The organism is Pseudomonas sp. Y24-6, assembly GCF_020295325.1.
Lineage (GTDB): Bacteria > Pseudomonadota > Gammaproteobacteria > Pseudomonadales > Pseudomonadaceae > Aquipseudomonas > Aquipseudomonas gregormendelii.
In genome coordinates this window covers 173,014-229,124 of the sequence record NZ_JACBXG010000012.1, presented here as the reverse complement: position 1 = coordinate 229,124, position 56,111 = coordinate 173,014, and the positions used below count along the sequence as shown (strand labels likewise).

56 protein-coding genes (2 of these 56 only partly in view) are annotated in these 56,111 nt (G+C 60.6%); 23 read left to right on the top strand and 33 right to left on the bottom strand.

Translation table 11 applies throughout. The annotated features are described in order from the left end of the window. Positions 1-84, bottom strand: partial view of an FKBP-type peptidyl-prolyl cis-trans isomerase gene (locus HYI44_RS22445; protein WP_045061434.1) — the beginning only. 402 nt of this gene lie to the left of the window's left edge; 84 of the gene's 486 nt are visible here — the first part of the coding sequence; it begins with the start codon at positions 82-84; its stop codon lies off the left edge, out of view. On the opposite strand from HYI44_RS22445, the gene HYI44_RS22440 reads away from it, so the two are divergent. From HYI44_RS22440 to HYI44_RS22430, 3 genes are read left to right on the top strand one after another with little or no spacing between them, the layout of a single operon-like run. Continuing rightward, entirely contained in the window at positions 53-391 is a 339-nt protein-coding gene (locus tag HYI44_RS22440; RefSeq protein ID WP_122837528.1) for a DUF3565 domain-containing protein, read from the top strand. The genes HYI44_RS22445 and HYI44_RS22440 overlap by 32 nt on opposite strands. Before the next feature lie 57 nt (positions 392-448). Then, positions 449-2,548 (top strand): phosphate acetyltransferase, encoded by a 2,100-nt coding sequence (pta, locus tag HYI44_RS22435; protein WP_122837527.1) that lies wholly within the window; start codon positions 449-451, stop codon positions 2,546-2,548. Continuing rightward, positions 2,549-3,454 carry an acyltransferase gene (locus tag HYI44_RS22430; RefSeq protein ID WP_122837526.1) on the top strand — a complete coding sequence of 302 codons (906 nt, stop codon included), beginning with the start codon at positions 2,549-2,551 and terminating at the stop codon, positions 3,452-3,454. A 173-nt stretch (positions 3,455-3,627) separates the two neighbouring features. Here HYI44_RS22430 and cysN read toward each other — a convergent pair whose 3' ends face one another. The 3 genes from cysN to HYI44_RS22415 all read right to left on the bottom strand — a co-directional run bounded on the left by cysN (position 3,628) and on the right by HYI44_RS22415 (position 7,475). Further along, entirely contained in the window at positions 3,628-5,526 is a 1,899-nt protein-coding gene (gene cysN / locus HYI44_RS22425) for a sulfate adenylyltransferase subunit CysN (RefSeq protein WP_045061437.1), read from the bottom strand. 9 nt (positions 5,527-5,535) lie between these two features. Continuing rightward, on the bottom strand, positions 5,536-6,453 hold the full coding sequence (gene cysD, locus HYI44_RS22420) for a sulfate adenylyltransferase subunit CysD (RefSeq protein ID WP_010463281.1): 918 nt from the start codon (positions 6,451-6,453) through the stop codon (positions 5,536-5,538). A gap of 263 nt (positions 6,454-6,716) precedes the next feature. After that, positions 6,717-7,475, bottom strand: a complete 759-nt coding sequence (locus tag HYI44_RS22415) for a Nif3-like dinuclear metal center hexameric protein (RefSeq protein WP_122837524.1) — start codon at positions 7,473-7,475, stop codon at positions 6,717-6,719. 102 nt (positions 7,476-7,577) lie between these two features. Between HYI44_RS22415 and algW the strand changes: the two genes are divergently transcribed. The 3 genes from algW (at position 7,578) to HYI44_RS22400 (ending at position 11,670) form a co-directional block, all read left to right on the top strand. Further along, positions 7,578-8,744, top strand: coding sequence for a Do family serine endopeptidase AlgW (gene algW, locus HYI44_RS22410; protein ID WP_225570558.1), 1,167 nt, complete (start codon positions 7,578-7,580; stop codon positions 8,742-8,744). Between the two features lie 87 nt (positions 8,745-8,831). Continuing rightward, a complete protein-coding gene (locus tag HYI44_RS22405; protein WP_225570557.1) occupies positions 8,832-10,937 on the top strand; it encodes a TonB-dependent siderophore receptor in 2,106 nt (701 codons plus the stop codon). Positions 10,938-10,950: 13 nt separating this feature from the next. Then, positions 10,951-11,670 carry a DUF4198 domain-containing protein gene (locus tag HYI44_RS22400; protein ID WP_225570556.1) on the top strand — a complete coding sequence of 240 codons (720 nt, stop codon included), beginning with the start codon at positions 10,951-10,953 and terminating at the stop codon, positions 11,668-11,670. A gap of 117 nt (positions 11,671-11,787) precedes the next feature. Here HYI44_RS22400 and hisC read toward each other — a convergent pair whose 3' ends face one another. The 10 genes from hisC to HYI44_RS22350 all read right to left on the bottom strand — a co-directional run bounded on the left by hisC (position 11,788) and on the right by HYI44_RS22350 (position 19,777). Then, entirely contained in the window at positions 11,788-12,840 is a 1,053-nt protein-coding gene (hisC, locus tag HYI44_RS22395; protein WP_225570555.1) for a histidinol-phosphate transaminase, read from the bottom strand. Between the two features lie 2 nt (positions 12,841-12,842). Beyond that, entirely contained in the window at positions 12,843-14,168 is a 1,326-nt protein-coding gene (hisD, locus tag HYI44_RS22390) for a histidinol dehydrogenase (RefSeq protein ID WP_122837519.1), read from the bottom strand. Positions 14,169-14,293: 125 nt separating this feature from the next. Next, positions 14,294-14,929, bottom strand: a complete 636-nt coding sequence (gene hisG / locus HYI44_RS22385; protein WP_007942738.1) for an ATP phosphoribosyltransferase — start codon at positions 14,927-14,929, stop codon at positions 14,294-14,296. A 166-nt stretch (positions 14,930-15,095) separates the two neighbouring features. Next, positions 15,096-16,361 carry a UDP-N-acetylglucosamine 1-carboxyvinyltransferase gene (gene murA / locus HYI44_RS22380; RefSeq protein ID WP_122837518.1) on the bottom strand — a complete coding sequence of 422 codons (1,266 nt, stop codon included), beginning with the start codon at positions 16,359-16,361 and terminating at the stop codon, positions 15,096-15,098. 22 nt (positions 16,362-16,383) lie between these two features. Next, the gene (locus tag HYI44_RS22375; protein ID WP_045061443.1) at positions 16,384-16,623 is read right to left on the bottom strand and encodes a BolA family protein; all 240 of its coding nucleotides are present in this window, start codon (positions 16,621-16,623) and stop codon (positions 16,384-16,386) included. Between the two features lie 113 nt (positions 16,624-16,736). After that, positions 16,737-17,042, bottom strand: a complete 306-nt coding sequence (locus tag HYI44_RS22370; RefSeq protein WP_045061444.1) for a lipid asymmetry maintenance protein MlaB — start codon at positions 17,040-17,042, stop codon at positions 16,737-16,739. Beyond that, positions 17,039-17,692: a phospholipid-binding protein MlaC gene (locus tag HYI44_RS22365; protein ID WP_122837517.1), complete on the bottom strand. Its 654-nt coding sequence runs from the start codon at positions 17,690-17,692 to the stop codon at positions 17,039-17,041. Before HYI44_RS22365 ends, HYI44_RS22370 begins: the two co-directional genes overlap by 4 nt. Positions 17,693-17,703: 11 nt before the next feature. Continuing rightward, positions 17,704-18,171, bottom strand: coding sequence for an outer membrane lipid asymmetry maintenance protein MlaD (gene mlaD, locus HYI44_RS22360; protein WP_045061446.1), 468 nt, complete (start codon positions 18,169-18,171; stop codon positions 17,704-17,706). After that, entirely contained in the window at positions 18,171-18,968 is a 798-nt protein-coding gene (gene mlaE, locus HYI44_RS22355; protein WP_045061447.1) for a lipid asymmetry maintenance ABC transporter permease subunit MlaE, read from the bottom strand. The genes mlaD and mlaE overlap by 1 nt, the downstream gene beginning before the upstream one ends. Further along, positions 18,968-19,777: an ATP-binding cassette domain-containing protein gene (locus tag HYI44_RS22350; RefSeq protein ID WP_122837516.1), complete on the bottom strand. Its 810-nt coding sequence runs from the start codon at positions 19,775-19,777 to the stop codon at positions 18,968-18,970. Before HYI44_RS22350 ends, mlaE begins: the two co-directional genes overlap by 1 nt. Positions 19,778-20,053: 276 nt before the next feature. Between HYI44_RS22350 and HYI44_RS22345 the strand changes: the two genes are divergently transcribed. The 10 genes from HYI44_RS22345 (at position 20,054) to HYI44_RS22300 (ending at position 27,080) form a co-directional block, all read left to right on the top strand. Next, positions 20,054-21,028 (top strand): KpsF/GutQ family sugar-phosphate isomerase, encoded by a 975-nt coding sequence (locus HYI44_RS22345; RefSeq protein ID WP_122837515.1) that lies wholly within the window; start codon positions 20,054-20,056, stop codon positions 21,026-21,028. Further along, positions 21,028-21,552 (top strand): KdsC family phosphatase, encoded by a 525-nt coding sequence (locus HYI44_RS22340; RefSeq protein ID WP_045061450.1) that lies wholly within the window; start codon positions 21,028-21,030, stop codon positions 21,550-21,552. Before HYI44_RS22345 ends, HYI44_RS22340 begins: the two co-directional genes overlap by 1 nt. 7 nt (positions 21,553-21,559) lie before the next feature. Continuing rightward, the gene (lptC, locus tag HYI44_RS22335; protein ID WP_122837514.1) at positions 21,560-22,132 is read left to right on the top strand and encodes an LPS export ABC transporter periplasmic protein LptC; all 573 of its coding nucleotides are present in this window, start codon (positions 21,560-21,562) and stop codon (positions 22,130-22,132) included. After that, entirely contained in the window at positions 22,119-22,667 is a 549-nt protein-coding gene (lptA, locus tag HYI44_RS22330; protein WP_045061452.1) for a lipopolysaccharide transport periplasmic protein LptA, read from the top strand. Before lptC ends, lptA begins: the two co-directional genes overlap by 14 nt. Then, a complete protein-coding gene (lptB, locus tag HYI44_RS22325) occupies positions 22,667-23,392 on the top strand; it encodes an LPS export ABC transporter ATP-binding protein (protein ID WP_045061453.1) in 726 nt (241 codons plus the stop codon). The genes lptA and lptB overlap by 1 nt, the downstream gene beginning before the upstream one ends. A gap of 183 nt (positions 23,393-23,575) precedes the next feature. Beyond that, positions 23,576-25,069, top strand: a complete 1,494-nt coding sequence (locus HYI44_RS22320; protein ID WP_225570554.1) for an RNA polymerase factor sigma-54 — start codon at positions 23,576-23,578, stop codon at positions 25,067-25,069. Positions 25,070-25,143: 74 nt separating this feature from the next. Further along, positions 25,144-25,452 (top strand): ribosome hibernation-promoting factor, HPF/YfiA family, encoded by a 309-nt coding sequence (hpf, locus tag HYI44_RS22315; RefSeq protein ID WP_045061455.1) that lies wholly within the window; start codon positions 25,144-25,146, stop codon positions 25,450-25,452. Positions 25,453-25,464: 12 nt separating this feature from the next. Then, the gene (gene ptsN, locus HYI44_RS22310) at positions 25,465-25,929 is read left to right on the top strand and encodes a PTS IIA-like nitrogen regulatory protein PtsN (RefSeq protein WP_045061456.1); all 465 of its coding nucleotides are present in this window, start codon (positions 25,465-25,467) and stop codon (positions 25,927-25,929) included. 2 nt (positions 25,930-25,931) lie between these two features. Then, on the top strand, positions 25,932-26,789 hold the full coding sequence (gene rapZ, locus HYI44_RS22305; RefSeq protein ID WP_122837511.1) for an RNase adapter RapZ: 858 nt from the start codon (positions 25,932-25,934) through the stop codon (positions 26,787-26,789). 15 nt (positions 26,790-26,804) lie between these two features. Beyond that, positions 26,805-27,080 (top strand): HPr family phosphocarrier protein, encoded by a 276-nt coding sequence (locus tag HYI44_RS22300; protein WP_225570553.1) that lies wholly within the window; start codon positions 26,805-26,807, stop codon positions 27,078-27,080. A gap of 80 nt (positions 27,081-27,160) precedes the next feature. Here HYI44_RS22300 and HYI44_RS22295 read toward each other — a convergent pair whose 3' ends face one another. From HYI44_RS22295 to pmbA, 6 genes are all read right to left on the bottom strand, one after another. Beyond that, a complete protein-coding gene (locus HYI44_RS22295; RefSeq protein ID WP_225570552.1) occupies positions 27,161-28,054 on the bottom strand; it encodes a ZIP family metal transporter in 894 nt (297 codons plus the stop codon). 30 nt (positions 28,055-28,084) lie between these two features. Beyond that, a complete protein-coding gene (locus HYI44_RS22290; RefSeq protein WP_225570551.1) occupies positions 28,085-28,696 on the bottom strand; it encodes a superoxide dismutase in 612 nt (203 codons plus the stop codon). Positions 28,697-28,698: 2 nt separating this feature from the next. Further along, entirely contained in the window at positions 28,699-29,139 is a 441-nt protein-coding gene (locus tag HYI44_RS22285) for a hypothetical protein (protein WP_122837507.1), read from the bottom strand. 27 nt (positions 29,140-29,166) lie between these two features. Beyond that, positions 29,167-30,543: a class II fumarate hydratase gene (locus HYI44_RS22280; RefSeq protein ID WP_122837506.1), complete on the bottom strand. Its 1,377-nt coding sequence runs from the start codon at positions 30,541-30,543 to the stop codon at positions 29,167-29,169. Beyond that, a complete protein-coding gene (locus tag HYI44_RS22275) occupies positions 30,524-30,931 on the bottom strand; it encodes a FagA protein (RefSeq protein ID WP_225570550.1) in 408 nt (135 codons plus the stop codon). Before HYI44_RS22275 ends, HYI44_RS22280 begins: the two co-directional genes overlap by 20 nt. 194 nt (positions 30,932-31,125) lie before the next feature. Beyond that, positions 31,126-32,472: a metalloprotease PmbA gene (gene pmbA, locus HYI44_RS22270; protein WP_122837504.1), complete on the bottom strand. Its 1,347-nt coding sequence runs from the start codon at positions 32,470-32,472 to the stop codon at positions 31,126-31,128. Positions 32,473-32,580: 108 nt separating this feature from the next. On the opposite strand from pmbA, the gene yjgA reads away from it, so the two are divergent. Beyond that, entirely contained in the window at positions 32,581-33,105 is a 525-nt protein-coding gene (yjgA, locus tag HYI44_RS22265) for a ribosome biogenesis factor YjgA (RefSeq protein ID WP_045061465.1), read from the top strand. 109 nt (positions 33,106-33,214) lie between these two features. On the opposite strand, the gene tldD is transcribed toward yjgA, so the two are convergent. The 8 genes from tldD to mreB form a co-directional block, all read right to left on the bottom strand. After that, positions 33,215-34,657 (bottom strand): metalloprotease TldD, encoded by a 1,443-nt coding sequence (gene tldD, locus HYI44_RS22260; RefSeq protein WP_122837503.1) that lies wholly within the window; start codon positions 34,655-34,657, stop codon positions 33,215-33,217. A 22-nt stretch (positions 34,658-34,679) separates the two neighbouring features. Beyond that, positions 34,680-35,525: a carbon-nitrogen hydrolase family protein gene (locus HYI44_RS22255; RefSeq protein WP_225570549.1), complete on the bottom strand. Its 846-nt coding sequence runs from the start codon at positions 35,523-35,525 to the stop codon at positions 34,680-34,682. A gap of 156 nt (positions 35,526-35,681) precedes the next feature. After that, positions 35,682-39,485, bottom strand: a complete 3,804-nt coding sequence (locus tag HYI44_RS22250) for a YhdP family protein (protein WP_225570548.1) — start codon at positions 39,483-39,485, stop codon at positions 35,682-35,684. A 75-nt stretch (positions 39,486-39,560) separates the two neighbouring features. Next, positions 39,561-41,018, bottom strand: coding sequence for a ribonuclease G (rng, locus tag HYI44_RS22245; protein ID WP_045061469.1), 1,458 nt, complete (start codon positions 41,016-41,018; stop codon positions 39,561-39,563). A 57-nt stretch (positions 41,019-41,075) separates the two neighbouring features. Next, on the bottom strand, positions 41,076-41,672 hold the full coding sequence (locus HYI44_RS22240) for a Maf family protein (protein WP_122837500.1): 597 nt from the start codon (positions 41,670-41,672) through the stop codon (positions 41,076-41,078). A gap of 50 nt (positions 41,673-41,722) precedes the next feature. Beyond that, positions 41,723-42,214: a rod shape-determining protein MreD gene (gene mreD / locus HYI44_RS22235; RefSeq protein ID WP_225570547.1), complete on the bottom strand. Its 492-nt coding sequence runs from the start codon at positions 42,212-42,214 to the stop codon at positions 41,723-41,725. After that, the gene (mreC, locus tag HYI44_RS22230; RefSeq protein ID WP_225570561.1) at positions 42,214-43,308 is read right to left on the bottom strand and encodes a rod shape-determining protein MreC; all 1,095 of its coding nucleotides are present in this window, start codon (positions 43,306-43,308) and stop codon (positions 42,214-42,216) included. The genes mreD and mreC overlap by 1 nt, the downstream gene beginning before the upstream one ends. Before the next feature lie 140 nt (positions 43,309-43,448). Further along, a complete protein-coding gene (gene mreB, locus HYI44_RS22225) occupies positions 43,449-44,486 on the bottom strand; it encodes a rod shape-determining protein MreB (protein ID WP_002555108.1) in 1,038 nt (345 codons plus the stop codon). A 210-nt stretch (positions 44,487-44,696) separates the two neighbouring features. Here mreB and gatC point away from each other — a divergent pair, with 210 nt between their 5' ends. The 6 genes from gatC to HYI44_RS22195 all read left to right on the top strand — a co-directional run bounded on the left by gatC (position 44,697) and on the right by HYI44_RS22195 (position 49,917). Beyond that, on the top strand, positions 44,697-44,984 hold the full coding sequence (gatC, locus tag HYI44_RS22220; RefSeq protein WP_045061473.1) for an Asp-tRNA(Asn)/Glu-tRNA(Gln) amidotransferase subunit GatC: 288 nt from the start codon (positions 44,697-44,699) through the stop codon (positions 44,982-44,984). Between the two features lie 16 nt (positions 44,985-45,000). Next, entirely contained in the window at positions 45,001-46,452 is a 1,452-nt protein-coding gene (gene gatA, locus HYI44_RS22215; protein ID WP_045061474.1) for an Asp-tRNA(Asn)/Glu-tRNA(Gln) amidotransferase subunit GatA, read from the top strand. A gap of 10 nt (positions 46,453-46,462) precedes the next feature. Next, the gene (gatB, locus tag HYI44_RS22210; protein ID WP_122837498.1) at positions 46,463-47,908 is read left to right on the top strand and encodes an Asp-tRNA(Asn)/Glu-tRNA(Gln) amidotransferase subunit GatB; all 1,446 of its coding nucleotides are present in this window, start codon (positions 46,463-46,465) and stop codon (positions 47,906-47,908) included. Positions 47,909-48,056: 148 nt separating this feature from the next. Further along, positions 48,057-48,431, top strand: coding sequence for a septal ring lytic transglycosylase RlpA family protein (locus HYI44_RS22205; RefSeq protein ID WP_225570546.1), 375 nt, complete (start codon positions 48,057-48,059; stop codon positions 48,429-48,431). Between the two features lie 44 nt (positions 48,432-48,475). Beyond that, positions 48,476-49,540, top strand: coding sequence for a calcium/sodium antiporter (locus HYI44_RS22200; RefSeq protein WP_122838603.1), 1,065 nt, complete (start codon positions 48,476-48,478; stop codon positions 49,538-49,540). Further along, positions 49,537-49,917, top strand: a complete 381-nt coding sequence (locus HYI44_RS22195; RefSeq protein ID WP_045061477.1) for a carboxymuconolactone decarboxylase family protein — start codon at positions 49,537-49,539, stop codon at positions 49,915-49,917. Before HYI44_RS22200 ends, HYI44_RS22195 begins: the two co-directional genes overlap by 4 nt. Positions 49,918-50,046: 129 nt before the next feature. On the opposite strand, the gene HYI44_RS22190 is transcribed toward HYI44_RS22195, so the two are convergent. The 5 genes from HYI44_RS22190 to kdgD all read right to left on the bottom strand — a co-directional run. Continuing rightward, positions 50,047-50,988 (bottom strand): AEC family transporter, encoded by a 942-nt coding sequence (locus HYI44_RS22190; protein ID WP_045061478.1) that lies wholly within the window; start codon positions 50,986-50,988, stop codon positions 50,047-50,049. A 322-nt stretch (positions 50,989-51,310) separates the two neighbouring features. Further along, entirely contained in the window at positions 51,311-52,864 is a 1,554-nt protein-coding gene (gene garD, locus HYI44_RS22185) for a galactarate dehydratase (RefSeq protein WP_225570544.1), read from the bottom strand. Positions 52,865-52,875: 11 nt separating this feature from the next. Further along, on the bottom strand, positions 52,876-54,249 hold the full coding sequence (locus HYI44_RS22180) for an MFS transporter (protein WP_225570543.1): 1,374 nt from the start codon (positions 54,247-54,249) through the stop codon (positions 52,876-52,878). Positions 54,250-54,417: 168 nt separating this feature from the next. After that, positions 54,418-55,863 (bottom strand): aldehyde dehydrogenase family protein, encoded by a 1,446-nt coding sequence (locus HYI44_RS22175; protein WP_225570542.1) that lies wholly within the window; start codon positions 55,861-55,863, stop codon positions 54,418-54,420. Positions 55,864-55,922: 59 nt separating this feature from the next. Beyond that, on the bottom strand, positions 55,923-56,111 hold the end of the coding sequence (gene kdgD / locus HYI44_RS22170) for a 5-dehydro-4-deoxyglucarate dehydratase (RefSeq protein ID WP_045061482.1). Its footprint extends 723 nt past the window's final position; 189 of the gene's 912 nt are visible here — the last part of the coding sequence; its start codon lies off the right edge, out of view — the gene reads right to left on this strand; it ends in the stop codon at positions 55,923-55,925.

Sequence of the window (56,111 nt, the reverse complement as noted above, 5' to 3'; positions counted from 1 at the left end):
GCCGGCGGAGCTGTCGATGACCTCACCAGCGTCGTTGGTCAGGGTATAGTCGATGGAGACAGCCTTATTGGCGGCGATCAGCATGGGGCGAGACCTTTTGCAGAAGAATATAGAAAGACCAAGTTTAGCGAAGCAATCGCCCGAAAGCGAACACAACCCGGACAGACGGATGACGATGCAGGACTCCAGGGTCACAGGTTTCCACCAGGACGAGGACGGGCATTGGGTGGCCGAGCTTTCCTGCGGCCACACCCAGCACCTGCGCCACCAGCCGCCATGGCAATCCCGGGCCTGGGTCATGGACCCGGTGCAGCGCACTGAAAAAATAGGCCAGCCCTTTGCGTGCGGTTGGTGCGCACAAGGCCCGGTTAGCGATAACCTTGGCGACTGAATGTCGGTAGACCTTCAAAAATAGAAGGTCACCCCTGCGCTCCCTTAGAGAATCCGCATGCAAACTTTTTTTATCGCACCCACCGATTTTGGTGTGGGTCTGACCTCCATCAGCCTCGGGCTGGTGCGCACCCTTGAGCGAGCCGGTCTCAAGGTCGGCTTTTTCAAACCGATCGCCCAACCACACCCGGGCGACACCGGGCCTGAACGCTCCACCGAACTGGTGGCGCGTACCCATGGCCTCAAACCGCCCCAGCCGCTGGGCCTGGCCCACGTCGAACGCATGCTGGGCGACGGTCAGCTCGATGAGCTACTCGAAGAAATCATCACGCTCTATCAACAGGCAGCGATCGGCAAGGACGTGCTCATCGTCGAAGGCATGGTCCCGACCCGCAGTGCCAGCTACGCTGCGCGAGTCAATCTGCACCTGGCCAAGAGCCTGGACGCCGACGTGATCCTGGTCTCGGCGCCGGAAAACGAAGTGCTCACCGAACTGTCCGGCCGTGTGGAATTGCAGGCGCAGTTGTTTGGTGGCCCCAAGGACCCGAAAGTCCTCGGCGTCATCCTCAACAAGGTCAAGACCGACGAAAGCATGGAAGTCTTCGCCTCACGCCTGAAGGAACACTCGCCATTGCTGCGCAGCGGTGATTTCAAACTGCTCGGGTGCATCCCGTTCCAGCCGGAACTCAACGCCCCCCGCACCCGCGACGTCGCCGACCTGATGGGCGCGCAGATTCTCAACGCCGGGGATTACGAAACCCGGCGCATGAGCAAAATCATCATCTGCGCGCGAACCATGCGCAACACTGTCGAGCTGCTCAAGCCCGGGGTGCTGGTGGTCACCCCGGGCGACCGCGACGACATCATCCTCGCCGTCAGCCTCGCCGCCATGAACGGCGTACCGCTGGCCGGCCTGCTGCTGACCAGCGACACCCTGCCCGACCCGCGCATCATGGACTTGTGCCGCGGCGCCTTGCAGGCCGGCCTGCCCGTGCTGTCGGTGAGCACCGGTTCATACGACACTGCCAACCAGTTGAACGGCCTGAACAAGGAGATCCCGATCGACGACCGCGAGCGCGCGGAGATCATCACCGACTTCGTCGCCAGCCACCTCGACGCCAACTGGCTGCACCAGCGCTGCGGTACTCCGCGGGAAATGCGCCTGTCGCCGGCAGTGTTCCGCTATCAACTGATCCAGCGCGCCCAGGCCGCCAACAAGCGCATCGTATTGCCTGAGGGCAGCGAGCCGTTGACTGTACAGGCGGCTGCCATCTGCCAGGCCCGCGGCATCGCCCGTTGCGTGCTCCTGGCCAAGCCCGCAGACGTCGAAGCCGTGGCCCGTGCGCACGGTATAGAGCTGCCGCCGGGGTTGGAAATTCTCGACCCGGACTTGATCCGCGAGCGCTATGTCGAGCCGATGGTCGCACTGCGTAAAAGCAAAAGCCTCAACGCACCGATGGCCGAGCAGCAACTGGAAGACACCGTGGTGATCGGCACCATGATGCTGGCGCTGGACGAGGTCGACGGCCTGGTGTCCGGGGTCATCCACTCCACCGCCAACACCATCCGCCCCGCCCTGCAGCTGATCAAGACCGCGCCGGGCTGCACCCTGGTGTCATCGGTGTTCTTTATGTTGTTTCCGGAAGAGGTGCTGGTCTACGGCGACTGCGTGATGAACCCGCACCCAAGCGCCAGCGAACTGGCCGAGATCGCTCTGCAAAGTGCCGACTCGGCGGCGGCTTTCGGCATCACTCCGCGGGTGGCGATGATCAGCTATTCCAGCGGCGAATCCGCCAGCGGTGAAGAAGTCGAGAAAGTCCGCGAAGCGACATTGCTCGCCCACGAACAGCAGAACTCGCTGCTGATCGATGGCCCCCTGCAGTACGACGCTGCCGCCAACGAAACCGTGGCCCGGCAACTGGCGCCGAACAGCCAGGTCGCTGGTCGCGCCACGGTGTTCGTGTTTCCCGACCTGAACACCGGCAACACCACACACAAAGCCGTGCAGCGCAGCGCCGACTGCGTCAGCCTCGGGCCGATGCTGCAAGGCCTGCGCAAACCGGTGAACGACCTGCCGCGCGGCGCGCAGGTCGACGACATCGTCTACACCATCGCGTTGACCGCGATCCAAGCCGCCAACCGACCAATGGATCTTTAAATGCTGGGTTTCCTGCCTGCCGCCGTGCGCGGCGTGATCGCCTCGCTATTGCTGGCGCTCAATACCATCCTGCTGTGCTCGTTCCTGTTCTGCGTGGCGATCTTCAAGGTGCTGCCCTTTGCCATCACCCAGCGCTTCACGCGCTGGCTGATGAGCCATACCCATGAAGCCTGGATCAGCAACAACAAAGCCTGGATGAACCTGGTCTGCCGCACCCGCTGGCACCTCAGCGGCCTGGAAGGCCTGGACTATCAGCACTCCTACCTGATCACCAGCAACCACCAGAGCTGGGTCGACATCATGGTGCTGCAGTACGTGCTCAACCGCCGCATCCAGCCGCTGAAGTTCTTTCTCAAGCAGGAACTGATCTGGGTCCCGGTGATCGGTCTGGCATGGTGGGCCCTGGGCTTCCCGTTCATGAAGCGCTACTCCAAGGCCTACCTGGAAAAGCACCCGGAGAAGAAAGGCAAAGACCTGGAAACCACCCGCAAGACCTGCGCAAAATTTCGCAACTACCCGGTAGGCATGTTCAACTTCGCCGAAGGCACGCGCTTTACCGAGGGTAAACACGCGCAGCAGAAATCACCCTTCAAATACCTGCTAAAACCCAAGGCCGGCGGCATTGCGTTCGTGCTGGATGCGATGGGTGAGCAGCTGGAGTCGATCGTCAACGTGACCATCCACTATCCTGGCGGGCGTCCGGGGTATTGGGATCTGTTGTGCGGAAACGTGCAGGATGTGGTGGTGCACTTCCAGGAGCTGAAAATTCCGCCGGAGTTCATCGGCAAGAATTATGAGCAGGATGGGGAGTACCGGTTGCAGTTTCAGGGGTGGATCAATCAGCTCTGGGAAGACAAGGATGCACTGTTGGAGCAGATGCATCGCAAATATCCAGTCAAACACTGATCTCCTGTGGGAGCCAGCCTGCTGGCGATAGCGGATTCACATTCAGCAGATGGGTTGACTGAAACACCGCAATCGCCAGCGGGCTGGCTCCCACAGTTGACCGAGTCGACCCGAAACAAAAAACCCGCCGGATGATCACTCATCGGCGGGTTTTTTATTGCAGCAACTGACGCTTAGATCGCGCCGCGCTGACGCAGCAGATCCAGCACTTGCTTGACGCTTTCTTCCAGCGACAACGACTGGGTATCGACCACGAGGTCGGCATCCAGCGGCACGTCGTACGGGAAGGATTCGCCCGGGATGTTGTCACCTGCCGCAGCGTACAGGCCTTGCGGGTCACGTTCGGCGCAGACCGCTGGCGAGGCCTGGACATAGACTGTCAGCAGGCGCTCCTTGCCGATCAGGTCCTTGGCCTGTTCGCGGCCTTCGGCGCTCGGTGCAACGAATGCGGCGAGGGTCAGCAGGCCGGCTTCGTTGAACTGACGCGCAACGTGTGCGGCACGGCGCCAGTTCTCGGTGCGCCCGGCGCGATCCTGTGGCAGACCTTTGTTCAGGTCGTGACGCAGGTTCTGGCCATCCAGTACGAACACCGCACGGCCCATGTCGAACAACTTGCGTTCAACCGCATAGGCCAGGGTGCTTTTGCCCGCGCCCGACAGCCCGCTGAACAACACGGTTGCCGGTTGCTGGCCGAAGCGCTGGGCGCGTTCTTCGGTGGCCACGTGAGCCAGTTTGCCGTGGTGCGTGCTGCTGCCATGAGCCAACGGCTGGGCAATGATCATGCCGGCGGCGACTGTGCCATTGGTCAGGCGGTCGATGACGATGAACGAACCCGTGGTGCGGTTGCTGGCGTAACCGTCCAGCGCGATCTCCGCGTCGAGGCTGACCTTGACCCGACCGATCTCGTTCAGTTGCAACGAGCTGGCAGGTCCCTCTTCCAGGGTGTTCACGTCAACACGGTTAACGATGCTGGTGATCGAACCCGGCACGTAGGTGGTGGCGCGCTTGATATCGTATTTCTTGCCTGGCAGCATCGGCTCTTCCGCCATCCACACCAGCATGGCGTCGAAAGCGTCAGTGACTTGCGGCAGGTTGTCGGCGTGCACCAGCAGGTCGCCGCGGGAGATATCGATCTCGTCTTCCATGGTCAGCGTTACCGCCTGACCAGGACCGGCGTGCTCCAGTTCACCCTCGAAGGTGACGATGGATTTCACACGGCTGCTCTTGCCCGACGGCAGCACAACGACTTCATCGCCCTTGTGCACAACGCCGCTGGCCAGGGTGCCGGCGAAACCACGGAAGTTCAGGTTCGGACGGTTGACGTACTGCACCGGGAAACGCAGGTCGGTGTAGTTGCGGTCGTTGGCGATTTCGACGGTTTCGAGAATTTCCATCAGCGACTGGCCGGTGTACCACGGCGAGCGCTCGGATTTGTTCACCACGTTGTCGCCCTTGAGAGCGGACATCGGCACGAAGGCCATGGTGGTCGGTTTGAAGGCGATACCTTCGGCAAACTTCAGGTAATCGGCCTTGATCGACTCGAATACGCTTTCGTCGAAGCCATTGAGGTCCATCTTGTTGATGGCGACCACGATGTGCTTGATGCCCAGTAACGAGGCGATGAAGCTGTGGCGACGGGTCTGGGTCTGCACGCCGTAGCGGGCATCAACCAGGATGATCGCCAGGTCACAGGTGGACGCACCGGTGGCCATGTTGCGCGTGTACTGCTCATGGCCCGGGGTATCGGCGATGATGAATTTGCGCTTGGCGGTGGAGAAATAGCGGTAGGCGACATCGATGGTGATGCCCTGCTCACGCTCGGCCTGCAGGCCGTCGACCAGCAATGCCAGGTCGATGTCTTCGCCAGTGGTGCCGACTTTTTTCGAGTCGCGGGTGATGGCTTCCAGATGATCTTCGTAGATCATCTTGGAGTCGTGCAGCAGGCGCCCGATCAGGGTGCTCTTGCCGTCGTCGACGTTGCCACAGGTCAGGAAGCGCAGCATTTCCTTGCGTTCGTGCTGGCCCAGGTAGGCGAGGATGTCCTCGCTGATCAAATCAGATACGTGCGACATGACAACCCCTTAGAAATAACCCTGACGTTTCTTTTCTTCCATCGAGCCTGCGCCATCGTGGTCGATGACCCGGCCCTGGCGTTCGGAAGTTCGCGTCAGGAGCATTTCCTGAATGATGTCGGTCAGGCTGGTGGCCTCGGACTCGACCGCACCGGTCAGCGGGTAGTCACCCAGTGTGCGGAAACGGACTTTCTTCTTGACGATGCGCGCCTTGTCTTCGTCGCTCAGGTGATTGAGCAGGCGTTCGTCGTCGATCATGATCCAGGTGCCATTCATCTCGATGACGTCGCGCTCGGCGGCGAAATACAGCGGCACGATCGGGATGCCTTCGAGGTAGATGTACTGCCAGATGTCCAGTTCGGTCCAGTTCGACAACGGGAACACACGAATGGATTCGCCCTTGTTGACGTTGCCGTTATAGACGTTCCACAGCTCCGGGCGCTGGTTTTTCGGGTCCCAGCGGTGCTTGGTATCGCGGAAGGAATACACGCGCTCTTTGGCGCGGGATTTTTCTTCGTCGCGACGGGCACCACCGAAGGCGGCGTCGAAGCCGTATTTGTCGAGGGCCTGCTTGAGGCCTTCGGTCTTCATGATGTCGGTGTGCTTGGCACTGCCGTGGGTCAGCGGGTTGATGCCCTGCGCGACGCCATCGGGGTTTACGTGCACCAGCAGGTCGAGGCCGAGTTCTTCGACCATGCGGTCGCGGAACGCGTACATTTCCTTGAACTTCCACCGGGTGTCCACGTGCATGACCGGGAACGGCAGCTTGCCCGGGAAGAATGCCTTGCGCGCAAGGTGCAGCATCACGGCGGAGTCTTTACCGACGGAGTACAGCATCACCGGGTTATCGAACTCGGCGGCGACCTCGCGGATGATGTGGATGCTTTCGGCCTCCAGCTGTTTCAGATGCGTCAGTTTGTCGACCATGGCTACTCACGAAAACGATCTTATGGACGGCCAGCGGGCCGTGTTCGAGCGGGGAATCCTAGCACAGCGACCTCTTCTAATCAGGACGCTGGCTAGATCGAAAGGGTATATGAATATACCCCCGCGTTTGGCCGCCACCACGCCTGGCTGATTGGCACATCCCACTGTAGGAGCTGCCGAAGGCTGCGATCTTTTGACGTTGTTTTTTTAAGATCAAAAGATCGCAGCCTTCGGCAGCTCCTACGCAAGGCATTGCGATTCAATCAGATCGGGTTGGGGCAATCGATGAAGATGTGGTCCAGCGCAAAGCGTCGCGCCAGGTAGTCGCCCAGCGCCTGCACGCCGTAACGCTCGGTGGCATGGTGGCCGGCGGCGATGAAGCTGATGTCGTTTTCCCGGGCGCTGTGGAAGGTCTGCTCGGACGCTTCGCCACTGAGGTACAGGTCAACGCCGGCCAGCACCGCCTGGTCGATGTAGCCCTGGCCGCCGCCGGTGCACCAGCCGACGCGGCGGATCATCTCGCTGCCTTCGATCAGCAACGGCTCGCGCCCCATGACTTCCTGCACTCGACGGGCGAAATCCCGGGGTGTCATCGGCTCGCTGAGGGAGCCGACCAGCCCGACGATCTTCAGGTTGTCCGGATCCAGCGGGCCTTCCACGGTGATCTCCAGCTGACGCGCGAGCTGGACGTTGTTGCCGACATCCGGGTGCAGGTCCAGTGGCAGGTGATACGCCAACAGGCTGATGTCGTGCTTGAGCAGGGTTTTCAGCCGACGCTGCTTCATCCCGGTGACGCAGGGGTTCTCGCCCTTCCAGAAATAACCGTGATGCACCAGCACCAGGTCGGCCTGGGCTTCGACCGCCGCGTCCAGCAGCGCCTGGCTCGCGGTGACGCCACTGACGATGCGCATCACCTGCGGTCGACCTTCGACCTGCAACCCATTGGGGCAATAATCGGCAATCCTGGCGCTGTTCAGGTAACGGTCAGCTTCTTCGACCAGGGTGCTCAGGGCGACGGCCATAAAAGACTCCTAAATATCCCGTTCAGAGGCGCGCGCGGCCTCGTATAATGCGCGTCATTATGGGCGGTCTCATACCGCCTGCAACCTTTCAGGACGTGCTTAATGCTCAAGGCGCTGCGTTTTTCCGGCTGGCCGCTGTTGGCCGGCGTGCTTATCGCTCTGTTGATCATCCAGCGTTACCCGCAATGGGTCGGGCTTCCAAGCCTCGATGTGAATCTGCAGCAAGCCCCGCAAACCACCAGCGTGCAGCAAGGTCCGGTGTCCTATGCCGACGCGGTGACCACGGCCGCGCCATCGGTGGTCAACCTCTACACCACCAAAGTGATCAACAAACCGAACCACCCGCTGTTTGAGGACCCGCAGTTCCGCCGGTTCTTCGGCGACAACTCGCCCAAGCAGAAACGCATGGAATCGAGCCTGGGTTCGGGCGTGATCATGAGTCCCGAAGGCTATCTGCTGACCAACAACCACGTCACCAGCGGTGCCGACCAGATCGTCGTGGCCCTGAAGGATGGCCGGGAAACCCTGGCCCGGGTAATTGGCAGCGATCCGGAAACCGATCTCGCGGTATTGAAAATCGACCTCAAGAACCTCCCGTCGATCACCGTCGGGCGCTCTGACAATATCCGCATCGGCGACGTCGCCCTGGCCATCGGCAACCCATTCGGGGTCGGCCAGACCGTGACCATGGGCATCATCAGCGCCACTGGCCGTAACCAGCTGGGCCTGAACAACTACGAAGACTTCATTCAGACCGACGCCGCGATCAACCCCGGCAACTCCGGCGGCGCGCTGGTCGATGCCAACGGCAACCTGACCGGAATCAACACGGCGATCTTCTCCAAGTCCGGCGGCTCCCAGGGCATCGGCTTCGCCATCCCGGTCAAACTGGCGATGGAAGTGATGAAGTCGATCATCGAACACGGCCAGGTGATTCGTGGCTGGCTCGGCATCGAAGTACAGCCCCTGACCCAGGAACTGGCCGAGTCGTTTGGCCTGTCGGGGCGCCCGGGTATCGTGGTCGCAGGGATTTTCCGCGATGGCCCGGCTCAGAAAGCCGGCCTGCAACTGGGCGACGTGATTCTCGCGATCGACGGCGAACCAGCCGGCGACGGCCGCCGCTCGATGAACCAGGTGGCGCGGATAAAGCCGACGGAGAAGGTGACCATTCAGGTGATGCGCAACGGCAAAGAGATCAAGCTCACCGCCGAAATCGGTCTGCGTCCACCGCCGGCACCGGCCCCGGCCAAGGAAAAAGAACAGGAGTAAGCACTAGCCCGCCAATCGCGGGTTAGTGGCAGACACCGACAAAAGAAATGTTATATTGTTTCAATATCACTATTGGAACAATCTGACATGTCGTCTCGAATAAAGGCCTGCTTCACAACTCTTGCCCTTGGCCTGCTGGCGGACCCGGCGTTTTCCGAAGATTCCACCCCCATCGAGCTGGAGGCCATCAGCGTCACCTCTGACTACGAATCCGCCACTGGCCCGGTCACGGGCTACCGCGCCACCCGCTCCTCCAGTGCGACCAAGACCGACACCGCGATTCGCGATATCCCGCAATCGATCAGTGTGGTGCCCGCCAGCGTGCTCAAGGATCTGGGCAGCACCCGTGTCGAGCGCGCCCTGGATTTTGCCGGCGGCGTGTCGAAGCAGAACAACTTCGGCGGCTTGACCCTCTACGAATACAGCGTGCGTGGTTTCACCACCTCCGAGTTCTACAAGGACGGTTTCAGTGCCAACCGCGGCTACCCGAGCACCCCGGACGTGGCCAACATCGAACGCATCGAGGTCCTCAAAGGTCCGGCTGCCAGCCTGTATGGCCGTGGTGATCCGGGTGGCACAGTGAACATCGTCAGCAAGAAACCCCAACCCCAGCCGTTCACCACGCTCGAAACCAGCGCTGGCAGCTGGGACCGTTATCGCACTGCGCTGGACCTGAACACGCCGCTGGACGAAGCCGGTAACCTGTTGTCGAGGGTCAACCTGGCGGTCGAGGACAACCACAGTTTTCGCGATCACGTCGACAGCCAGCGGGTGTTCGTGGCGCCTTCCTTCAGCTGGCAGCTGAACCCGGACACCCGCCTGCTGGTGGAGAGCGAATTCGTGCGCCACAGCTCCACCTTCGACCGCGGCATCGTCGCGCCGAACAATAAATGGAGCGGCGTTTCCCGTTCGACCTTCCTTGGCGAACCCAACGACGGCAACATCGATAACCACAACAATCTGCTGCAAGCCGCACTCGAACATCAGCTCAACGATAGCTGGAAACTGCGCTTGGCCAGTCATTACAAGGAAGGCAAACTCTGGGGCTTTGCCTCCGAAAATCGTCCCCTGAACGCCGACGGCCACACCGTCAACCGTCGCTACCGCGAGCGCGATACCAATTGGCACGACAGCATCACCCAGCTCGAACTGCGCGGGCTGTTCGACATCGGCAGCTGGCAACACGAAGTGCTGATCGGCAGCGAGTATGAGGACTACCGCAAGAACGAGCGGGTGACGACGATTGCTGGCGGCCCGTACGCCATCGATATCTATCGACCGATCTACGGCCAGCCGAAACCCGATGGCGCACGCTCCGGGACCGACTTCTTCGAGCATGTCGAAAGCCAGGCGCTGAACCTTCAGGACCAGATCATTTTCACAGAAAAACTGCGCGGCATGCTCGGTGTGCGCTTTGAGCATTTCGAACAAAGCATCGACGATCACAACCGCAACGCGACCAGCCGTCAGCGCCACGATGCCCTGACCCAGCGGGCCGGCCTGCTCTACCAACTGACGCCTGAAGTGGGGTTATTCGCCAACGCCTCCACCTCGTTCAAGCCGAACAACGGGCTGGACGCCGCCGGCAAATCATTCGACCCGGAAGAAGGCGTCGGTTATGAGGTCGGGATCAAGAGCGAGCTGTTCGACGACCGCTTGAGCACCACCCTCGCCGCCTTCCATATCGAAAAGGAAAACGTCCTTGCGCTCGACCCGACCACCGATTCCAGCCGCGCCATGGGCAAGGCCCGCAGCCAGGGTGTCGACCTGCAAGTCACCGGGCAAATGACCGACGCCGTGCGAGTGATCGGGGCTTTCGCGTACATCGACGCCGAAGTCACCCAGGGCGACAAGGTGATTCCCACCGGCAGCCGGATTCCCGGCGTGGCCAAACGCAGCGGCAGTCTGTTGGGTGTTTATGAATTTCAGGATGGCCATTTGCGCGGTTCGGACCTTGGTGCAGCGTTCACCTATGTCGGTGATCGCTCGGGTGAAGCCGGCAGCGATTTCGAACTGCCGGCCTACCACACCGTCGACCTGTTGGCCCATTACAAGGCCAGCGAAAACGTCACCGTGGGCCTGAACCTGAACAACCTTTTCGACGAGAAATACTTCGAGCGCTCCTACAGCAACTACTGGGTCAACCCCGGCGAGCCACGCAATTTCACCGTCAGCCTGACACTCAACCTGTAAAAGGACGTCCACCATGCAACACGGCAAAACCCTTCTGCTCATCGCGGCCCTCTTCGCCACTCAAGCTTCGGCCCATGGCCTCTGGACCGAACAACGTCGCGGCAACATCGAAGTCATCTACGGCCATGGCGCCGAAGACAACGCCTTCAAGGCGCAGAAAATCAGTGGTGCCTGGGCCTATGACGTAGCCGGAAAAATGATCCCGGTGAACGTGCAGCAGCTGGCCGACCACGCCCGCCTGCAGCCGTTGAAACCAACGGCAGTGATGGCAGTGGCGCTGAACAATGGCATGTGGTCGCAAACGGCGGATAAAAAATGGATCAACGAAGGACGCAGCAAAGTACCGGGGGCCATTGAGTCGACCCAGACCTTCAAATACAGCCTGTCGATATACCAGCCGGGGGCGAAGTTGCCAAAGCTCGATCAGATGAAATTGCTGATTCTGCCGGAGGTTGATCCGCTGACGGTCGGGCCGGGTAGATCGTTGCCGGTTCGAGTGCTATTGGACGGTAAGCCGGCGGCGGGTGTGAAGCTGGCGGGCGACTATCGCAGCGCGCCGAATACGTTAAGCACCGAGACCGACGAAGAGGGGCGGGCGCAAGTAATGGTGCGTAATGAGGGGTTGAATGTGATTGCGGCGCAGATGGAGATTCCGCTAAAGGACAACCCGGATGTGGCGACGCGCGGGCTGTTCACGTCGCTGACCTTTCTGGGCGAACCGCATCACGAGTAACTCACCAAACCTTGTGGGAGCGTGGCTTGCCCGCGATGGGGACGCCGCGGTGCAATAGGTAGACCGCGTTATCGTTTATCGCGGGCAAGCCACGCTCCCACAGGATCGGGGGATGGCTTAAAGGTCGCCGAGGCCGTCGATCAGGGCCTGGTTCTGCTCCGGCGTACCGATGGAGATCCGCAGGAACTGCGCAATGCGCTCCTGCTTGAAGTGCCGGACGATCACGCCTTGTTCGCGTAACTTGGCTGCCAGGCCGGCTGCGTCGTGCTGCGGATGACGGGCGAAAATGAAGTTGGCTGCCGACGGCAACACTTCAAACCCCTTGCCTTCCAATTGCGCGACGACCCACTCACGGTGCTCGATGACCAACCGGCAAGTCTTGTCGAAGTAATCGCGATCCTCGAACGCCGCCGCCCCCCCGACATTCGCCAGGCGGTCCAGCGGATAGGAGTTGAAGCTGTTTTTGATTCGTTCCAGTGCCTCGATCAGGTCCGGATGGCCTACCGCCAAACCTACCCGCAAGCCTGCCAGCGACCGGGATTTGGACAGGGTCTGGGTCACCAGCAAGTTCGGATAACGATCCACCAAAGTGATCGCGGTCTCACCGCCGAAGTCGATGTACGCCTCATCCACCACCACCACCGAATCCGGACTGGCCTTGAGGATTTGCTCCACCGCATCCAGTGCCAGCAGGCAACCGGTAGGCGCGTTCGGGTTCGGAAAGATGACCCCGCCGTTCGGCCTGGCATAGTCCGCCGGATTGATCTGAAACTGTTCATCCAGCGGCACCGCATCGAACTTGATGCCATATAGCCCGCAATACACCGGATAGAAGCTGTAGCTGATGTCCGGGAACAGCAGCGGCTTATCGTGTTGCAGCAAGCCATGGAAAATGTGCGCCAGGACTTCATCGGAACCGTTGCCCAGGAAAACCTGGTTAGCCTGCACTGCGTAGTAACGGGCAACGGCTTGCTTGAGCACATCGCTGTTCGGGTCCGGGTACAGACGCAGATTGTCGTTCAATTCGCTTTGCATCGCCGCCAGCGCCTTGGGCGAAGGACCGTACGGGTTTTCATTGGTGTTGAGTTTCACCAGCTTGGTCAGCTTGGGCTGCTCGCCCGGCACGTAAGGCACCAGGTCCTTGACGAAGGGGCTCCAGAATTTACTCATGTTCAGTTCCCCTTCTGATCGTCGACGATGCGGTATTCGGCACTGCGCGCGTGGGCGGTCAGCGACTCGCCACGGGCCAGCACGGAGGCAGTTTTGCCCAATTCGGAAGCACCCTGCTCGGAGCAGAAGATGATCGAGGAGCGTTTCTGGAAATCGTACACACCCAGTGGCGAGGAGAACCGCGCGGTGCCGGAAGTCGGCAATACGTGGTTGGGGCCTGCGCAGTAATCGCCCAGGGCCTCGGAGGTGTGACGACCCATGAAGATCGCGCCGGCGTGACGAATCAACGGCAGCCAGGCCTGTGGATCAGCCACCGATAGCTCCAGGTGTTCCGGGGCGATCCGGTTGGCCACTTCGATAGCCTGGTTCATGTCCTCGACCAGAATCAGGGCGCCACGGCCATTGATCGAGGTTTCGATGATCTCGGCACGCTCCATGGTCGGCATCAGTTTGTTGATGCTCGCGGCCACCTTGTCGAGGAACTCGGCGTCAGGGCTGACCAGAATCGCCTGGGCGTCTTCGTCGTGCTCGGCCTGGGAAAACAGGTCCATGGCGATCCAGTCCGGATCGGTCTGGCCGTCGCACACCACGAGGATCTCCGAAGGGCCGGCAATCATGTCGATACCGACCTGGCCGAACACGTGGCGCTTGGCGGTGGCGACATAGATATTGCCAGGGCCGACGACCTTGTCGACCTTCGGCACGCTCTCGGTGCCGTAAGCCAGTGCGGCGACGGCCTGGGCGCCGCCAATGGTGAACACCCGGTCCACGCCGGCAATGCACGCCGCCGCCAGCACCAGCTCATTGAGCTCGCCACGCGGGGTGGGTACCACCATGACCACTTCGGTCACGCCAGCCACCTTGGCGGGAATGGCGTTCATCAGTACCGAAGACGGATACGACGCCTTGCCGCCCGGCACGTACAGGCCAGCGCGGTCCAGCGGAGTAACCTTCTGGCCCAGCACGGTGCCATCGGCCTCGGTGTAGCTCCAGGAGTCCTGCTTCTGTTTCTCGTGGTAGCTGCGCACCCGGGTGGCCGCTTTTTCCAGGGCTTCGCGCTGAGCGATGGTGATACGCGTGAGCGCCAGTTCCAGGCGCTCGCGCGGCAGGATCAGGTCGGCCATCGAGGCCACTTCCAGGCCATCGAACTTCTGGGTGAACTCCACCAGGGCGGCGTCGCCACGCTCGCGCACGGCTTTGATGATGTCCAGCACCCGCTGATTGACCGAGTCGTCAGACACACTTTCCCAGCTCAGCAGATGATCCAGATGATGCGCGAAATCCGGGTCAGCAGCGTTGAGTCGGCGAATTGCAGTCGGTGCGGTCATAGCGAGAGCCTCATAGGAATGGCAAAAACTCAGGCGCCCTAACTTAGCAGTCGTTTCCGCTTGGGCACCTGAGATTCTGGCTATGAGGCGGATAGACGGGCGCGACTCAAGGTCGCGCAGGTGAATCAGCCGCGGTGTCGAGACTCCACTGCCTTGCGCAGGGTGTCGATCAACGCCTGGATACGGGCGTGCTGCATTTTCATCGAAGCTTTGTTGACGATCAGCCGGGAGCTGATGTCGGCAATGAAATCCTGAGGTTCCAGGCCATTGGCGCGCAGCGTATTGCCGGTGTCGACCACGTCGATGATCTTGTCTGCCAGACCGATCAGCGGGGCCAGCTCCATCGAGCCGTAGAGCTTGATGATATCGACCTGACGGCCCTGCTCGGCGTAATAACGCTTGGCAACGTTGACGAACTTGGTTGCCACGCGCAGACGGCCCTTGGGCTCGACATCACCGACACGGCCAGCAGTCATCAGCTTGCACAGTGCAATGCGCAGGTCCAGTGGCTCGTACAAGCCCTGGCCGCCGTATTCCATCAACACATCTTTACCGGCGACGCCCAGGTCAGCGGCACCATGCTCGACGTAAGTCGGCACATCGGTAGCGCGCACGATCAGCAAACGTACGTCGGGCTGGGTCGTGGGGATGATCAGCTTGCGGCTCTTGTCCGGATTCTCGGTCGGCACGATGCCCGCTTCAGCCAGAAGCGGCAGGGTGTCATCAAGAATGCGGCCCTTGGACAATGCAATGGTCAACATGGGAAACGTCAGTCCTTAATAAAGGTACTCATGCCCGGTCGCAATCGGCGCCGGACACACATCGAGGCATTCTCGATAATGAAGAATCAGCCTCGATTTGAAACAAATCAGTTAACAGCAAACCGTGGCGAGGGAGTTTGCTCCCTCACCACAGCTGCAGCAGGGACTAGCCCGGTACGCGGCGGATCTTGGCGCCGAGCATCTGCAGTTTCTCTTCGATGCACTCGTAACCACGGTCTATGTGGTAGATGCGATCGATCAGGGTGTCGCCTTCAGCAATCAGCGCGGAGATCACCAGGCTGGCCGAAGCACGCAGGTCGGTGGCCATGACTGGCGCGCCCTTGAGCTTCTCGGTGCCGGTAACGATGGCAGTGTTGCCTTCGACCTGGATCTTGGCGCCCATGCGGTGCAGCTCGTAGACGTGCATGAAACGGTTCTCGAAGATCGTCTCGATCACGGCACCGGTGCCTTCGGCAATGGCGTTGAGCGAAATGAACTGCGCCTGCATGTCAGTCGGGAATGCCGGGTACGGAGCCGTACGCACGTTGACGGCTTTAGGCCGCTTGCCGTGCATGTTCAGCTCGATCCAGTCTTCGCCGCAGGTAATCTCCGCGCCCGCTTCCTTGAGTTTTTCCAGCACCGCTTCAAGGATGGTCGGATCGGTGTCCTTGACCTTCACGCGACCGCCGGTAACAGCAGCAGCAACCAGGTAGGTACCGGTTTCGATACGGTCCGGCATCACCTTGTAGGTGGCCGGGTGCAGGCGGTCGACGCCATCAATGGTGATGGTGTCGGTGCCGGCGCCGGAGATCTTGGCGCCCATGGCGATCAGGAAGTTCGCCAGGTCGATGACTTCAGGTTCGCGAGCGGCGTTCTGCAGGACGCTGCGACCCTTGGCCAGCGCAGCGGCCATCATGATGTTCTCGGTACCGGTCACACTGACGGTGTCGAAGAAGAAGTGCGCGCCGCGCAGGCCACCTTCAGGCGCCTTGGCCTTGATGTAGCCACCTTCCACGTCGATCACCGCGCCCATGGCTTCGAGACCGCGGATGTGCAGGTCAACCGGACGCGAGCCGATGGCGCAACCGCCAGGCAGCGCAACTTCGGCTTCGCCGAAACGGGCAACCATCGGGCCCAGTACCAGGATCGACGCACGCATGGTTTTCACCAGTTCGTACGGGGCGATCAGGGTCTTGATGGTGCGCGGGTCGATTTCGACGCTGAGCTTCTCGTCGATCACCGGCTCGATGCCCATGCGGCCGAACAGCTCGATCATGGTGGTGATGTCGTGCAGGTGCGGCAGGTTGGCAACGGTAACCGGGCCATCGCACAGCAAGGTTGCGGCCAGGATCGGCAGGGCGGAGTTCTTTGCCCCGGAGATGCGGATTTCGCCATCAAGACGAACGCCACCAGTAATAATCAGTTTATCCATAAGAATCTCGACGCCCTTGGGCTCAGGTGCGCTCGGCCCAGGCCGCGCTGCTGAAAAATTTCATAGTGACCGCATGGATGCTGCCATCGGTGATCCATGGGTTCAAATGGGCATAGACCTGCTGCTGACGCTTCACCGGGCTCAACGCCGCCAGTTCATCGCTAATCAGGTTCAGCTGGAAATTGCAGCCTTCGCCTTCAACTTCCACCTTCGTGTCTGGCAGCTTTCCTTCAAGGAAGCTCTTCACTTCTACGGCCTGCATGCTCAACCTCAATCGGCGCCTTGTGCGCGCGGGTCGGACATCATACAAAAAAGCCCCGCGCCTGCGAACCCCGCTAAGCAGGACTCTGACGGGGGGCTTCCCTGTAGATGCGGTTAGGGATGCGCCAATAACTCGGTCAATTCACTGACCTGAGCGATTTCGCGCATATCTTCGGGCATCGCGCGGATGCTCAGGGCCTTGCCGGCGGCCTGGGCATCTCGCATGAAGCACAGCAGCAACGACAAGCCGACACTGCTGGACTTCACCACCTGCGAACAGTCAACCACCAGCGCCGCAGCCTTGCTGGCCTTGATCAGCGCCTGGCCCTGCTTGCGCAGAACCGGGCCGCTGCGGTAATCCAGCGTACCACTGAGGTGCAGTTCGCCGGATTCATTCATCTGGACGGCTGACTCACTCATTGGGTTTGCTTCTCGGCAGCTTGCTCGGTGGTTTCCTTGGCCTTGGCAACTTCGCCGGCCCAGTTGTTGATCACCTTGTCGAGATCGTTGCCATTGCGCTGCATCGAGTCCTGGAACTGATCGCGGAACAGCTTGCCGATGTTGATGCCGTTGATGATGACGTTACGGACTTTCCACTCGCCGTTGATTTTCTCCAGCGTGTAGGACACAGGATAGATGGAACCACTGCTGCCCTTGACCTGCATGTCAACGCTGGTCCGGTTACCGCTTTCATCCTTGGCAGGGGAAACGGTGATGCCCTGGTTGTTGTATTCGAGCAACGCATTGCCATAGAACTGCATCAGGCTGCGCTTGAAGTTTTCCTGAAAGCGCTGCATCTGCTCAGGCGAGGCCTTGCGCGAATACTTCACGGTCATGATGCTGCGGGAAATGCCGTCGGCATCGACCACCGGTCCGACAATACCGTTCAGGGCGTTGTAGAACTCGTTAGGGTCCTGCTTGTACTTTGCCTTGTTGGCAGCCAGATCGGCCAGCAACCGGGTAGTGGTGTCCTGTACCAGATCGTGCGCCGACGGCGCCGCCACGGCGTTAGCCATCAGCGGCACAGCCGCGAGTAATACCAACAGGCCACGTCGCAAGGTAGAGATCATTCAAAAACTCCTCATTTGGCTTCTTTGCTAACGGTGTTGAGCAGGAATTTACCGATCAGGTCCTCGAGCACCAGCGACGACTGCGTATCGTGGATGGTCCCGCCATCCTTGAGCAGCGTTTCTTCACCACCAACGCTGACGCCTATGTACTTCTCGCCCAGCAGCCCAGCGGTCAGGATAGATGCAGTGGAGTCCGTCGGCAGGTTATCGACGCTCTTGTCCAGCTGCATGGTCACCCGGCCAGTGAAACTGTCGCGGTCCAGATCGATCGCAGTGACCTTGCCGATGGTCACACCGGCCATGGTCACTTTAGCTCTGACCGTCAAACCGGCGATATTGTCAAAATATGCGTAAAGTTTATAAGAATCGGTTGTTGCGCTCGGGGACAGGCCACTGACCCGCAACGCAAGCAACAGCAAAGCCAGGATGCCAGCCAGCAAGAAAAGGCCGACACCGATTTCCAGGGTGCGGTTTTGCATCAGAAATCTCCAAACATCAAGGCGGTCAGAATAAAGTCCAGGCCGAGTACCGCCAACGAGGCGTACACAACGGTCTTGGTAGTGGCACGACTGATCCCCTCGGAAGTGGGCTCGCAGTCATAGCCTTGGAATACGGCAATCCAGGTCACGACGAAGGCGAAGACGACACTCTTGATGATGCCGTTGAGCACATCTTCAGAGAACGTCACGCTGTTCTGCATGTTCGACCAGTAGGAACCTTCATAGACTCCCAGCCAGTCGACGGCCACCCATGAACCGCCCCAGATACCCACCACGCTGAAAATCATCGCCAGCACTGGCAGGGATATGAAGCCCGCCCACAGGCGCGGGGCAATGATGTACTTGAGCGGGTCGACACCAATCATTTCCAGGCTGGACAACTGCTCGGTGGACTTCATGTTGCCAATCTCGGCCGTCAGGGCAGAGCCTGCGCGCCCGGCGAACAGCAAGGCGGTGACTACCGGCCCCAGTTCACGCAGCAGGGTCAGTGCAACCATCTGCCCGACCGCCTGCTCCGAGCCGTAGCTGGACAGGATGTTGAAACCCTGGAGCGCCAGCACCATGCCGATGAACACCCCGGAGACGACGATGATCACCAGGGACATGACGCCTACCGAATGCAATTGCCGGATCAGCAGGCCGAAGCCACCACCGATGCCGCCACGGCCGAGCAAGGCATGAAACAGGAACAAGGTCGCGCGCCCGAACACGGCGACGGCATCGATCGCCGCCGCGCCGAACCGGCGTACACGTTCTATCAGTGAAATCTTGCGCATCAACGCTTCCCCAGAAGATCTGCGCGGTAATCCGTCGCTGGAAAGTGGTATGCGACCGGGCCATCGGGTTCGCCCGTCATGAACTGGCGTATCCGCGGATCGTCCGAATTCATCAGCTCGTCCGGTGTGCCCTGCCCCAGAACCTGCGCCTCACCCACTACATAGATGTAGTCGGCGATGCTCGCGGTCTCGGCCAGGTCATGGGAAACCACGATACTGGTGATACCCAGCGCATCGTTGAGCAGGCGGATCAGGCGCACCAGCACGCCCATGGCGATCGGGTCCTGCCCGACAAAGGGCTCGTCGTACATGAGGATCTGCGGATCGAGGGCAATGGCGCGCGCGAGCGCGACACGCCGCTTCATGCCACCGGACAGTTCGTCGGGCATCAGGTCGATCGCGCCGCGCAAGCCGACGGCCTGCAACTTGAGCAGGACGATGTCCCGGATCATTTCCTCCGGAAGCTGGGTGTGCACACGCAATGGGAAAGCCACGTTCTCGAAAACGTCGAGGTCGGTGAACAGCGCACCGCTCTGGAACAGCACGCCCATATGCTTGCGAGCGTCGAACAGGTCGCTTCGAGACAGCTTCGGCAGGTTCTGGCCGTTAACCCAGACTTCGCCGGCAGTCGGCCGCAACTGTGCGCCCATCAGGCGCAACAGCGTGGTCTTGCCGCACCCTGAAGGTCCCATGATGCCGGTGACCTTGCCCCGTGGAATACGGATATCGACGTTATTGAAAATGCTGCGCGCACCGCGCTTGAAGGTCAGTCCCTTCAGCTCGACCGCGTAGGCGTTATCGGCACTCATCTAAACTCCTTGCGATGCAGCCTCACACTCGGACGCCTGTCTTTCTGGCGAAAGCACATTCATCGTGGGCAGGCCGAACTGGCGGCGAACTATATCACTGCAAGGGCTTGGCGCCCAAGGCTAAAGCCGGGCGATGTTCAGCTGCACGACAGGTCAAAAGGCTCACAGCGAGAGGATTACGTAACAGGGAATGACAAAGCACGACGAACTAGCGTGAGGGTTTCGGTCATAACCGCTATAATCGCCGCCTTTTCATCAGGCTATACGATTTCCGACATGAGCCAATCCAGCGACCTTATTCAATCGGCACAACGCACCATCCGTCTCGAACTGGAAGCCGTACAAGGCTTGCTTCCACGCATCGACGCAGATTTCGTACGCGCGTGCGAGATGATTCTGGCGAGCAAGGGCCGCGTGGTCGTGGTCGGCATGGGAAAATCGGGGCATATCGGCACCAAGATCGCCGCCACCCTGGCCAGCACCGGGACCACGGCGTTTTTCGTCCACCCGGCCGAAGCCAGCCACGGCGACATGGGCATGATTACCCGGGACGACATCATCCTGGCCCTGTCCAACTCCGGCTCGACCACTGAAATCGTGACCCTGCTGCCGCTGATCAAGCGCCTGGGCATCCAGTTGATCAGCATGACCGGCAACCCTGACTCGACCCTGGCCAAGGCCGCCGAAGTCAATCTCGACGTGCAAGTCGAGCATGAAGCCTGCCCGCTGAACCTGGCGCCCACCTCGTCCACCACTGCGGCACTGGTCATGGGCGACGCACTGGCCGTCGCGCTGCTGGAAGCGCGTGGTTTCACGGCGGAAGATTTCGCTTTTTCCCACCCGGGTGGTGCACTGGGTCGTCGCCTGCTGCTCAAGGTCGAGAACGTCATGCATGCCGGCGACGCCCTGCCCCGGGTCCAGCGTGGCACCCTGCTCAAGGACGCGCTGATGGAAATGACTCGCAAGGGCCTGGGCATGACCGTGATACTGGAGGCCGACGGCAAACTCGCCGGGATCTTCACCGACGGTGACTTGCGCCGCACCCTGGACCGCGCCATCGACATTCATCACGCCACCATCGACCAGGTCATGACCCTTCACGGCAAGACCGCGCGGGCCGAGATGCTCGCCGCCGAAGCCTTGAAGATCATGGAAGACAACCGAATTAACGCTCTCGTAGTGGTGGACGATGAGGATCGCCCGATCGGCGCCTTCAACCTCTCCGACCTGCTGCGCGCAGGAGTCATGTAATGAGCAACGATCTGCTGCAACGCGGCAAGAATATCAAGCTGGCAATCTTTGATGTCGACGGAGTGCTCACCGATGGGCGCCTGTACTTCCTCGAAGACGGCAGTGAATTCAAGACTTTCAACACCCTCGACGGCCAGGGCATCAAGATGTTGATGGCAGCCGGCGTTCAGACCGCTATCATCAGCGGTCGCAAGACCCCGGTGGTTGAGCGTCGGGCGAAAAACCTCGGCATTCCCCATCTGTATCAGGGGCGCGAAGACAAACTGGTGGTGCTGGACGAACTTCTTGGCGAACTAGGCCTAAGCTATGAGCAAGTCGCCTACCTCGGCGACGACTTGCCTGACCTGCCGGTGATACGCCGCGTTGGCCTGGGCATGGCGGTGGCCAATGCGGCCAGCTTCGTGCGTGAACATGCCGACGGCATCACCCAGGCCCGCGGAGGCGAAGGTGCTGCCCGCGAGTTCTGCGAATTGATCCTGCGCGCCCAGGGCCGCCTCGATGCGGCAAACGCCGCGTACCTGTGAGCCAACTATGCTGAGCAAAAAGTTTCGCAACATACTGCTGTTCGGTTGCATCGCCGCAATTTTTGCTGCGGTCGGCTACTGGAACATCAGCCCTGAACGCTTTCTCGACAAGCCGACCGTGGCCGTCGATGAGACGGCGATCGACTATTACGCCCTGAACGCCCACAGCGTGCAGTTCCTGCCCGATGGCAAGCTGCAGTACGAGATGACGTCGGACAAGGTCGAACACCTTAAAGCCACTGAAGTGACGCTGCTGACCAACCCGGACCTGAACATGTTCCGCGGCACCGAGTTTCCCTGGCATGTACAGAGCGAACGCGGTGAAGTGAATCCGGATGGTACGCAAGTGGAACTGATCGACTCGGTGCGTATCACACGTTTCGACGAGAAAAACCGCAAGACGCTGATTACCACCACCCGTATGACCGTGTTCCCGAAGCAGCAATATGCGCAGACGGAGCAACCCGTTAGAATCGACGGCGCCGGTGGCGTGTCGACTGGCACGGGAATGAAAGCGTATTTGAAAGAAAGCAGGATACACCTGCTATCGAACGTAAGAGGACAGTATGAGGCTCGTTAAAACCCTCCCTATTTTGCTCAGCCTGGGCGCAGCACTGGGAAGCGTGAGCGCCTGGGCTCTGCCGAACGATCAAGAGCAGCCTATCCGCATTCAGGCCGACGACGCCCAACTGGACGACAAGAACGGCATCGCCACCTACAAAGGCGACGTCATCATCACCCAGGGCTCCATGAAGGTGACCGGTAACACCGTGACCATCACCCGCACCCCGGCAGGCGACATCGACGTGGTGACTTCCGTGGGCAACCTGGCTTACTTCGAGCAATTGCAGACCCAGGGCGACGCCAAGCCTGTCCAGGGCTACGGCGTCACGATCCAGTATCACGCCTCGCAGAACCGCGTCGTGCTGATCGATCGAGCCAAGGTCATCGACAAGGACAACAACGTCACCCAGGGCGAGAAAATCGTCTACGACACCGTGAAGAAGCTGGCAAGCGCCGGTCGCGCCACGGGCAACAAGGTGACCGAGTCGCGCCCGCGAATCGACATGGTGATCCAGCCTAAAAAGAAAACCGACGAGCAGAAGGCCCAGTAATGGCAACTCTGAAAGCTCAGCATCTGGCCAAGAGTTACAAGAGCCGCCAGGTCGTGCGTGACGTCAGCCTGTCCATCGACAGCGGTCAGATCGTCGGGCTTCTGGGCCCCAACGGCGCCGGCAAGACCACCTGCTTCTACATGATTGTCGGTTTGGTGCAGGCTGATCAGGGCCGCGTGCTGATCGACGACCTGGACGTCAGTCACCAGCCCATGCACGGCCGCGCCAAGGCAGGTATTGGCTATCTTCCGCAAGAAGCGTCGATCTTCCGCAAACTGTCGGTGGCCGATAACATCATGGCCATCCTCGAGACCCGCAAGGAACTCGACAAGGCCGGGCGCCGCAAGGAGCTGGAGAGCCTGCTGCAGGAATTCCACATCAGCCACATCCGCGACAACCTCGGCATGAGCCTGTCGGGCGGCGAGCGGCGCCGCGTTGAAATTGCCAGGGCGCTGGCCACCAACCCGAAGTTCATCCTGCTCGATGAACCTTTCGCCGGCGTGGACCCGATCTCGGTTGGCGATATCAAGCAGATCATCCATCACTTGAAGGCCAAGGGCATTGGTGTACTTATCACCGACCACAACGTCCGCGAAACCCTGGATATCTGCGAAACAGCCTACATCGTCAACGATGGCCAGCTGATTGCCGAGGGCGACTCCGCGACCATCCTGGCCAACGACCTGGTCAAGGAAGTGTATCTGGGCCATGAGTTCCGCCTTTAAGCGCTGAGGTGCCTGCCCAGTCGCGCGAGCGCTTGTCACTCTAAAAAATCAATACTTTTTTATTGTTACAGCGCTCTAGGCAAACACTGCAATATCGGGCATATAATTTGCTTAAGTTTGGCGTTTCGGCGCCCTGTAGTGGATGGCGCATGCGCGCCGGCGAATAAGGTTTAAGCCCCTGCCATGAAACCATCGCTAGTCTTGAGAATGGGCCAGCAGCTGACGATGACACCTCAGCTGCAACAGGCCATCCGCCTGCTCCAATTGTCGACCCTGGACCTGCAGCAGGAAATCCAGGAGGCGCTGGAGTCCAACCCGATGCTCGAACGCCAGGAAGATGGCGACGACTTCGACAATACCGATCCCTTGGCCGACAAAGCCGAGCAGCAGCCCAACGCCGATGTTTCGGAGCCCTCCTATCAGGAGACCGCGCCAACGGTCGACAACCTTGAGGAAGGCGACTGGAACGAGCGCATTCCCAACGAGCTGCCGGTCGATACTGCATGGGAAGACGTTTACCAGACCAGCGCCAGCAGCCTGCCCAGCAACGATGATGACGAGTGGGACTTCACCACCCGCACGTCGGCCGGTGAAAGCCTGCAAAGCCACCTGCTGTGGCAGCTTAACCTCGCCCCGATGTCCGACACGGACCGCCTGATCGCCGTCACCCTGATCGACTGCATCAACAATCAGGGCTACCTGGACGAAACCCTCGAGGAAATCCTCGAAGCCTTCGACCCGGAGCTGGACATCGAGCTGGACGAAATCGAAGCCGTCCTGCACCGCATCCAGCAATTCGAACCGGCCGGTATTGCTGCCCGCAACCTCGGCGAATGCTTGTTGCTGCAATTGCGCCAGTTGCCCGCCAAGACCCTCTGGCTCGCAGAAGCCAAGCGCCTGGTCACGGACTACATCGACCTGCTGGGCAGCCGCGACTACAGCCAGCTGATGCGCCGCATGAAGCTCAAGGAAGATGAGCTGCGCCAGGTGATCGAACTGGTGCAGAGCCTCAACCCGCGCCCCGGCTCGCAGATCGAGTCCAGCGAGGCCGAATACGTGGTCCCGGACGTGATCGTGCGCAAGGACAACGAGCGTTGGCTGGTGGAACTCAACCAGGAATCGGTGCCCAAATTGCGGGTCAACGCCCAGTACGCCGGTTTTGTGCGTCGCGCTGACACCAGCGCGGACAACACCTTCATGCGCAATCAGTTGCAGGAAGCCCGCTGGTTCATCAAGAGCCTGCAGAGCCGCAACGAAACCCTGATGAAAGTTGCCACCCAGATCGTCGAGCATCAACGGGGTTTTCTGGAGTACGGCGACGAAGCCATGAAGCCGCTGGTACTGCATGACATCGCCGAAGCCGTCGGCATGCACGAATCGACGATTTCCCGGGTGACCACGCAAAAATTCATGCATACCCCACGGGGTATTTATGAACTGAAATACTTTTTCTCCAGTCACGTCAGCACCTCCGAAGGCGGTGAATGCTCGTCCACGGCGATCCGCGCGATCATCAAAAAACTGGTTGCAGCGGAAAATCAGAAAAAGCCGTTGAGTGACAGCAAGATCGCTGGTTTACTGGAGGCACAAGGCATTCAGGTGGCTCGCCGCACCGTCGCCAAGTACCGCGAATCCCTTGGGATCGCGCCTTCGAGCGAACGCAAGCGGTTGATGTAAAGCCACGCCACAGCGTTCCAGTGGTAGATCATCGGATCTACCGCTTTATGCACTGGCAACGAAGGAGAAGCTGTATGCAAGTCAACATCAGTGGACACCAACTGGAAGTGACCGAACCCCTGCGCACCTACATCGGCGAAAAACTCGCCCGATTGGAAAGGCATTTCGACAAGATAACCAACGTGCAAGTCACGATGACCGTCGAGAAGCTGCTGCAGAAAATCGAAGCCACGCTGCATATCCCCGGCGGAGAAGTGGTCGCCAATGCCGAGCATACGGACATGTATGCCGCCATCGACCTGCTGACCGACAAGCTGGATCGCCAACTCAAAAAGCATAAGGAAAAGACCCAGAGCCTCCTCCAGGGCGCAACCGGTCGTTAACACTCCCAACCCATGATCCGACTTGAAAGCATCCTGACCCCCGGCCGTTCCCTCGTGAACGTGCCGGGCGGCAGTAAAAAGAAAGCCCTCGAACAAATTGCCAACCTAATCCATCGCGAAGTGCCGGATATGGAGATGCAAGATGTCTTTGAGGCCCTGATCGCCCGTGAAAAACTCGGCTCGACCGGTTTTGGCAACGGCATCGCCATCCCCCACTGTCGCCTCAAGGGCTGTACCTCGCCGGTCAGCGCCCTGATGCACCTCGACGCCCCTATTGATTTCGACGCCATCGACGGTGCCCCGGTCGACCTGCTGTTCGTGTTGCTGGTCCCGGAAGCCGCCACCGATGCGCACCTGGAGCTTTTGCGCCAGATTGCCAGCATGCTTGATCGCAAGGAAGTTCGCGAAAAATTGCGCAGCGCCCCGAGCAATGAAGCCTTGTACCAGGTTGTCCTGGACGAGCAGAACGGTCATTAATCATGCGCTTGATCATTGTCAGCGGCCGCTCCGGCTCAGGTAAAAGTACCGCGCTCGATGTCCTTGAAGACAGCGGGTACTACTGCATCGACAACTTGCCCGCCGGGCTGTTGCCCGAGCTGGCCGAACGAGCACTGATCCACACCGAGCTCGCGCAACCGCTGGTGGCCGTGTCGATTGACGCGCGCAACCTGCCAAGCCACCTGTCCCGTTTTCCGGAATTGCTGGAGGAAGTGCGCAGCCGTCACATCAAGTGTGACGTGCTGTACCTGGACGCCGACGAAGAAACCCTGCTCAAGCGGTTTTCTGAAACCCGTCGCCGCCATCCGCTGAGCAATGCCAATCGCTCGCTCGCCGAGGCGATTCAGGACGAGTCCAATCTGCTGGGTCCGATTGCCGACCTGGCTGACCTCAAGGTCAACACCACCAACCTGAACCTGTACCAGCTGCGCGATACCATCAAGCTGCGGCTGTTGAACCAGCCTGAGCCTGGCACCGCGTTCCTGGTGGAGTCTTTTGGCTTCAAGCGGGGCATGCCTGTGGATGCCGACCTGGTGTTCGACGTGCGCTGCCTGCCCAACCCTTATTGGAAGCCAGAGTTGCGCGAGCAGTCCGGGCTCGATCAACCGGTAGCCGACTACCTGGCCGCGCAACCGGACGTCGAGGAAATGTTCCAGGACATCTCCACCTACCTGCTCAAATGGCTTCCACGCTTTGCTGCCAGCAACCGCGCGTATGTCACCATAGCCATTGGCTGCACCGGCGGGCATCACCGCTCCGTCTACCTGACCGAACGTCTGGGCCAGGTTCTGCAACAATCCCTGAAGAACGTCCAGGTCCGCCACCGCGACCTCAGCTAAAGGATTCACATCGCGATGCCTGCTCTGGAAATTGAAATCATCAACAAGCTGGGCCTGCATGCCCGCGCTTCAGCAAAATTCGTCGGGGTTGCCGGGCAATTCAAGGATTGCACCATCAGGGTAGGACGCACGCCGGAAACCACGGTGGACGGCAAGAGCATCATGGCAATGATGATGCTGGCGGCTGGCAAGGGCACCAAGATCCATTTGAGTACCGAAGGCGCAGAGGCGGACGAAGCGCTGGATGCGCTGGTAGCGTTGATCAACAACTACTTCGACGAAGGCGAGTAAAGAACAAGCTCAAGATCAAAAGATCGCAGCCTGCGGCAGCTCTTGCAGGGAAAAACGAACCCTGTGCGATCTTTTGATTTTCAAGCCAACGCCGTATCCATCACCATCATCAAGCAAAACCCGATCAGCAATCCCAGGCTCGCCAGCTTGTCGTGACCGTGACGTCGCGACTCGGGGATCACTTCGTGCGTAACCACCAGCAACATGGCCCCGGCCGCCAGTGCGAGCCCAAGCGGCAATAGCAGTTCGGCCAGGCTCACCAGCCACGCACACAGCAGCGCAAAAACCGGCTCAACCAACCCAGAAGCGGCACCGATCAGGAATGCCCTGACCCTCGACATCCCCGCCCCCGCCAACACCAGCGCAATCACCAGCCCTTCCGGCACATCCTGCAGCGCAATACCCATCGCCAGGCTATCGGCATCAGGCATGCCGCCCCCTGCTGACACGCCGACCGCCATGCCTTCGGGAATGTTATGGGCAATGATGGCAAACACGAACAGCCAGATCCTGGGCGCAATCGCCGGCCGCTCCTGCCCGCCTGCCAGCATTTCCGGGCAGGCTCCGGAGACCTTGCGGTCCACCAGATACAAACCCAAAGCGCCAAGCATGATGCCAAGGCTGATCAGGCCACTGGCGGCCCAAGGCTTGAGCCCGAGGCTCTGCGCGGCGGAGATCCCAGGCACGATTAGCGAAAACGCCGTCGCCGCCAACATGACCCCCGCGCCGAAACCTAACAGCGTATCGCTGACGGCTTGCGGCATGCGGCGAATCACCAGCACCGGCACCGCGCCCAGCGCCGTACCCAGTGCGCAGATCGCCCCACCCTGCAATGCACGCAGCAGTTTCGGTTCAAGATCCAGCCACACCAGCCCTTGGGCGACCAGCAAGGACATACCCGCCAGCAATAACAGCGATCCGAATGCGTAACGAAACATCCGCCCACTTCCGATCGCCAGCGTTTCAGTGCCCATAATCAGCCTTGGTGGTTTTTCATTGAAGATTCAACCCAGGGCCGCTTTGTAGCGCGCCGCCACTTCAGGCCAATTGATCACGTTGTAGAACGCGTTGATGTATTCCGGGCGGCGGTTCTGGTACTGCAGGTAGTAGGCGTGCTCCCACACGTCCAGGCCAAGGATGGGCGTGTTGCCATTCATGAGCGGACTGTCCTGATTGCCGCTGCTTTCCACCACCAGTTTTTTCTGCGGGGTCACACTCAGCCATGCCCAGCCACTGCCAAAACGGGTCAGCGCAGCCTTGGTGAACGCCTCCTTGAAACTGTCGAGCCCGCCCAGTTGCTCGTCGATTGCCTGGGCCAGCGCGCCGTCAGGGGCGCCGCCACCGTGCGGGGCCATGACTTCCCAAAACAGCGAATGGTTGGCATGGCCACCGCCCTGGTTGATAACGGCGGCACGCAGTTTTTCCGGCAGCTGCTGGACGGCCGCCACCAGTTTTTCCACGGTCCATTCGGCGAATTCGGTGCCTTCGACGGCGGCGTTCAGATTATTGATGTAGGTCTGGTGGTGCTTGGTGTAGTGGATCTCCATGGTCTTGGCATCAATGTGCGGTTCCAGGGCATCGTAGGCGTAGGGCAAGTCAGGCAGGGTAAAAGCCATGTTCAGTGAACTCCATGATGAAGAGGCGCAGGCCGGTTGGCAGTTGGAACGGCTTCGATGTGCAGCAGGCGGTGGGTCCGTGGGTATTCACCGTGTTCGCTGATGAAATTCAGCAGCTCGACATAGGTCTTGCTGCTCTGGCGCAGCGCCGCTTCGCGCAAGGCTGGCGCCAGTCGCATGTCCTGCATGGTCTGCAGCAACCGCTGGTGAATGGCACAAAGGTATTCGGCGCTCTCCTCCGGCTGATTGAGCCGCAGGTGCAGGTCTGCCAGGTTGTGATGGGAGATGACGCAGGCTGCTACCGCTTCGTCGGCATCCGCCCAGCGCTCGAACAACACCTGGGCCAGCGCCAATGCCTGCAAGTAAGCCTCGCGCGCATCGACCAGTTCGCCCTGCATGAAACAGCGATTTGCTCTCTCGATCGTGCGTTTCCAGTGCTCCATGGTGAGCCTCCAAAACGGTAGCGGTGGTTACACGCCGCCTGCAGTGAGCTTTACCGGGTCAAGCAAAAGCTCGAGCTGGCTGCGCGTCAGGTCAGTGTGTTCAAGGGCGACATCAATCACCGGGCGGCCTTGCTGATAGGCCTTCTTGGCGATTTCAGCGGCTTTCTGGTAGCCAATGATCGGGTTCAGGGCCGTGACCAGGATCGGGTTGCGCGACAGCGCTTCTTTGAGCCTGGCTTCGTTGACCTTGAAGCTGGCGATGGCTTTTTCACCCAGCAGATGGCTGGAATTGGCCAGCAATTCGATGCTGCTCAGCAGGTTCTGGGCGATGATCGGCAACATCACGTTGAGCTCGAAATTGCCCGACTGACCGGCGACGGTGATGACCGTGTCGTTGCCGATCACTTGAGCGGCAACCATGGCGGTGGCTTCCGGTATGACCGGATTGACTTTGCCCGGCATGATCGAAGAGCCCGGCTGAAGGGCCTCGAGTTCGATTTCACCGAGACCGGCCAAAGGGCCGGAGTTCATCCAGCGCAGGTCGTTGGCGATTTTCATCAAGGTCACGGCGGTGGCTTTCAACTGGCCGGAAACACTGACGGCCGTATCTTGCGAGCCGATAAGCGCAAACAGATCCTGGCCCGGGGTGAACTCCACCAGGGTCAACTTGCTCAACTGTTCGCTGAAACGTACCGCGAATTCGGGATGGGCGTTGACCCCGGTGCCCACCGCCGTGCCGCCTTGAGCCAGGGATTGCAGGCTCGGCAGCAAATCCTGCAGGTGCCCGACGTTCGCCTTGAGTTGCTGGGCCCAACCGTTGAGGACCTGGCTCATGCGCACCGGCATGGCATCCATCAGGTGCGTGCGACCGGTCTTGACGTGGTGATGAACCTCTTCGGCCTTGCGCTCGATCACCTGCACCAGGCGGGTCAATGCCGGCAACAATTGCTCGTGCAGCGCCAGGGCAGCGCTGACATGGATGGTAGTCGGGATGATGTCATTGCTGCTCTGGCCGCAGTTGACGTGGTCGTTTGGATTGACCGGCTCACCGAGCAGGCGGCTGGCCAGGGTGGCGAGCACTTCGTTGGCGTTCATGTTGGAACTGGTGCCCGAACCGGTCTGGAAGATATCCACCGGGAAGTGCTGCATGAAGTCGCCCTCGAGCAAGCCTTGCGCCGCATCGACAATGGCTTTGCCCTGCGACTCGCTGATCTGCTTGAGCTCGACATTGGCGCGGGCCGCTGCAGCTTTGGCGAGGATCAATGCACGGATGAACTGCACCGGCATCGGCTTGCCGCTGATGGGGAAGTTGTCCACTGCGCGCTGGGTTTGCGCGCCGTACAGGGCGTCTACCGGGACGTTCAATTCGCCCATGCTGTCGCGCTCAATACGTGTCTTGTTCATCAGAAAATCCTTGCACCAGTTCGTTTAGAGGAATGGAGGGCTGCAACTCGCAGGTGGCCAGTTGCCAGGTGTAGCGTTGCCAGCGCTGGAGGCGGCATTTGCACAAGGAGAGGCGTTCCAGGTCGCGCAGAGGACGCCAGGCCTGGTCAAGGCACAAGCTGCGCCAGTGCCAAGGCAGTGCGACGTCGGCGGCGGTATCAAGCAGCAAACGGAAAGAGGTTTCGGCGATGGTCCAGGGAGAAGTGGCCGTGCAACACGCCAGGTACCGGCCTTCGGCCAGGTAGTGCTCAATCAGGCGCGGCTCGTCAGGGTCCATTGCGCAACGGATCTGGCGACTCATCCAGCGCCAGCTTTCTTGATAGGGCTGCTCGTGCAAGGCAGAACTCATGATCCGGGCTCATTCGGTAATGAGATTTATTATTAGATGATAATGAGAACCAACACAACCCCGGGATTCCGGATAATCCCCCTATGGGAGCAAAGCGTGCTCCCACAGGCGTGCTTTACCTGCCGTGGTGTGCAGGCGAAAAAAAAGCACGCCATCCGGTTGGATGGCGTGCCTTTAGTGTTGCAGCAAAAATATCAGCTGCCTGCGACGGTCATCCGCTCAATCAGCACCGACCCCGTGCGAATGTTGCTGCGCAGTTCCAGGTCATTACCCACGGCAACGATCTGCTTGAACATGTCGCGCATGTTGCCGGCGATGGTCACTTCCTGGACCGCAAACTGGATTTCGCCGTTTTCTACCCAGTAGCCCGCAGCACCGCGGGAATAGTCGCCAGTGACCATGTTCAGGCCCTGCCCCATCAACTCGGTTACCAGCAGGCCGCGCCCCATGCGGCGCAACAAGGCCGCCTGGTCTTCGTCGCCATGGGTGACGAACAGGTTGTGCACGCCGCCGGCGTTGGCGGTGCTCGGCATCCCCAGCTTGCGACCGGAATAGGTGCCAAGGATGTACGACACCAGCTCGCCCTTCTCGACGAACGGCTTGGCATAGGTCGCAAGGCCATCGCCGTCGAACGCCGAACTGCCCATGGCGCGCATCAGGTGTGGACGCTCGTCGATGGTCAGCCATTGCGGGAACAGTTGCTGCCCCAAGGTGCCTTCCAAAAACGAAGATTTGCGATACAGGCTGCCGCCGGAGATCGCCGAAAGGAAACTGCCGAACAAGCCACCGGCAAGTTCGGCGGAGAACAGCACCGGCACTTCACAGGTTGGCACCGGGCGCGCGCCCAACCGGCTGGCAGCCCGCTGCGCGGCACGCTGGCCAATGCTCACCGGGTCGGCCAGCAGATTGCCCTGGCGGTTGACGTCATACCAGTAATCGCGCTGCATCTGGCCATCGGCCTCGGCGATCATCACGCAGCTCAGGCTGTGGCGGGTCGATGCATAACCGCCAATGAACCCGTGGCTGTTGCCATAGACGCGGCAGCCCTGATGCGTGCTGAGGGTGGTGCCGTCGGCGTTCTTGATCCGGCTGTCGGCTGCAAACGCCGCCGCTTCACAGCTAAGGGCCATCTCGATGGCCTGCTCCGGGGTTATGTCCCACTGGTGGAACAGATCGAAATCCTTCAGGTCTTTGGCCATCAGCGCGGCATCTGCCAGGCCCGAGGCTTCGTCTTCGGACGTGTGCTTGGCAATTGCCAGCGCGGCGGCCACAGTTTCCCGGATTGCTTCGGGCCCACTGGCCGACGTGCTGGCCGAGCCTTTGCGCTGGCCAACGTACAAAGTGATGCCAAAGCCCTGATCGCGGTTGAACTCAACAGTCTCGACCTCACGCTGGCGCACCGAAGTCGACAGGCCCTGCTCCAGGGATACTGCTACTTCACAGGCACTGGCGCCCTGGCGCTTGGCTTCAGCAATGATCTGCTCGACCTGTTCCTGCAGTGCCGGCAACGCTTGCGGGCCGACGCTTTCAACTGCACTCATGCTGTTCTCCACTCAAATTCTGCTTTCGGCGAGGGTCATCGAGCGACCGGGCCGGACAAGCGGCCCCCGACTGGTTATCATGGCGGCGTTTCTTTGCGGACGGCCACCATGGTTGATTCTTACGACGACTCCCTCGATACGGGAGAAAAAAGCAAATCCCAGGTTAAACGCGAGCTGCATGCTCTGGTTGACCTTGGCGAGCGCCTTACAACACTCAAGCCTGACTTGCTGGCAAAACTGCCGTTGACCGACGCCATGCGCCGGGCACTGGCCGATGCGCCCAAGCACACCGCGAATATCGCGCGTAAACGGCACCTGATGTTCATCGGCAAACTGATGCGCGACCAGGACACTGACGCCATTCTTGTTCTGCTCGATCAACTCGATGCCTCCACCCGGCAGTACAACGAACGTTTCCATGGCCTGGAACGCTGGCGCGATCGCTTGATCGCGGGCGACGATGCGGTCCTGGAGAAGTTCGTGCTCGACTACCCGGAAGCTGATCGCCAGCAGTTGCGCTCCCTGATCCGTCAGGCCCAGCACGAACTGGCGACCAACAAGCCGCCGGCATCGAGCCGTAAAATCTTCAAGTACATCCGTGAGCTGGACGAGACTCAACGCGGTTTGCGTTAAGTAGCGCCCAAACCCTCCGAGGTAGGAGCTGGCGAAGACTGCGATCTTTTGATCTTGTAAAAGCAAAAGATCGCCGCCTGCGGCAGCTCCTGCACGGAACACGTGTTCCTCAGGATCCTGTGCCACCCACAGTGATCGCATCAATCTTCAGCGTTGGCTGGCCGACACCGACCGGCACCGACTGCCCATCCTTGCCACAGGTCCCGACACCGCTGTCCAGCGACAGGTCGTTGCCGACCATCGACACCTTGCTCATCGCCTCCGGCCCGTTACCGATCAGGGTTGCGCCTTTGACCGGCGCGGTAATCTTCCCATCCTCGATCAGGTACGCCTCGCTGGTGGAGAACACAAACTTGCCACTGGTGATGTCGACCTGGCCACCGCCGAGGTTGGCGCAGTAGATGCCGCGTTTCACCGAGGCAATGATCTCCTGCGGATCACTCTCGCCTGCCAGCATGTAGGTATTGGTCATGCGCGGCATCGGCAGGTGCGCATAAGATTCGCGACGACCGTTGCCGGTGCGGGCCACACCCATCAGCCGGGCGTTGAGCTTGTCCTGCATATAGCCTTTGAGCACGCCGTTTTCGATCAGGGTGGTGCACTCGGTCGGAGTGCCTTCATCGTCGACGCTCAGCGAGCCGCGACGACCGGCCAGCGTGCCGTCATCAACGATGGTGCACAGCTTGGAGGCAACCATCTCGCCCATGCGTCCGCTGTAGGCGGAGCTGCCCTTGCGATTGAAGTCGCCTTCCAGGCCGTGACCAACCGCCTCGTGCAGCAACACACCGGACCAGCCCGAGCCCAGTACGACCGGCAAGGTGCCGGCCGGTGCCGGAATGGCTTCCAGGTTCACCAGCGCCTGACGCAGCGCTTCGCGGGCGTAGCCCATGGCGCGGTCATCACTGAGGAAATAACGGTAGTCGGTACGACCGCCGCCGCCATGGCCACCGCGCTCGCGGCGACCGTTCTGCTCGACGATCACGCTGACGTTGAAGCGCACCAGTGGACGCACATCCGCTGCCAGGCTGCCGTCGGTGGAAGCCACCAGAATGCGCTCCCACACACCGGCCATGCTCACGGTGACTTGCTGGATGCGCGGATCGAGAGCACGGGTTGCGACGTCGATGCGCTTGAGCAACTCGACTTTCTCGGCACGGCTCAGCACTTCCAGCGGGTTATCCGGCCCGTACAACTGGGCGACGTCCTGGGTAGTGAAGGCCTGCACGCTGCCATTCTGGCCGGCACGGGAGATCGAACGCGCGGCACGGGCCGCGGCGCCCAGGGCTTCGAGGGTGATGGCGTTGCTGTAGGCAAAGCCGGTTTTTTCACCGGACTGCGCGCGCACGCCGACGCCCTGGTCGAGGTTAAAACTGCCTTCCTTGACGATGCCGTCTTCCAGCGCCCAGGACTCGGAGATCTGTCCCTGGAAGTACAGGTCGGCGGCATCGATGCCCGGGCCGGCGAGATCGCCGAGCACACCTTGCAGGCTCTCGATGGTGACGCCGCCAGGTGCCAGGAGGTGTTCACTGACTGAGGACAACAACTCGCTCATATGCTTTGCGCCTTAAATTCGTTCATTGCGAGGCAGGTCGCTGTGCGCCCTGCGAGAAAAAGCGCCGGTGAGTGGACACCGGCATCCGCGCCCTGATGGACGCCTGTTCGCTGCTATCGCGTTCGGCCAGCAGCACGGCCTCGCCTTGATCCTGCCGGGCCAGCACCCGCCCCCAAGGATCGATGATGGCGGCGTGCCCCCAGGTTTCGCGCGGTCCCGGATGAGTGCCACCCTGGGCGGCCGCGAGCACGTAACACTGTGTCTCGATGGCCCGTGCGCGAATCAGCACCTCCCAATGGGCCGCGCCCGTGACCGCCGTGAAGGCTGAAGGTGCGGTAATCAACTCCGCGCCGGCAGCCCGCAATTCGCTGTACAGCTCGGGGAAACGCAGGTCATAACACACCGTCAGGCCGACCCGGCCGACGGGTGTATCCGCTACCACGACACCACTGCCATAAGCATAGTCATCGGATTCGCGATAACGCCCGCGGTTGTCTGCCACATCCACATCGAACAGGTGCAGCTTGTCGTAGCGCGCCACCGTCTCGCCCTGGTCATTGACCAGCAACGAGCAGGCGTGCACCTTGGCCGTCGGCTGATCCACCGGCGGCAGCGGCAATGTGCCGGCCACTATCCATAACTTGAGGTCGAGGGCAGTCTGTTTCAACCATGGCAGGATCGGACCTTCGCCCAACGCCTCGGCGCGCCCGATGTCAGCGATATCACGGCGGCCCATGGCGGCAAAGTTTTCCGGCAGCACGGCGAGGCGCGCGCCAGCTGCGGCGGCCTCTTCGAGCAAGCGGCGGGCCTGGGCCAGATTGGCCGGCACATCGCTTTGGCTGACCATTTGAATCACCGCAAATGACATGACGTATTCCTATCGTGAAATCGAAACATACCCCGTAGGAGCTGCCGAAGGCTGCGATCTTTTGATCTTGACGATTTTGAAATCAACGTCAAAAGATCGCAGCCTGCGGCAGCTCCTACAGGGGCCATGCTACTCCATCGAGCCTGGCTGATGATTTCAAAAAGGCTTGTCGAACGTGATTTTCGGTTCTTTCCACGGCCCCTTGACGGTGTACTTGACGCTGGCGAAACGCGCCACGCGGTCGCCGATCAACTTGTCGATCAGGAACAGCGCGCCTCCGATGGCCGGTGCGCCGACAATCAGCGCGGCAATTGGCAGGTTATTGGTCACCGGCAAGGTCACCAGCAACTTGGCATCGACCTTGTCGCCCACCAGGTCCAGGGTGCCATTCAACTCGATGTTGCTCGATGGGCCAGTCATCAGGATCGGCTCGCGGGTGACGTAGACCCCGTCACTTGCGACCAGCAGTCCCTTGACCCGATCGTAGCTCAAGCCTTTGCCGAACAGGTCGGAAAAGTCCAGGCGCAGGCGCCGGCCGATGGAGTTGAAGTTCAGCAGGCCAAATACCCGCAATGCCTGGGCGCCGCCATCAACTTCGACGAACTGGCCTTTGTTCAGCGACGCATCGAGGCTGCCGGAGAAGCGCTTGGTGGCCAGCCAGGCTGGCGAACCGGGCCAGCGACCGTCGACGTCCATGTGAAAGTTTTCACTGGTGACACTCGGCGCGAATCCCCAACCCTTCAGTACGTCGGCGAGATTCTTGCCGCTGATCCGGCCCTTGTACCAGCTGCTCGATGCGCCCGGTGTGCCTTCCCAGCCACCGCTGCCTTGCAGCAGGATGCCCTTGAGGCCCAGGTCCAGGGTGTTGAGGGCAATGCCTTTGGCCGTGGGGCGGACCTTCAGCGACCAGGCGCCAACCAGGTCCTTGCCCTGGTACAGCTGGTTGATCATGACATCCAGCGCCGGAATCTTTGTCGGGTCCACGGTGGCCAGCGGATCCGGCGAATTCTCATCGGCGAGGACCGTCGGATCGGGCGCTGGCAACTTCACGTACTGCAGGTTGATGGCAATCGGCGCACCTTTGGCGTCAGGGATGGCGACCGTGCCCTTGACCTGTTGGCTGTCGAGCTGCAGGGCCCACGAGGCCGGCCTGCGGTTCAACTGCACCGATGCCTGATCCAGGGTCGTACCCATGGCGGTGAGCTTGCCGATCTTCAGGTCGGCGCTGCTGAGCAACTGCTTGGCACTGCCGCCAGGATCCTGGCCGGCATATTTGTCTGCCAGGTCCTTCCAGGGCCCGACGTCCAGTTCCGGTAGCGAACCGCGCACTCGCAGGCCCTTGGCACCCGGCACGACGGCCTGTCCGCCACCTAGCAGCAGTTCGCCACGACCTTCGGCGAAATTGCTGACGGGTGCTTCATAGGTGAAGTTCGCCAGCTCGCCGTAATTGACCCAGTAACGCCGATCCTCACCCTGCAGGGTCATGCGGAACGTGGTGTCGCGCCCCTCATCCGCTGCCATCCCAAACGGCGCAGGCAGATCGATGGCAACGCCCTTGAGATTGGAGCTGACCAGTAACTGGCTGTCGGCTCCGCCAAGGTTGAGCTGCAGTTGATAGGGAATCACGCCGGTGACCGGCAACGGCTGCGTCACGCTTAACCAATCGGTGAGTTTTTTCACCTCGACCTGACCCGATGCCGTCACCCGGGTTTTCAGATTGCCGGCACTGCCATCGGCAAAGATCTGCGCGGAGACCGGCTTATCAAAGGCCCGTGCCGTGATGTTCTGACCGCTAAGGCCTTTGGTGCTGTCGAAACGGAAATCACCCTTGAGCTGGGTCAATTCCAGTGCCGGTTCGCTCAATTTCAGGCGCGACTTGGCGGTCTTGAAGTCGACCAGGATTTTCGGTAGCTCGCCCTTGGCCAGCGCAATATCCAGCTTCAGCTTGCCCTGCAGGTCGCCCTCGCCTTCCCAGCCGGCAAAGGTCTGCGCGGTACCGATCGGCGCGGTCTGGAGAATTTTCAGGCCATCGCCCAGGCCCCCGGCAAAAGCGCCGTCGAGCAGCAGGTGACTGCTTTTGCCGGCAGCCGCATGGGGAATTTCGACGTAGATATCGCGAACCTGGGTGTCGAGCAACTGCCCTTTGCTGGCAAGAATCCGCACCCCGCTGTCCTCGATGAACACATCGCCACTGACCTTGCTGACATGCGGCCAGCCAGGCTGGAAGGCCAGTTCTGCGTCATGAACCTTGAAGAACAGGCTGATGCTGCGATCCGCTTCTGCAGCGCCGTGGGCCAGCGAGCCCTGGTACTGGAAGAAACCTTCGTCTACCGCGCCCTTGAGAATCGCGGTGCGCAGCCATTCGTCCAGCGCCGGGCTCAATACGGTCGGCAGGTACTTGGCAGTGTATTTACCATCACCGTCCACCAGGCCGACCCGCAGGTCCATGTAGTCTTCCTGGGAATGATCGAAATGCAGGCGGATCAGGAAGTCGCCGGCAATCTTGCCCTCCTCGCCCAACACCTTCAGGTAGGGCGCGGTCAGGGTGAAGGCTTCTTTATCAATTTTCCAGGTCAGCTTGGCGTTGGCCTGGAGGTACTGCCAGGGCTTGGCGAAGATCGGGTCCAGGTGCAGGGAAAAGTCCTTGCTGTCCATGCGCAACTCGCCCTGCCCCAGGTCGCCACTGATACTGCCACTGACATTTCGCGCCGCCGGTGCACCGTGATAGGCATTGAAGCCTACCCGGTCGAGGTTGGCGGCAAAGCTGATTTTGCTGTCGTCCGTGGCCGCTGGCCGGAAGTCGAGCAGTACATTACGCAGGCTACCAGTCACTTTAAGTCGCTCGACCGCCGTGGCGACGCCTTCAGGCAAGGGGCCCAGCGCATTCAACAGCGGCGTGAGGGGCGTAAGGTCGAGGCGATCGGCCTGCAGGTGCCACAGTTCCGGGGTGTTATCACTGGCCCCGCTCTGCTTGAGTTGCAGTCGCGATTCCCAACGGGTTTCGCCGAAGTTCATGGCCAAGGAGTCCAGCGTGACCAGCGCACCCGCGGCGTCACGCTGGAAATAGGCGTTGAGTGCCAGGTTGCTGATCTGGATCGGCTTGCGCTCGGCGTAGGCACCTTTGATTTGCGGCGCGTTCAAACGCACGGCCGCGCTCTGCAGCGCGCCCTTGCTCCAGTTTACCCACAGCTCGCCGCCGGCCTTGATCTCGGTGAAATTCCAGTGTTGGGTCAGACGCTCTGGCAGCCACTTCGACCAGTCACTTTGCGGCAGGCTGAGATAGGCGTCCGCCGCACCGTTCTTCCAGTCGCTGGCCTGCAGCCGAGTGCGCAGGCTCAGGGCCAATGGCTGGCCATCCGGCAATGTCAGCCGGGCATCGAGCCGCTGTCGGGAGCTGCCGGTCTTGAGGCTCATGCCGACATACGTCAGGGTAAGCGGCACATGATCCAGCGGCTGCAAGGTCACCTGGCTATCAAGGACCGAAAGCTGCTGGACCATCTGCATACGATTTAGCAGTTGCTCAGGGTCCAGCGGCTGATCCTGCTGGACGGGCAATCCTTCCAGTGCCCAATGGCCATCCTCGCCTTCCTTGAGGCTGATCTTCAGGCCGTTGAGTTCGAGATGGGCCAGGCGCACTTCGCGGGCCAGCAGGCTGGCCAAGATATCCGGCACAGCGCGCACCTGGTCCAGGCGCAGAGCGTTTGCTCCTTCGCCGAGCATCACGTCATGGGCCAGCAGGATCGGCGCAAATCCGCTCCAGTTACCTTCCAGTTCACCGATGTGCAGCGGCATACCCAACGCGGCGCTGGCCTTGGCCTCGACCTCGGCCCGGTATTCGGCCACCAGCGGCGTCAGTTCCCGCCCAAGGCTGACGTAGAGCGCCATCAGCACCAAAGCCAACGCGCACAGGCCCAGACCCCAGCGGGTCAGTGCGGCCAAAATGCGTGTCAGACGGTCCATGTCAGTTGGCTCCCATGGCGTTAAAACTGCAGAAAGCTGAGGCCAGCTGTTCCAGGTGATTGACGACGTAAGGGTTCAGAGCAGCACCACGTCGTATTGTTCCTGTGAATACATGGTTTCCACCTGGAACCGGATGGTGCGGCCGATAAATCCTTCGAGTTCGGCGACATTGCCGGACTCCTCATCCAACAGACGGTCGACAACTTTCTGGTTCGCCAATACACGATAGCCTTCGGCCTGATAGGCGCGAGCCTCCCGCAGGATTTCCCGGAAAATTTCATAGCAGACGGTTTCCGGCGTCTTCAGCTTGCCCCGGCCCTGGCAGCTGCTGCAAGGTTCGCACAGCACCTGTTCGAGACTTTCACGGGTACGCTTGCGGGTCATCTGCACCAGGCCCAGCTCGGTGATGCCGATGATGTTGGTCTTGGCGTGGTCGCGCTCCAGCTGTTTTTCGAGGGTACGCAGGACCTGGCGCTGGTGCTCTTCGTCTTCCATGTCGATGAAGTCGATGATGATGATCCCGCCCAGGTTGCGCAGGCGCAGTTGACGAGCGATGGCGGTGGCCGCTTCCAGGTTGGTCTTGAAGATGGTTTCTTCGAGGTTGCGATGCCCGACAAAAGCCCCGGTGTTGACGTCGATGGTGCTCATGGCTTCCGCCGGATCGACCACCAGGTAGCCACCGGATTTGAGCGGGACTTTGCGCTCAAGGGCCTTCTGGATTTCATCTTCGACGCCGTAAAGATCGAAAATCGGCCGTTCACCCGGGTAATGCTCCAGGCGATCAGCAATTTCCGGCATCAGTTCAGCGACGAACTGCGTGGTTTTCTGGAAGGTTTCCCGGGAGTCGATGCGGATTTTTTCGATCTTCGGGCTGACCAGGTCGCGCAAGGTGCGCAGCGCCAGGCCGAGGTCTTCGTAGATCACGCTCGGCGCGCCGATGGTCTTGATTTGCTCGTTGATCTGATCCCAGAGCCTGCGCAGGTAACGGATGTCCATGAGGATTTCATCGGCACCGGCGCCTTCTGCGGCCGTGCGCAGAATGAAACCGCCCGCTTCCTTGATCCCTTCCCTGGCCACGCAGTCGGTGACCACCTGCTTGAGCCGTTCACGCTCGCCTTCGTCTTCAATTTTCAGGGAGATGCCGACATGGGCCGTACGCGGCATGTACACCAGGTATCGCGACGGAATCGACAGCTGGGTGGTCAGGCGTGCGCCTTTGGAGCCGATCGGGTCCTTGGTGACTTGCACCACCAGGCTCTGGCCTTCGTGAACCAGTGCGCTGATGCTCTCGACCGCAGGCCCTTCGCGCAGGGAAATCTCCGAGGCGTGGATGAACGCGGCCCGATCCAGGCCGATGTCGACAAAAGCTGCCTGCATCCCCGGCAATACCCGAACGACCTTGCCCTTGTAGATGTTGCCGACAATCCCGCGCTTTTGCGTGCGCTCGACATGAACCTCTTGCAGAACACCGTTTTCAACCACCGCCACGCGCGATTCCATCGGCGTGATGTTGATCAGGATCTCTTCACTCATGGCAGGGTCTCGTTCAGGCATTTTCACGATAATGGCCGCATCTTGTCAGTACGACGCTCAGAGCGCGTTAAGGGTTTGCCAACAGGGTATGCCGAAATGGCCCAGCAGTTCTGCGGTTTCGCACAGTGGCAAGCCAACCACCGCCGAGTAGCTGCCATCCAGCCCCGCCACGAACACCGCGCCGAGCCCCTGGATACCATAACCGCCGGCCTTGTCACGGGGTTCGCCGCTGGCCCAGTAGGCCGCCGCTTCTGGCGCTTCAATGCGGCGAAAACGCACCAGGCTGCGGATCACCCGGGATTCGCAATGCGCGCCATCGAGCACGGCGATACCTGTCAGAACTTCATGCTCGCGACCGGACATCATCATAAGCATGGCGCATGCGTCAGCTTCGTCCACCGGCTTGCCAAGAATTTTCCCGTCCAGCACTACGGCGGTGTCGGCGCCCAGCACGCAATACTCTGCGGCGGACACGACAGCATCACGCCCGGCCTCGGCCTTGCCTCGCGCCAGGCGCTCGACGTAGGCCGAAGGGGATTCGTCATTCAAGGGGGTTTCATCGATGTCCGCACTGATGGCGGAAAACGGCACGCCAATCTGCGTGAGCAACTCACGCCGACGTGGCGAGCCTGAGGCGAGAAATAGCTGTTTCATCACGACATCTCCCTGTCCAGTAAACCCGTGCGGGCAAATGCCTGACCGAATTAGTTGATCTTGTAGCGTCGACGCAGCCCGCGCAAACCGTAGCTGATCCACGGCCACAGCAGGGCACTGACCAGCGCGGGCAATACCAGCGCCAGTGTCGGCTGGCGATTACCGGTGAGGGCGCTGAGCCATAGCTGAACCAGTTGGGCCAGGCCGAAGATCACCAGGATCACCAGGCTCTGCTGCCACATAGGGAACATCCGCAGGCGTTGTTGCAGCGACAGCACCAGGAAGGTGATGAGCGTGAGAATCAAGGCGTTCTGGCCCAGCAGCGTGCCATAGAGCACGTCCTCGGCCAGACCCAGGCACCATGCGGTGACCATGCCGACTTTCTGCGGCATCGCCAGTGCCCAGAAGGCCAGCAGCAATCCCAGCCACAATGGGCGCAGGATTTCCATGAACTGCGGCAGCGGTGAGACGCTGAGCAGCATGCCGATGGCGAAGGTCAGCCAGACGATCCAGCCGTTTCGGGATGCAGTCGTACCGACCATTATTCTCGTCCCCCAGTGTTAGCCGGTGCAGAGACAGGCGGTTTGGCAGCAGGCCTGGTGACCGGCGGCTTTGTCACCACAGGCTTGACCGGGGTAGCGGCGGCAGGCGTCACCGGCGCGACGACCGCCGGCACAGCGGGAGCTGCGGGCGCGGTCGCTGCCGCCGGGACCATGGCAGGTCTGGGCACCGTGGCAGGAATCATCGGGCCGCCACCGTACTGGTCCAGGGTTTCCTGGGCCTGGGCTGCGTCATTGGCACGCTCTTCGGCCGTGCGCCCGTCGCTGAACACCAGCAGCAGGTAACGACTGCGGTTCAATGCGGCGGTGGGTACGGCGCGAACGATGGCAAATGGCTGGCCGGAGTCATGGATCACTTCCTTGACCGTGGCCACCGGGTAACCGGCCGGGAACCGCTGGCCCAAGCCGGAACTGACCAGCAGGTCGCCTTCCTTGATGTCGGCCGTATCGGCCACATGGCGCAATTCCAGGCGTTCCGGGTTACCGGTGCCACTGGCGATTGCACGCAGGCCATTGCGATTCACCTGCACCGGAATGCTGTGGGTGGTATCGGTCAGCAGCAACACGCGGGAGGTGTAGGGCATCAACTCCACCACCTGCCCCATCAAGCCGCGGGCATCGAGTACCGGCTGGCCAAGGACCACGCCGTCGCGCTCACCCTTGTTGATGATGATGCGATGGGTGAAGGGATTGGGGTCCATGCCGATCAACTCGGCCACTTCGACCTTTTCGTTGACCAAGGCCGAAGAATTGAGCAACTCGCGCAGCCGAACGTTCTGCTCGGTCAGGGCGGCAAGCTTTTGCATGCGGCCCTGCAGCAGCAGGTTTTCGGTCTTGAGTTTTTCGTTTTCGGCGACCAGTTCGGTGCGGCTGCCAAACTGACTGGCCACGCCTTGCCATAACCGCTGCGGCAGGTCGGTGATCCAGTAGGACTGCATCAGCACCAGCGACATTTGGCTACGCACTGGCTTGAGCAGTGTGAAGCGGGCATCGACCACCATCAGCGCGACCGATAGCACGACCAGCACCAACAAGCGCACGCCCAGTGAAGGCCCTTTGGTGAAAAGCGGTTTAATAAGCCGCTCCTCCCAGGCAAATGTTTTGTTTATTCATACGGCAGACCGGCCTGGATGCAGACTGACAGAAGATAAACGCCAACAGGCAGCACTGCAAAGTGCTGCCTGTGCGCTCAACAGCATAGATGCAACCCCGCGACTTATTCGCTGGAGAGCAGGTCCATGGTGTGTTTATCCATCATTTCCAATGCACGGCCACCGCCGCGAGCAACGCAGGTCAACGGGTCTTCGGCAACGATCACCGGCAGGCCGGTTTCCTGGGCCAGCAGCTTGTCGAGGTCGCGCAGCAAGGCGCCACCACCGGTCAGCACCAGGCCACGCTCGGCGATATCGGAAGCCAGTTCCGGAGGCGATTGCTCCAGCGCGCTTTTCACTGCCTGAACGATGGTTGCCAGGGACTCTTGCAGAGCTTCCAGCACTTCGTTGGAGTTCAGGGTGAAAGCACGTGGCACGCCTTCAGCCAGGTTGCGACCGCGAACATCGACTTCGCGAACTTCGCCGCCCGGGTAGGCCGTACCGATTTCCTGCTTGATGCGCTCGGCGGTGGATTCGCCGATCAGGCTGCCGTAGTTGCGACGCACGTAGGTGATGATCGCTTCGTCGAAGCGGTCGCCGCCAACCCGTACGGATTCGGCATAGACCACACCGTTCAGGGAGATCAGCGCGATTTCAGTGGTACCGCCACCGATATCGACAACCATCGAACCGCGAGCTTCCTCTACCGGCAGGCCGGCGCCGATCGCAGCAGCCATCGGCTCTTCGATCAGGAACACTTCACGGGCACCGGCACCGAGGGCCGATTCACGGATGGCACGACGCTCAACCTGGGTGGATTTGCATGGAACGCAGATCAGCACTCGGGGGCTAGGCTGCAGAAAGCTGTTTTCATGAACCTTGTTGATGAAGTACTGCAGCATCTTTTCGCAGACGCTGAAGTCGGCGATTACGCCGTCTTTCATCGGACGAATGGCAGCAATATTTCCTGGAGTACGGCCGAGCATACGCTTGGCCTCGGTGCCGACGGCCACGACACTTTTCTGGTTACCGTGTGTCCGAATGGCCACAACCGATGGCTCATTCAGAACGATTCCGCGCTCGCGCACGTAAATAAGGGTGTTGGCAGTGCCCAGGTCAATGGAAAGATCGCTGGAAAACATGCCACGCAGTTTCTTGAACATGGGGAAAGGACCCTAGGCAACGCGTGGGTAAAAAAGTGCGGCAAACTCTAACAACGACAGGGATTTTGGGCAAGGCGCCAATATGTTAAATTGGCCGCTTTTCTGTGCACCAACCCCCACAATCGCGGCCTTATGACCGTAGAAATGCGGTAGTGTTCCGACAATCTAACACACGGACGCCGTCCGTTCTGTTTTCCACTGGAGATTCCCATGGCGCTTGAACGCTCCGACGTGGAAAAAATCGCTCATCTGGCCTGCCTTGGCCTCAATGATGCCGATCTTCCACACATCACTTCGGCCCTGAACAGCATTCTCGGGCTGGTCGACGAAATGCAGGCGGTCAATACCGACGGTATCGAGCCGCTCGCCCACCCACTGGAAGCCAGCCAGCGCCTGCGCGCGGACGTCGTGACCGAGACCGATCATCGCGAGGCCTACCAGTCCATCGCACCAGCGGTCGAAAACGGCCTGTACCTGGTTCCGAAAGTCATCGACTAAAGGGAAAGAGCCTGCAATGCATCAAATGACTCTGGCCGAGATCGCCCGCGGACTCGCCGACAAAAAGTTTTCTTCCGAAGAGCTGACCAAGGTCCTGCTGGCGCGTATCGCCCAGCTCGATCCACAGCTCAACAGCTTCATTAGCCTCACCGAGGACCTCGCGCTGCAGCAGGCCAAAGCCGCTGACGCCCGCCGGGCCAATGGTGAGAGCGGCGCCCTGCTTGGCGCGCCGATCGCCCACAAGGACCTGTTCTGCACCCAGGGCATCCGCACCAGCTGCGGCTCGAAGATGCTCGACAACTTCAAGGCGCCGTACGATGCCACCGTGGTTGCCAAGCTGGCCGCTGCCGGGGCCGTGACCCTGGGCAAAACCAACATGGACGAATTCGCCATGGGTTCGGCCAACGAGTCGAGCTACTACGGCGCGGTGAAAAACCCGTGGAACCTGGAACACGTACCGGGCGGTTCGTCCGGCGGTTCAGCTGCGGCCGTTGCCGCGCGCCTACTGCCGGCCGCCACCGCGACCGACACCGGCGGCTCCATTCGTCAGCCCGCCGCGTTTACCAACCTCACCGGCCTTAAACCGACGTACGGTCGTGTTTCGCGCTGGGGCATGATCGCTTACGCCTCCAGTCTCGATCAGGGCGGCCCTCTGGCGCGCACCGCCGAAGACTGCGCGATCCTGCTGCAAGGCATGGCCGGTTTCGATGCCAATGACTCCACCAGCATCGACGAGCCCGTGCCGGATTACAGCGCCAGCCTCAACGGCTCGCTGCAAGGGCTGCGCATCGGCGTGCCGAAGGAATACTTCAGCGCCGGTCTGGACCCGCGCATCGCTGAGCTGATCCACAACAGCATCAAGGAGCTGGAAAAGCTCGGTGCCGTGATCAAGGAAATCAGCCTGCCGAACATGCAGCACGCGATTCCTGCGTACTACGTGATCGCCCCGGCAGAAGCCTCCTCCAACCTGTCGCGTTTCGACGGGGTACGTTTCGGCTATCGCTGCGAAGACCCGAAAAACCTGATCGACCTGTACAAGCGTTCCCGCGGTGAAGGTTTCGGCCCGGAAGTGCAGCGCCGCATCATGGTCGGCGCCTACGCGCTGTCGGCCGGCTACTACGACGCCTATTACCTGAAGGCGCAGAAGATCCGCCGCCTGGTGAAAAATGACTTCATGGCCGCCTTCAACGAGGTCGACATCATCCTCGGCCCAACCACGCCGAACCCGGCCTGGAAGCTCGGCGCCAAGAACAGTGACCCGGTCGCTGCCTACCTGGAAGACGTCTACACCATCACCGCCAACCTCGCCGGCTTGCCGGGCTTGTCCATGCCGGCCGGTTTCGTCGATGGCCTGCCGGTGGGCGTGCAACTGCTTGCCCCGTATTTCCAGGAAGGTCGCCTGTTGAACGTTGCCCACCAGTATCAGCTCAACACTGACTGGCACACCCGCACCCCAACCGGCTTCTGAGGAGAAACACATGCAATGGGAAGTCGTGATCGGGCTGGAGATTCATACCCAGCTCACCACCCGGTCGAAAATTTTTTCCGGTAGCTCCACCACTTTCGGTTCCGAGCCGAACACCCAGGCCAGCCTGGTTGACCTCGGCATGCCTGGCGTCCTGCCGGTACTGAACCAGGAAGCGGTGCGCATGGCGGTGATGTTTGGCCTGGCCATCGATGCCGAAATCGGCCAGCACAACGTGTTCGCCCGTAAAAACTACTTTTATCCGGACCTGCCCAAGGGCTACCAGATCAGCCAGATGGAACTGCCGATTGTCGGCAAGGGCCACCTGGACATCGCCCTGGAAGACGGCACGGTCAAGCGCGTCGGCATCACCCGGGCGCACCTGGAAGAAGACGCCGGTAAAAGCCTGCACGAAGAGTTCAATGGCGCCACCGGCATCGACCTGAACCGTGCCGGCACGCCGCTGCTGGAAATCGTTTCCGAGCCGGACATGCGCAGTGCCAAGGAAGCCGTGGCTTACGTCAAGGCTGTCCACGCACTGGTGCGTTACCTGGGCATCTGTGATGGCAACATGGCCGAAGGCTCGCTGCGTTGCGACTGCAACGTGTCGATCCGTCCGAAGGGCCAGGCCGAGTTCGGCACGCGCTGCGAAATCAAGAACGTCAACTCGTTCCGTTTCATCGAGAAGGCGATCAACACCGAAGTGCAGCGCCAGATCGAGCTGATCGAAGACGGCGGCAAAGTGATCCAGCAGACCCGCCTGTACGATCCGAACAAGGACGAAACCCGTCCGATGCGCAGCAAGGAGGAAGCCAACGACTACCGTTACTTCCCGGATCCGGACCTGCTGCCCGTGGTCATCGAGGACTCGTTCCTCGACGACGTGCGCGCGACCCTGCCGGAATTGCCGCCGCAGAAGCGCGAGCGTTTCCAGGAGCAGTTCGGTCTGTCGGTCTACGACGCCAGCGTCCTGGCCACCAGTCGCGAACAAGCCGATTACTTCGAGAAAGTCGTGAGCATCAGCGGCGACGCCAAGCTGGCGGCCAACTGGGTGATGGTTGAGCTGGGCAGCCTGTTGAACAAGCAGGGCGTGGACATTGACCAGTCGCCGGTCTCGGCCGAGCAACTGGGCGGGATGCTGCTGCGCATCAAGGACAACACCATCTCCGGCAAGATCGCCAAGGTGGTCTTTGAAGCCATGGCCAACGGTGAAGGCAGCGCTGACGAGATCATCGACAAGCGCGGCCTCAAGCAAGTGACCGATACCGGTGCGATCTCGGCGGTGCTGGACGAGATGCTCGCGGCCAACGCCGAGCAGGTCGAACAATACCGCGCGGCAGATGAAGCCAAACGCGGCAAGATGTTCGGCTTCTTCGTCGGCCAGGCCATGAAAGCCTCCAAAGGCAAGGCCAATCCGCAACAGGTCAACGAACTGCTGAAAAGCAAACTCGAAGGCTGATGAGAATGGAGCCAGCCTTCAAATCTGGCTCGACTCCTTGTGGGAGCCAGCCTGCTGGCGATAGCGGTCTGACATTCACCCTATTCGTGTCTGACACTCCGCAATCGCCCGCAGGCTGGCTCCCACATTTGTTTTCGGGAAACCCTGAATGAAGCGTCTACTCGGGCTTTGCGCCCTGCTCTCTCTGTTGGCCGGCTGTTCCAGCAATGAAATCGTCGATCCCCACGGCTACGACAGGACCGGCACGGCGTCCTACTACGGCGCCAAACACCAAGGGAAACGCACCGCCAGTGGCGAGCGTTTCAACAAGAATTCCCTGACCGCCGCCCATCGCCAACTACCCTTCGGTACGCGGGTGAAGGTCACCAACCTGAGCAACGACAAGTCTTGCGTGGTCCGCATCAATGACCGCGGCCCGCACACCCGTGGGCGACTGATTGACCTTTCCCACGAGGCTGCCGCACGCCTGGGCATGCTCAGAAGCGGGACCGCACGGGTGCGGGTGCAAGCCCTCGACGACTGACAGCTGGAGCGCCGACCATTTTCGGACTTGCAGATTTGCCCCTGATCAACGTAATTGAATTGCTCAGCGGCCTAGTTCTACTGATCGCCGGCGCCGAGCTGATGGTGCGGGCCGCCGTACGCCTGGCCGCACGCCTGCACGTGCGGCCGCTGATCATCGGCCTGACCATCGTCGCCCTCGGCAGCAGCGCGCCACAAATGGCCATCAGCCTGCAGGCGACCCTGGCACAGAACGTCGACATTGCGGTGGGCAGCGTCATCGGCAGCAGCATTTTCAACATCCTGGTAACGCTTGGCCTGTCGGCGCTGATTATCCCCCTGCGGGTGTCCCGGCAGGTGGTGCGCCTGGATATTCCGCTGATGATCGGCGCCAGCCTGCTGGTGTTCATACTCGCCTGGAATGAAGAACTGACCCGCTTCGACGGCATGGTGCTGCTGGCCGCGCTGATGGTGTACCTGGGCCTGTTGTTGCGCCAGTCGCGCCACTCGGCGCGGCCGCCATCTCACGATGAAACTCGCCAGGCGCCCTGGTTCAGCAGCCTGCTGATGATCGTCGCCGGCCTGGGGATGCTGGTGTATGCCGGCCACCTGCTATTGGGCGCTGCGGTCGCGGTCGCGACTGATCTTGGGCTTTCGGAACGGATCATCGGCCTGACGATCGTGGCCATCAGCACTTCCCTGCCGGAATTGGCCACCTCGTTGATTGCGGCCTTGCGCGGCCAGCGTGAAATTGCCGTGGGCAACGTCATTGGCAGCAACCTGTTCAACCTGCTGGGCGTGCTCGGCGTCACGGCGCTGATTGCTCCGACGCCCTTGTCGGTCTCGCCCAACGCCCTGGATTTCGACCTGCCGGTGATGCTCGGCGTCGCGGCGCTGTGCCTGCCAATCTTCTACTCCGGTTATCGGGTGACGCGTGCCGAAGGCCTGGTTTTCCTAGGGCTGTACCTTGCGTACGGCCTGCATGTGGTGTCCTTCACCACCGGCATGCCGCTGGCCGGCAAGCTTGAACACCTGATGCTGTTTTTCGTCCTGCCAGCCCTGGTGGCGTTTGTGCTGCTTACGTCACTGCTCGCCTGGCGTCGCCAACACCACAAAAAGGAAGTGCCATGACCGACAATAAAAAACCTGGCGTTGAAGTGCGTCGGCAAGTGATGGGCGATGCTTTTGTCGATCGCGCACTGGGCAATGCCACCGACTTTACCCAGCCGCTGCAGGACTTCGTCAACGAGCACGCATGGGGCAGCGTATGGAATCGCGAGGGCCTGCCGCTGAAAACCCGCAGCCTGATCACCCTGGCCGCGCTGACCGCACTCAAGTGTCCGCAGGAATTGAAGGGGCACGTGCGCGGAGCGTTGAACAATGGCTGCACGGTGGAAGAGATTCGCGAGGCGCTGTTGCATTGTGCGGTGTATGCAGGAGTACCGGCGGCCATCGATGCGTTCAGGGCGGCGCAGGAAGTGATTGATACTTACCAGAAGCCGGAATGATTATTCGAAAGTTGTGGTGATAGGTCTGCCGCCATCGCGAGCAGGCTCGTTCCCACAGGGCAATGCATTCCAAATGTGGGAGCGAGCCTGCTCGCGATGAGGCCCTTGAGAGCGCCGCAACCCCCTGGGCTAAATCCACCCGCCCCACTGCAACAAAAAGATCCCGACATTGGTGGTCACCGCCGCCATCAAGGTCGTGATCACTATGATCGCTGCCGCCAGCTCGTGGTTGCCATTGGCCTGGCGGGCCATGACAAAACTGGCGGCAGCGGTCGGGCTGCCGAAGTACAGGAACAAAATTCCCAGTTCCGCCCCGCGAAAACCCCACAGCCAAGCGCCCAGCGTCGCCAGCACCGGCAGGCCGATCATCTTGACCAGGCTGGAGCTGAGCGCCATCGAGCCACTTTTTCGCATCGCTGCCAGCGAAAGGGTGCCGCCGATGCAGATCAGGGCCAGGGGCAAAGTGGTCTGCGCCAGGTACTGCCCGGAGGTTTCCAGCCAGCCCGGCAGGCCGATCTTGAAATAGGCAAAGGGTGCCGCTGCAATCACGCTGATGATCAGCGGGTTGATCATCACGCTCTTGAAGATACTCCAGGGATCGGACTTGATCACCGGGCTGTACACCGCCAGGACGATAGTCGAGAGGGTGTTGTAGAACAGGATCACCAGCGCCGCGAGAATCGCCCCAAGGGAAATCCCGTAGTCGCCGTACATGCTCGCCGCCAGCGCCAGGCCGATCACCCCGTTATTACCGCGGAATGCGCCCTGGGTGTAGATCCCGCGATCTTCCCGCGGACATTTCCAGATCGCCCAGCCCCAGGCGATGGCGAAACACACCAGGGTCGCCACCGAGAAATAGATCAGCAGTTCCGGTTGCAGGGCGGCATGCAGGTCGGCATGCAGGATGCCCAGGAACAGCAGCGCCGGCATGGTGACGTTGAACACCAGGGCCGATGCGGTGTGGATAAAGTTGTCGTTGATCCAGTCAATGCGTTTGAGCAGCACACCCAGAAACAGCATGGCAAACACCGGGGCGGTGATGTTCAGGGTTTCGAGGAAGATTGCCAGCATGCCGGAGTTAACCTTGGGTGAGCGTCGTTAGGTGGCTAATGATAAGCCACCCGGGACGTTGGCGTCTGGTAGACCGCTATCGCTGGCAAGCCAGCTCCCACAGATTCCTCGGCGTGCATACGTTCTATGCAACGCAGAAATCCCTGTGGGGGCTGGCTTGCCAGCTCTCACAGATTCATCGACGTTCATACGTTTTATGCAACGCCGAAATCCTTGTGGGGGCTGGCTTGCCAGCTCACACAGATCCTCGATGTTCATACGTTTTATGCAACGCAGAAATCCCTGTGGGAGCTGGCTTGCCAGCGATGCAGGCGACGCGGTCTTAGGTAATCGGCGCCGGGTTGAACAGGGTGATGTCGTTATGCAGCTTGTGCTGCTCGGCCCATGTCTGTTTCTTGCCGCTGGCAACATCCAGGTAATAGTGGAACAACTCCCACCCCAGGTCCTCGATCGAAGCCCGCCCTGTCGCAATCCGCCCGGCATCGATATCGATGAGGTCAGGCCAGCGTTGCGCCAGCTCGGTGCGGGTCGAGACTTTCACTACCGGCGCCATCGCCAGACCATACGGGGTACCGCGCCCGGTGGTGAATACGTGCAGGTTCATCCCGGCCGCCAGCTGCAAGGTCCCGCAGACAAAATCACTGGCCGGGGTTGCGCAGAAAATCAGGCCTTTGCGCTTGAAGCGTTCACCAGGGCCCAGCACGCCATTGATCGCGCTGCTGCCAGACTTGACGATCGAGCCCAACGACTTCTCGACAATGTTCGACAACCCGCCTTTCTTGTTACCCGGCGTGGTGTTGGCACTGCGATCCGCTTCGCCCTTGGCCAGGTATCGGTCGTACCAGTCCATTTCCCGCACCAGTTCCTGCGCCACTTCCTCGGTTTCAGCGCGGGAGGTCAGCAGGTAGATCGCGTCGCGCACCTCGGTGACTTCGGAGAACATCACCGTGGCACCGGCCCGCAGCAACAGGTCCGAGGCGTAGCCCAGGGCCGGGTTGGCGGTGATCCCGGAAAACGCATCGCTGCCACCGCACTGCATGCCCAGAATCAGCTCGGACGCCGGCACGGTTTCGCGACGACGCTGGTCGAGTTTTTTCAAGCGAGTCTCGGCCAGCGCCATGATCTGTTCGATCATCTCGGTGAACCCGTGACTGGAATCCTGCAGGCGGTACAACCACGGGTCGCTCAGGTCTACCGAACTGTCGCCCTCGTGCATTACCTGCCCGGCCTGCAACTTCTCGCAGCCCAGGCTGATCACCAGCGCCTCGCCACCCAGGTTCGGGTTGCGCGCCAGGTTGCGCACGGTGCGGATGGGGATGTACGCGTCTGTTGCGGTAATCGCCACGCCACAGCCATAGCTATGGGTCAGCGCCACCACGTCGTCGACATGCGGATACCTGGGCAGCAACTCGTCCTTGATGCGCTTGACCGCATGGTCCAGCACGCCGGTGACGCACTGCACCGTGGTGGTAATGCCGAGGATGTTGCGCGTGCCCACGGTGCCATCGGCGTTGCGATAACCCTCGAAGGTAAAGCCTTCCAGCGGAGCCTGCGCCGCCGGCACTTCGGTGGACAGCGGCAGGCTGTCCAGGGGTGGCGCGGTCGGCATGCGCAGTTGATCCTCGTTGACCCAACTGCCGCGGGGAATTGGCTGCAACGCGTAGCCAATGGTCTGGCCGTAGCGAATCACCTGGCCACCCTCGGGAATGTCTTCCAGGGTGACTTTATGGCTCTGCGGCACAAAGTCCAGGGTTACCAGGCCGTCCGCAAACGCTGTGCCGGCCGGCACGCCCTGGTCGTTAACCACTACGACCACGTTGTCCCGCTCGTTGAGGCGGATGTAGCGCGGCGAGTCGGAATGTTCAATCAACTGCATGACGCCGCTCCTCAGGAATGCGCTTGGGACAATTTATTATGCGTTTCAGGACCGCTCACCGGCGGTTCCTTGAGCACCACGCGCTTGATCGGACCGACGATCACCAGGTAGCTGAACACCGCAACCAGTGCGTTGCAACCGACGAACACCAGGGCCCATTTGAACGAGCCGGTGGAACTGATGATGTAGCCGATCACGATCGGCGTGGTGATCGAGGCGATGTTACCGAACGTGTTGAACAGGCCACCACTCAGACCGGCAATCTGCTTGGGCGACGTATCGGACACCACTGCCCAACCCAGCGCACCGACGCCTTTGCCGAAGAAAGCCAGGGCCATGAAGCCGACGACCATCCATTCAACATCGACATAGTTGCACGCCACAATGCTGCTGGAGACCAGCAGGCCGGCAATGATCGGCGCCTTGCGAGCGAAGGTCAGTGAGTGCCCCTTGCGCAACAGGTAATCGGAAATCACCCCGCCGAGCACACCACCGATAAAGCCACAGATGGCCGGTAACGAGGCAATGAAACCTGCCTTGAGGATGGTCATGCCGCGTTCCTGCACCAGGTATACCGGAAACCAGGTCAGGAAGAAGTAGGTGATGCCGTTGATGCAGTACTGGCCCAGGTAGACACCGAGCATCATGCGGTTGGTCAGCAATTGGCGGATGTAGTCCCACTTCGGTCCGTCAGCCTTGGCGCCTTTGCCTTTGCCTTTGTCCTGGTCCATGTCGACCATGCCGCCGTTGTCGGCGATGTGCTTGAATTCGGCTTCGTTGATCATCGGGTGCTGACGCGGGCTGTAGATCACTTTCAGCCAGATGCCCGAGAAGATGATGCCGATTACGCCCATCACGATGAATACGTGCTGCCAGCCGAAGCTGTAGACGATCCAGCCCATCAGCGGCGCGAACAGCACGGTGGCAAAGTATTGCGCCGAATTGAAGATCGCCGAAGCGGTGCCGCGCTCCGCCGTCGGGAACCAGGCCGCGACGATGCGCGCGTTGCCGGGGAAAGAAGGTGCTTCAGCCAGGCCCACGAGGAAGCGCAGCATGAACAGCGCCACAACCGCCGTGGACATGCCGAACTCGCCGACATAACCCTGCAGCACGGTAAACAGCGACCAGGTGAAAATGCTCAGTGCATAGATTTTTTTCGAGCCGAAACGATCCAGCAGCCAGCCACCGGGAATTTGCCCGGCCACGTAGGCCCAACCGAATGCAGAGAAGATGTAACCGAGGGTGACCGCATCAATGCCGAGGTCTTTTTGCAGGCTGGAGCCCGCAATGGCAATGGTTGCCCGGTCGGCGTAGTTGATGGTGGTCACCAGGAAAAGCATGAGCAATATCAAATAGCGGACGTGGGTCGGCTTGGTCGCTTGCATGTAGATGTACTCCCACTGATTATTTTTATGCGGGTAATAACGGTGTTCTGTAGGCGCTGATTTCCTGTGGGAGCCGGGCTTGCCCGCGATGCAGGCACCGCGCAGTGTCAGTCACTTTCGCGGTGATGCTATCGCTGGCAAGCCAGCTCCCACAGTTACAGCGGTGGATCAGGAAACGACGTAGGCAGTTTTCACGACCGTGTAGAACTCTTGCGCGTAGCGACCTTGCTCGCGGGAGCCATAGGATGAACCTTTACGCCCGCCGAATGGAACGTGGTAATCCACGCCAGCCGTCGGCAGGTTGACCATCACCATCCCGGCCTGGGAGTGGCGCTTGAAGTGGTTGGCGTACTTCAGCGAAGTGGTGGCGATGCCCGCCGACAGACCGAACTCGGTGTCGTTGGCCATGGCCAGCGCGGCGTCGTAATCGGCCACCCGAACAATGTTGGCCACCGGGCCGAAAATCTCTTCGCGGCTGATGCGCATCGCCGCTTCGCTGTCGGCAAACAAGGTGGGCGCGAGGTAGTAGCCTTCGGTATCACAGGTCACCAGGCCGCCGCCGCTGACCAGGCGCGCACCCTCGGACTGGCCGATGTCGATGTACTTCATGTCTTGCTCAAGCTGCGCCTGGGAGACCACCGGACCAATATCGGTGCCGGTTTTCAGCGCATGTCCAACCTTGATCGACTTCATGCGCTCGGCCATGGCCTCAACGAACTTGTCGTGAATCCCGGCGGTGACGATGAAGCGGCTCGAAGCGGTGCAACGTTGGCCGGTGGAGTAGAACGCGCTCTGCACCGACAATTCGACCGCTTGCTTGAGGTCGGCGTCGTCAAGAATGATCTGCGGGTTCTTGCCGCCCATTTCCAGCTGCACCTTGGCTTGGCGCGACACGCAGCTGACTGCGATCTGCCGACCCACGCCCACCGAACCGGTGAAGCTGATGCCATCGACTTTCGGACTTTGCACCAGCGCATCGCCAACCACTCGACCGCTGCCCATCACCAGGTTGAACACGCCGGCCGGGAAGCCCGCGCGGGAGATGATTTCGGCCAGGGCCCAGGCGCAACCCGGCACCAGGTCAGCGGGCTTGAGCACCACGCAGTTGCCATAGGCCAGGGCCGGGGCGATTTTCCAGGCAGGGATCGCGATCGGGAAGTTCCACGGGGTGATCAGCCCGACCACGCCCAGGGCTTCGCGGGTCACTTCGACGTGGACACCCGGACGCACCGACGGCAGGTAATCACCGGACAGACGCAGGGTTTCACCGGCGAAAAACTTGAAGATGTTACCGGCGCGGGTCACTTCGCCAATGGCTTCAGGCAGGGTCTTGCCCTCCTCCCGTGCCAGGAGGGTGCCGAGCTCTTCGCGACGGGCGAGGATTTCAGTGCCGACTTTGTCCAGCGAATCGTGACGAGCCTGAATGCCCGAAGTGGACCAGGCCGCAAACGCAGCGCGAGCGGCGTCGATGGCGGCGTGGACCTGGGCCAGGTCCGCCTTGGCGTACTCGCCAATGGTATCGGTCAGCTCGGACGGGTTGATGTTGGCGCAGTAATCACTGCCGGCGACCCATTCGCCGTTGATGTAATTGTCGAAACGCTTTGTATCTGCCACGGATCTATCTCCTCACGCAAAAGGCCGCTGATTGCTCAGCGGCCTTGCTCAATCGATTGTTATTGCGCGCCCTGCTTGTCGATCAGCGCAGCCAGAGCTTCGTACTCCTCCGGCAGCAGGTCGGTCAGCGGCGCACGTACAGGACCTGCGTCATAGCCGGCAATTTTTGCCCCGGCCTTGACGATGCTCACTGCGTAACCGGCTTTGCGATTACGAAGGTCCAGGTAAGGGAGGAAGAAGTCGTCGAT

Bases quoted from the DNA above. Each gene is read 5' to 3' on its own strand.
- mlaD (WP_045061446.1), bottom strand. From the start codon at position 18,171: ATGCAAAACCGCACCCTGGAAATCGGTGTCGGCCTTTTCTTGCTGGCT.
- HYI44_RS22195 (WP_045061477.1), top strand. From the start codon at position 49,537: ATGACCGACAATAAAAAACCTGGCGTTGAAGTGCGTCGGCAAGTGATG.
- HYI44_RS22340 (WP_045061450.1), top strand. From the start codon at position 21,028: ATGAGCAACGATCTGCTGCAACGCGGCAAGAATATCAAGCTGGCAATC.
- murA (WP_122837518.1), bottom strand. From the start codon at position 16,361: ATGGATAAACTGATTATTACTGGTGGCGTTCGTCTTGATGGCGAAATC.
- HYI44_RS22255 (WP_225570549.1), bottom strand. From the start codon at position 35,525: ATGTCATTTGCGGTGATTCAAATGGTCAGCCAAAGCGATGTGCCGGCC.
- HYI44_RS22205 (WP_225570546.1), top strand. From the start codon at position 48,057: ATGAAGCGTCTACTCGGGCTTTGCGCCCTGCTCTCTCTGTTGGCCGGC.
- hisD (WP_122837519.1), bottom strand. From the start codon at position 14,168: ATGACCGCACCGACTGCAATTCGCCGACTCAACGCTGCTGACCCGGAT.
- lptC (WP_122837514.1), top strand. From the start codon at position 21,560: ATGCTGAGCAAAAAGTTTCGCAACATACTGCTGTTCGGTTGCATCGCC.
- algW (WP_225570558.1), top strand. From the start codon at position 7,578: ATGCTCAAGGCGCTGCGTTTTTCCGGCTGGCCGCTGTTGGCCGGCGTG.
- gatC (WP_045061473.1), top strand. From the start codon at position 44,697: ATGGCGCTTGAACGCTCCGACGTGGAAAAAATCGCTCATCTGGCCTGC.
- HYI44_RS22430 (WP_122837526.1), top strand. From the start codon at position 2,549: ATGCTGGGTTTCCTGCCTGCCGCCGTGCGCGGCGTGATCGCCTCGCTA.
- HYI44_RS22370 (WP_045061444.1), bottom strand. From the start codon at position 17,042: ATGAGTGAGTCAGCCGTCCAGATGAATGAATCCGGCGAACTGCACCTC.
- mreD (WP_225570547.1), bottom strand. From the start codon at position 42,214: ATGGTCGGTACGACTGCATCCCGAAACGGCTGGATCGTCTGGCTGACC.
- HYI44_RS22280 (WP_122837506.1), bottom strand. From the start codon at position 30,543: ATGAACAAGACACGTATTGAGCGCGACAGCATGGGCGAATTGAACGTC.
- HYI44_RS22295 (WP_225570552.1), bottom strand. From the start codon at position 28,054: ATGGGCACTGAAACGCTGGCGATCGGAAGTGGGCGGATGTTTCGTTAC.
- yjgA (WP_045061465.1), top strand. From the start codon at position 32,581: ATGGTTGATTCTTACGACGACTCCCTCGATACGGGAGAAAAAAGCAAA.
- rapZ (WP_122837511.1), top strand. From the start codon at position 25,932: ATGCGCTTGATCATTGTCAGCGGCCGCTCCGGCTCAGGTAAAAGTACC.
- HYI44_RS22440 (WP_122837528.1), top strand. From the start codon at position 53: ATGGAGACAGCCTTATTGGCGGCGATCAGCATGGGGCGAGACCTTTTG.
- HYI44_RS22250 (WP_225570548.1), bottom strand. From the start codon at position 39,485: ATGGACCGTCTGACACGCATTTTGGCCGCACTGACCCGCTGGGGTCTG.
- lptA (WP_045061452.1), top strand. From the start codon at position 22,119: ATGAGGCTCGTTAAAACCCTCCCTATTTTGCTCAGCCTGGGCGCAGCA.
- HYI44_RS22350 (WP_122837516.1), bottom strand. From the start codon at position 19,777: ATGAGTGCCGATAACGCCTACGCGGTCGAGCTGAAGGGACTGACCTTC.
- hisC (WP_225570555.1), bottom strand. From the start codon at position 12,840: ATGAGTAAATTCTGGAGCCCCTTCGTCAAGGACCTGGTGCCTTACGTG.
- HYI44_RS22400 (WP_225570556.1), top strand. From the start codon at position 10,951: ATGCAACACGGCAAAACCCTTCTGCTCATCGCGGCCCTCTTCGCCACT.
- lptB (WP_045061453.1), top strand. From the start codon at position 22,667: ATGGCAACTCTGAAAGCTCAGCATCTGGCCAAGAGTTACAAGAGCCGC.
- gatB (WP_122837498.1), top strand. From the start codon at position 46,463: ATGCAATGGGAAGTCGTGATCGGGCTGGAGATTCATACCCAGCTCACC.
- HYI44_RS22285 (WP_122837507.1), bottom strand. From the start codon at position 29,139: ATGGAGCACTGGAAACGCACGATCGAGAGAGCAAATCGCTGTTTCATG.
- ptsN (WP_045061456.1), top strand. From the start codon at position 25,465: ATGATCCGACTTGAAAGCATCCTGACCCCCGGCCGTTCCCTCGTGAAC.
- pmbA (WP_122837504.1), bottom strand. From the start codon at position 32,472: ATGAGTGCAGTTGAAAGCGTCGGCCCGCAAGCGTTGCCGGCACTGCAG.
- cysN (WP_045061437.1), bottom strand. From the start codon at position 5,526: ATGTCGCACGTATCTGATTTGATCAGCGAGGACATCCTCGCCTACCTG.
- HYI44_RS22365 (WP_122837517.1), bottom strand. From the start codon at position 17,692: ATGATCTCTACCTTGCGACGTGGCCTGTTGGTATTACTCGCGGCTGTG.
- HYI44_RS22375 (WP_045061443.1), bottom strand. From the start codon at position 16,623: ATGCAGGCCGTAGAAGTGAAGAGCTTCCTTGAAGGAAAGCTGCCAGAC.
- HYI44_RS22300 (WP_225570553.1), top strand. From the start codon at position 26,805: ATGCCTGCTCTGGAAATTGAAATCATCAACAAGCTGGGCCTGCATGCC.
- HYI44_RS22345 (WP_122837515.1), top strand. From the start codon at position 20,054: ATGAGCCAATCCAGCGACCTTATTCAATCGGCACAACGCACCATCCGT.
- HYI44_RS22190 (WP_045061478.1), bottom strand. From the start codon at position 50,988: ATGCTGGCAATCTTCCTCGAAACCCTGAACATCACCGCCCCGGTGTTT.
- hpf (WP_045061455.1), top strand. From the start codon at position 25,144: ATGCAAGTCAACATCAGTGGACACCAACTGGAAGTGACCGAACCCCTG.
- gatA (WP_045061474.1), top strand. From the start codon at position 45,001: ATGCATCAAATGACTCTGGCCGAGATCGCCCGCGGACTCGCCGACAAA.
- HYI44_RS22320 (WP_225570554.1), top strand. From the start codon at position 23,576: ATGAAACCATCGCTAGTCTTGAGAATGGGCCAGCAGCTGACGATGACA.
- rng (WP_045061469.1), bottom strand. From the start codon at position 41,018: ATGAGTGAAGAGATCCTGATCAACATCACGCCGATGGAATCGCGCGTG.
- tldD (WP_122837503.1), bottom strand. From the start codon at position 34,657: ATGAGCGAGTTGTTGTCCTCAGTCAGTGAACACCTCCTGGCACCTGGC.
- hisG (WP_007942738.1), bottom strand. From the start codon at position 14,929: ATGTTGACCATTGCATTGTCCAAGGGCCGCATTCTTGATGACACCCTG.
- HYI44_RS22290 (WP_225570551.1), bottom strand. From the start codon at position 28,696: ATGGCTTTTACCCTGCCTGACTTGCCCTACGCCTACGATGCCCTGGAA.
- pta (WP_122837527.1), top strand. From the start codon at position 449: ATGCAAACTTTTTTTATCGCACCCACCGATTTTGGTGTGGGTCTGACC.
- mlaE (WP_045061447.1), bottom strand. From the start codon at position 18,968: ATGCGCAAGATTTCACTGATAGAACGTGTACGCCGGTTCGGCGCGGCG.
- mreB (WP_002555108.1), bottom strand. From the start codon at position 44,486: ATGTTCAAGAAACTGCGTGGCATGTTTTCCAGCGATCTTTCCATTGAC.
- HYI44_RS22240 (WP_122837500.1), bottom strand. From the start codon at position 41,672: ATGAAACAGCTATTTCTCGCCTCAGGCTCGCCACGTCGGCGTGAGTTG.
- HYI44_RS22415 (WP_122837524.1), bottom strand. From the start codon at position 7,475: ATGGCCGTCGCCCTGAGCACCCTGGTCGAAGAAGCTGACCGTTACCTG.
- HYI44_RS22180 (WP_225570543.1), bottom strand. From the start codon at position 54,249: ATGCAAGCGACCAAGCCGACCCACGTCCGCTATTTGATATTGCTCATG.
- garD (WP_225570544.1), bottom strand. From the start codon at position 52,864: ATGCAGTTGATTGAACATTCCGACTCGCCGCGCTACATCCGCCTCAAC.
- HYI44_RS22405 (WP_225570557.1), top strand. From the start codon at position 8,832: ATGTCGTCTCGAATAAAGGCCTGCTTCACAACTCTTGCCCTTGGCCTG.
- cysD (WP_010463281.1), bottom strand. From the start codon at position 6,453: ATGGTCGACAAACTGACGCATCTGAAACAGCTGGAGGCCGAAAGCATC.
- HYI44_RS22275 (WP_225570550.1), bottom strand. From the start codon at position 30,931: ATGAGTTCTGCCTTGCACGAGCAGCCCTATCAAGAAAGCTGGCGCTGG.